Annotated in this window: 55 protein-coding genes and 3 tRNA genes (2 of these 58 cut by a window edge); 25 read left to right on the top strand and 33 right to left on the bottom strand. The window is 63.0% G+C overall.

Annotation, left to right across the window (positions count from 1 at the left end; translation table 11 throughout):
* The 6 genes from BUC08_RS00800 to BUC08_RS00775 form a co-directional block, all read right to left on the bottom strand.
* On the bottom strand, positions 1-883 hold the 5' portion of the coding sequence (locus BUC08_RS00800; RefSeq protein ID WP_037921583.1) for a sensor histidine kinase. Its footprint begins 116 nt before the window's first position; the window shows 883 of its 999 coding nt (coding positions 1-883); it begins with the start codon at positions 881-883; its stop codon lies off the left edge, out of view.
* Positions 884-1189: 306 nt separating this feature from the next.
* Positions 1190-1711, bottom strand: coding sequence for a CarD family transcriptional regulator (locus BUC08_RS00795; protein ID WP_028955990.1), 522 nt, complete (start codon positions 1709-1711; stop codon positions 1190-1192).
* 304 nt (positions 1712-2015) lie between these two features.
* Positions 2016-2354 carry a ferredoxin FdxA gene (fdxA, locus tag BUC08_RS00790; RefSeq protein WP_037921586.1) on the bottom strand — a complete coding sequence of 113 codons (339 nt, stop codon included), beginning with the start codon at positions 2352-2354 and terminating at the stop codon, positions 2016-2018.
* 52 nt (positions 2355-2406) lie between these two features.
* A complete protein-coding gene (locus BUC08_RS00785) occupies positions 2407-2802 on the bottom strand; it encodes an RNA-binding S4 domain-containing protein (protein ID WP_037921589.1) in 396 nt (131 codons plus the stop codon).
* Positions 2803-5736, bottom strand: coding sequence for a helicase-related protein (locus BUC08_RS00780; RefSeq protein WP_234973731.1), 2934 nt, complete (start codon positions 5734-5736; stop codon positions 2803-2805).
* A gap of 21 nt (positions 5737-5757) precedes the next feature.
* Positions 5758-6270 carry a tetratricopeptide repeat protein gene (locus tag BUC08_RS00775; RefSeq protein ID WP_224553774.1) on the bottom strand — a complete coding sequence of 171 codons (513 nt, stop codon included), beginning with the start codon at positions 6268-6270 and terminating at the stop codon, positions 5758-5760.
* A 121-nt stretch (positions 6271-6391) separates the two neighbouring features.
* On the opposite strand from BUC08_RS00775, the gene BUC08_RS00770 reads away from it, so the two are divergent.
* The 6 genes from BUC08_RS00770 to BUC08_RS00745 all read left to right on the top strand — a co-directional run bounded on the left by BUC08_RS00770 (position 6392) and on the right by BUC08_RS00745 (position 12726).
* Positions 6392-6682 carry an SCP2 sterol-binding domain-containing protein gene (locus BUC08_RS00770; protein ID WP_037921598.1) on the top strand — a complete coding sequence of 97 codons (291 nt, stop codon included), beginning with the start codon at positions 6392-6394 and terminating at the stop codon, positions 6680-6682.
* Complete coding sequence (locus tag BUC08_RS00765) at positions 6682-7623, top strand: alpha/beta fold hydrolase (RefSeq protein WP_037921600.1); 942 nt, start codon at positions 6682-6684, stop codon at positions 7621-7623. Before BUC08_RS00770 ends, BUC08_RS00765 begins: the two co-directional genes overlap by 1 nt.
* A 32-nt stretch (positions 7624-7655) precedes the next feature.
* Positions 7656-8657 (top strand): ligase-associated DNA damage response exonuclease, encoded by a 1002-nt coding sequence (locus tag BUC08_RS00760; RefSeq protein WP_037921603.1) that lies wholly within the window; start codon positions 7656-7658, stop codon positions 8655-8657.
* On the top strand, positions 8654-10246 hold the full coding sequence (locus tag BUC08_RS00755) for an ATP-dependent DNA ligase (protein WP_037921606.1): 1593 nt from the start codon (positions 8654-8656) through the stop codon (positions 10244-10246). The genes BUC08_RS00760 and BUC08_RS00755 overlap by 4 nt, the downstream gene beginning before the upstream one ends.
* A 59-nt stretch (positions 10247-10305) precedes the next feature.
* Positions 10306-12126, top strand: a complete 1821-nt coding sequence (locus tag BUC08_RS00750; protein ID WP_037921608.1) for a M3 family oligoendopeptidase — start codon at positions 10306-10308, stop codon at positions 12124-12126.
* A 93-nt stretch (positions 12127-12219) separates the two neighbouring features.
* The gene (locus BUC08_RS00745) at positions 12220-12726 is read left to right on the top strand and encodes a GNAT family N-acetyltransferase (protein WP_051693892.1); all 507 of its coding nucleotides are present in this window, start codon (positions 12220-12222) and stop codon (positions 12724-12726) included.
* Here the strand turns inward: BUC08_RS00745 and BUC08_RS00740 are convergent.
* Positions 12689-12958: a DksA/TraR family C4-type zinc finger protein gene (locus BUC08_RS00740; protein ID WP_037921612.1), complete on the bottom strand. Its 270-nt coding sequence runs from the start codon at positions 12956-12958 to the stop codon at positions 12689-12691. The two genes, BUC08_RS00745 and BUC08_RS00740, sit on opposite strands and share 38 nt — an antisense overlap.
* 113 nt (positions 12959-13071) lie before the next feature.
* On the opposite strand from BUC08_RS00740, the gene BUC08_RS00735 reads away from it, so the two are divergent.
* The gene (locus tag BUC08_RS00735; RefSeq protein ID WP_037921613.1) at positions 13072-14238 is read left to right on the top strand and encodes a dipeptidase; all 1167 of its coding nucleotides are present in this window, start codon (positions 13072-13074) and stop codon (positions 14236-14238) included.
* Here the strand turns inward: BUC08_RS00735 and BUC08_RS00730 are convergent.
* The 3 genes from BUC08_RS00730 to BUC08_RS00720 all read right to left on the bottom strand — a co-directional run bounded on the left by BUC08_RS00730 (position 14231) and on the right by BUC08_RS00720 (position 17461).
* On the bottom strand, positions 14231-15151 hold the full coding sequence (locus BUC08_RS00730; protein WP_037921615.1) for a capsular polysaccharide export protein, LipB/KpsS family: 921 nt from the start codon (positions 15149-15151) through the stop codon (positions 14231-14233). The genes BUC08_RS00735 and BUC08_RS00730 overlap by 8 nt on opposite strands.
* A 147-nt stretch (positions 15152-15298) precedes the next feature.
* A complete protein-coding gene (gene rpoH, locus BUC08_RS00725) occupies positions 15299-16195 on the bottom strand; it encodes an RNA polymerase sigma factor RpoH (protein ID WP_037921619.1) in 897 nt (298 codons plus the stop codon).
* Between the two features lie 243 nt (positions 16196-16438).
* Positions 16439-17461, bottom strand: a complete 1023-nt coding sequence (locus BUC08_RS00720) for an RluA family pseudouridine synthase (RefSeq protein ID WP_037921626.1) — start codon at positions 17459-17461, stop codon at positions 16439-16441.
* On the opposite strand from BUC08_RS00720, the gene BUC08_RS00715 reads away from it, so the two are divergent.
* Positions 17460-17762, top strand: coding sequence for a DUF6476 family protein (locus BUC08_RS00715; protein ID WP_037921629.1), 303 nt, complete (start codon positions 17460-17462; stop codon positions 17760-17762). The genes BUC08_RS00720 and BUC08_RS00715 overlap by 2 nt on opposite strands.
* Positions 17763-17862: 100 nt before the next feature.
* On the opposite strand, the gene BUC08_RS00710 is transcribed toward BUC08_RS00715, so the two are convergent.
* A tRNA-His gene (locus tag BUC08_RS00710) sits at positions 17863-17939 on the bottom strand.
* A 45-nt stretch (positions 17940-17984) separates the two neighbouring features.
* Positions 17985-18470: a GNAT family N-acetyltransferase gene (locus tag BUC08_RS00705; RefSeq protein WP_037921634.1), complete on the bottom strand. Its 486-nt coding sequence runs from the start codon at positions 18468-18470 to the stop codon at positions 17985-17987.
* A gap of 80 nt (positions 18471-18550) precedes the next feature.
* On the opposite strand from BUC08_RS00705, the gene BUC08_RS00700 reads away from it, so the two are divergent.
* On the top strand, positions 18551-18739 hold the full coding sequence (locus tag BUC08_RS00700; protein ID WP_028955973.1) for a DUF6324 family protein: 189 nt from the start codon (positions 18551-18553) through the stop codon (positions 18737-18739).
* 13 nt (positions 18740-18752) lie between these two features.
* Here BUC08_RS00700 and BUC08_RS00695 read toward each other — a convergent pair whose 3' ends face one another.
* Both BUC08_RS00695 and BUC08_RS00690 read right to left on the bottom strand, forming a co-directional pair.
* Complete coding sequence (locus BUC08_RS00695) at positions 18753-20591, bottom strand: FAD-dependent monooxygenase (RefSeq protein ID WP_037921636.1); 1839 nt, start codon at positions 20589-20591, stop codon at positions 18753-18755.
* Positions 20592-20695: 104 nt separating this feature from the next.
* Complete coding sequence (locus tag BUC08_RS00690; protein ID WP_037921648.1) at positions 20696-21157, bottom strand: MmcB family DNA repair protein; 462 nt, start codon at positions 21155-21157, stop codon at positions 20696-20698.
* Between the two features lie 115 nt (positions 21158-21272).
* Here BUC08_RS00690 and BUC08_RS00685 point away from each other — a divergent pair, with 115 nt between their 5' ends.
* The 3 genes from BUC08_RS00685 to BUC08_RS00675 all read left to right on the top strand — a co-directional run bounded on the left by BUC08_RS00685 (position 21273) and on the right by BUC08_RS00675 (position 24725).
* Positions 21273-22586, top strand: coding sequence for an AAA family ATPase (locus BUC08_RS00685; RefSeq protein WP_051693895.1), 1314 nt, complete (start codon positions 21273-21275; stop codon positions 22584-22586).
* The gene (locus BUC08_RS00680; RefSeq protein ID WP_037921651.1) at positions 22583-23329 is read left to right on the top strand and encodes a COG3904 family protein; all 747 of its coding nucleotides are present in this window, start codon (positions 22583-22585) and stop codon (positions 23327-23329) included. The genes BUC08_RS00685 and BUC08_RS00680 overlap by 4 nt, the downstream gene beginning before the upstream one ends.
* A 484-nt stretch (positions 23330-23813) precedes the next feature.
* Positions 23814-24725, top strand: coding sequence for a pirin family protein (locus BUC08_RS00675; RefSeq protein ID WP_037921654.1), 912 nt, complete (start codon positions 23814-23816; stop codon positions 24723-24725).
* A gap of 45 nt (positions 24726-24770) precedes the next feature.
* Here the strand turns inward: BUC08_RS00675 and BUC08_RS00670 are convergent, their stop codons facing one another.
* The gene (locus BUC08_RS00670; protein ID WP_037921657.1) at positions 24771-25364 is read right to left on the bottom strand and encodes a TetR/AcrR family transcriptional regulator; all 594 of its coding nucleotides are present in this window, start codon (positions 25362-25364) and stop codon (positions 24771-24773) included.
* A 71-nt stretch (positions 25365-25435) separates the two neighbouring features.
* Here BUC08_RS00670 and BUC08_RS00665 point away from each other — a divergent pair, with 71 nt between their 5' ends.
* Complete coding sequence (locus BUC08_RS00665) at positions 25436-25768, top strand: hypothetical protein (RefSeq protein WP_143186651.1); 333 nt, start codon at positions 25436-25438, stop codon at positions 25766-25768.
* Between the two features lie 121 nt (positions 25769-25889).
* Here the strand turns inward: BUC08_RS00665 and BUC08_RS00660 are convergent, their stop codons facing one another.
* Positions 25890-26504 (bottom strand): OmpW/AlkL family protein, encoded by a 615-nt coding sequence (locus BUC08_RS00660; RefSeq protein WP_037921660.1) that lies wholly within the window; start codon positions 26502-26504, stop codon positions 25890-25892.
* Between the two features lie 431 nt (positions 26505-26935).
* Here BUC08_RS00660 and BUC08_RS00655 point away from each other — a divergent pair, with 431 nt between their 5' ends.
* The 4 genes from BUC08_RS00655 (at position 26936) to BUC08_RS00640 (ending at position 31220) form a co-directional block, all read left to right on the top strand.
* Positions 26936-28225, top strand: coding sequence for a homoserine dehydrogenase (locus BUC08_RS00655; protein ID WP_037921663.1), 1290 nt, complete (start codon positions 26936-26938; stop codon positions 28223-28225).
* 63 nt (positions 28226-28288) lie between these two features.
* Positions 28289-29248, top strand: coding sequence for a class II fructose-bisphosphatase (gene glpX, locus BUC08_RS00650; protein WP_037921667.1), 960 nt, complete (start codon positions 28289-28291; stop codon positions 29246-29248).
* Positions 29249-29329: 81 nt separating this feature from the next.
* On the top strand, positions 29330-31072 hold the full coding sequence (gene recJ, locus BUC08_RS00645; protein ID WP_037921671.1) for a single-stranded-DNA-specific exonuclease RecJ: 1743 nt from the start codon (positions 29330-29332) through the stop codon (positions 31070-31072).
* A gap of 73 nt (positions 31073-31145) precedes the next feature.
* A tRNA-Glu gene (locus BUC08_RS00640) sits at positions 31146-31220 on the top strand.
* A gap of 55 nt (positions 31221-31275) precedes the next feature.
* Here the strand turns inward: BUC08_RS00640 and BUC08_RS00635 are convergent.
* The 5 genes from BUC08_RS00635 to BUC08_RS00615 form a co-directional block, all read right to left on the bottom strand.
* Positions 31276-32301, bottom strand: a complete 1026-nt coding sequence (locus BUC08_RS00635) for a diguanylate cyclase domain-containing protein (RefSeq protein ID WP_318173668.1) — start codon at positions 32299-32301, stop codon at positions 31276-31278.
* Positions 32298-32885: a heme NO-binding domain-containing protein gene (locus tag BUC08_RS00630; protein ID WP_037921673.1), complete on the bottom strand. Its 588-nt coding sequence runs from the start codon at positions 32883-32885 to the stop codon at positions 32298-32300. The genes BUC08_RS00635 and BUC08_RS00630 overlap by 4 nt, the downstream gene beginning before the upstream one ends.
* Before the next feature lie 105 nt (positions 32886-32990).
* Positions 32991-34547 (bottom strand): trimethylamine methyltransferase family protein, encoded by a 1557-nt coding sequence (locus BUC08_RS00625; RefSeq protein ID WP_037921674.1) that lies wholly within the window; start codon positions 34545-34547, stop codon positions 32991-32993.
* A 94-nt stretch (positions 34548-34641) separates the two neighbouring features.
* Positions 34642-35340 (bottom strand): HAD family hydrolase, encoded by a 699-nt coding sequence (locus tag BUC08_RS00620; RefSeq protein ID WP_174861679.1) that lies wholly within the window; start codon positions 35338-35340, stop codon positions 34642-34644.
* Positions 35337-35624 (bottom strand): DUF3572 domain-containing protein, encoded by a 288-nt coding sequence (locus tag BUC08_RS00615; protein WP_037921679.1) that lies wholly within the window; start codon positions 35622-35624, stop codon positions 35337-35339. The genes BUC08_RS00620 and BUC08_RS00615 overlap by 4 nt, the downstream gene beginning before the upstream one ends.
* A 104-nt stretch (positions 35625-35728) precedes the next feature.
* Here BUC08_RS00615 and BUC08_RS00610 point away from each other — a divergent pair, with 104 nt between their 5' ends.
* Positions 35729-37153: a diguanylate cyclase gene (locus tag BUC08_RS00610; RefSeq protein ID WP_037922172.1), complete on the top strand. Its 1425-nt coding sequence runs from the start codon at positions 35729-35731 to the stop codon at positions 37151-37153.
* A gap of 77 nt (positions 37154-37230) precedes the next feature.
* On the opposite strand, the gene BUC08_RS00605 is transcribed toward BUC08_RS00610, so the two are convergent.
* The 4 genes from BUC08_RS00605 to BUC08_RS00590 all read right to left on the bottom strand — a co-directional run bounded on the left by BUC08_RS00605 (position 37231) and on the right by BUC08_RS00590 (position 39231).
* Complete coding sequence (locus BUC08_RS00605; RefSeq protein WP_037921681.1) at positions 37231-37734, bottom strand: periplasmic heavy metal sensor; 504 nt, start codon at positions 37732-37734, stop codon at positions 37231-37233.
* Entirely contained in the window at positions 37727-38101 is a 375-nt protein-coding gene (locus BUC08_RS00600) for a hypothetical protein (RefSeq protein ID WP_051693902.1), read from the bottom strand. The genes BUC08_RS00605 and BUC08_RS00600 overlap by 8 nt, the downstream gene beginning before the upstream one ends.
* A complete protein-coding gene (locus tag BUC08_RS00595) occupies positions 38091-38681 on the bottom strand; it encodes an RNA polymerase sigma factor (protein WP_028955955.1) in 591 nt (196 codons plus the stop codon). The genes BUC08_RS00600 and BUC08_RS00595 overlap by 11 nt, the downstream gene beginning before the upstream one ends.
* Positions 38682-38745: 64 nt before the next feature.
* On the bottom strand, positions 38746-39231 hold the full coding sequence (locus tag BUC08_RS00590) for an EF-hand domain-containing protein (protein ID WP_051693905.1): 486 nt from the start codon (positions 39229-39231) through the stop codon (positions 38746-38748).
* A 260-nt stretch (positions 39232-39491) separates the two neighbouring features.
* Between BUC08_RS00590 and BUC08_RS00585 the strand changes: the two genes are divergently transcribed.
* Entirely contained in the window at positions 39492-39893 is a 402-nt protein-coding gene (locus BUC08_RS00585; RefSeq protein WP_037922178.1) for a DUF983 domain-containing protein, read from the top strand.
* A gap of 37 nt (positions 39894-39930) precedes the next feature.
* Positions 39931-40638 (top strand): NUDIX hydrolase, encoded by a 708-nt coding sequence (locus tag BUC08_RS00580; RefSeq protein ID WP_037921683.1) that lies wholly within the window; start codon positions 39931-39933, stop codon positions 40636-40638.
* A gap of 6 nt (positions 40639-40644) precedes the next feature.
* Here the strand turns inward: BUC08_RS00580 and BUC08_RS00575 are convergent, their stop codons facing one another.
* From BUC08_RS00575 to BUC08_RS00555, 5 genes are all read right to left on the bottom strand, one after another.
* Positions 40645-41547: a DMT family transporter gene (locus BUC08_RS00575; RefSeq protein WP_037921685.1), complete on the bottom strand. Its 903-nt coding sequence runs from the start codon at positions 41545-41547 to the stop codon at positions 40645-40647.
* A gap of 87 nt (positions 41548-41634) precedes the next feature.
* Positions 41635-42333, bottom strand: a complete 699-nt coding sequence (locus BUC08_RS00570) for an SDR family oxidoreductase (RefSeq protein ID WP_051693906.1) — start codon at positions 42331-42333, stop codon at positions 41635-41637.
* A gap of 44 nt (positions 42334-42377) precedes the next feature.
* On the bottom strand, positions 42378-43856 hold the full coding sequence (locus BUC08_RS00565; RefSeq protein WP_037921689.1) for a carnitine 3-dehydrogenase: 1479 nt from the start codon (positions 43854-43856) through the stop codon (positions 42378-42380).
* 62 nt (positions 43857-43918) lie between these two features.
* Positions 43919-44371: a lipocalin family protein gene (locus tag BUC08_RS00560; protein ID WP_234973730.1), complete on the bottom strand. Its 453-nt coding sequence runs from the start codon at positions 44369-44371 to the stop codon at positions 43919-43921.
* A 73-nt stretch (positions 44372-44444) separates the two neighbouring features.
* Positions 44445-45359, bottom strand: a complete 915-nt coding sequence (locus BUC08_RS00555) for a 3-dehydrocarnitine:acetyl-CoA trimethylamine transferase BcoG (protein ID WP_037921691.1) — start codon at positions 45357-45359, stop codon at positions 44445-44447.
* Between the two features lie 88 nt (positions 45360-45447).
* On the opposite strand from BUC08_RS00555, the gene BUC08_RS00550 reads away from it, so the two are divergent.
* Complete coding sequence (locus BUC08_RS00550) at positions 45448-46392, top strand: GlxA family transcriptional regulator (protein WP_037921694.1); 945 nt, start codon at positions 45448-45450, stop codon at positions 46390-46392.
* Between the two features lie 77 nt (positions 46393-46469).
* On the opposite strand, the gene BUC08_RS00545 is transcribed toward BUC08_RS00550, so the two are convergent.
* Positions 46470-47513, bottom strand: coding sequence for an aldo/keto reductase (locus tag BUC08_RS00545; RefSeq protein WP_037921697.1), 1044 nt, complete (start codon positions 47511-47513; stop codon positions 46470-46472).
* A 238-nt stretch (positions 47514-47751) separates the two neighbouring features.
* Between BUC08_RS00545 and BUC08_RS00540 the strand changes: the two genes are divergently transcribed.
* Together BUC08_RS00540 and metG are read left to right on the top strand one after the other, a co-directional pair.
* Positions 47752-48975: an MFS transporter gene (locus tag BUC08_RS00540; protein ID WP_037921699.1), complete on the top strand. Its 1224-nt coding sequence runs from the start codon at positions 47752-47754 to the stop codon at positions 48973-48975.
* Positions 48976-49036: 61 nt separating this feature from the next.
* Complete coding sequence (gene metG, locus BUC08_RS00535) at positions 49037-50752, top strand: methionine--tRNA ligase (protein ID WP_037921701.1); 1716 nt, start codon at positions 49037-49039, stop codon at positions 50750-50752.
* Between the two features lie 73 nt (positions 50753-50825).
* On the opposite strand, the gene BUC08_RS00530 is transcribed toward metG, so the two are convergent.
* A complete protein-coding gene (locus tag BUC08_RS00530; protein ID WP_037921702.1) occupies positions 50826-53447 on the bottom strand; it encodes a methyl-accepting chemotaxis protein in 2622 nt (873 codons plus the stop codon).
* A gap of 188 nt (positions 53448-53635) precedes the next feature.
* A tRNA-Ser gene (locus BUC08_RS00525) sits at positions 53636-53725 on the bottom strand.
* Positions 53726-53941: 216 nt separating this feature from the next.
* On the opposite strand from BUC08_RS00525, the gene BUC08_RS25290 reads away from it, so the two are divergent.
* A complete protein-coding gene (locus BUC08_RS25290; protein ID WP_051693908.1) occupies positions 53942-54841 on the top strand; it encodes an SPOR domain-containing protein in 900 nt (299 codons plus the stop codon).
* 14 nt (positions 54842-54855) lie between these two features.
* A protein-coding gene (locus BUC08_RS00515; protein ID WP_037922181.1) for a D-alanyl-D-alanine carboxypeptidase family protein crosses the window boundary here: on the top strand, positions 54856-55286 show its 5' portion. 739 nt of this gene lie beyond the right edge of the window; the window shows 431 of its 1170 coding nt (coding positions 1-431); its start codon is at positions 54856-54858; its stop codon lies beyond the right edge, outside the window.

Raw genomic sequence — 55286 nt, 5'->3', positions numbered from 1 at the left:
GGCTTCCCTCGCGCACCGCTTCCCCTTTCATTCCGACACCGTTGTCGGACACGGACACGACAATGGCCTCGGCGGTGTTTTCCATTTTGACCTCGACCCGCCCGTCCTCCCTTTCGGGAAATGCGTGTTTCGAGGCATTTACACACAGCTCGTTGACGACGAGGCCAATCGCAACCGCTTCATCCCGTGGCAGGGGCACGTCGCAGACATCGGCGACGATGGTATTCCGGCCCTGGAAATACGCGGTATTCAGAGATGCACAGAGGTTTGACAGATACGGACGCATCGCGACCGCGCCAATGTCGCCATCGCCACGGTAAAGAGATTCGTGGGCGCGTGCGATGCTTTCCACCCGGCCCTGAATGGTGCGCAGCGACGCGGCGGCTTCTTCGGGGGCGGCCTGCAATTCCATCCGCACCATGGCACTTACCATGGTGAAATTGTTTTTCACCCGGTGATCCAGTTCCTCAAGCAAAAGCCGCCGTTCTTCCGCAATTGCATCGCGTTCCAGCAAAACGTTTCGGACAAAACGCCGGAAATACTCTGCAAGCAGAACAATGAGAAACCCGGAGAATACGTTGACTATGACCCGAGGCCCGTCGCGGGGATCTTCGAAGGTAAAGGATTGGGTGACGGGCAGGACGTAGTACCATGCATATACGGCGGAAAAGCACATGACTCCGATACCGGCCCCCCATCGCCCGAACAGCGTGGCGAAGAGCACAAAGGGGAAGGTCAATGCGAAAGGCCCGGCATAGGGAAAAATGACGTCAACGGCACCGCGTGCCAGGACAGCCAATGCGGCGCAGACAAACCCGATGAGCGCCTGGGCGAGCGGTTCAGGAAGAATAGGCGAGAACCGATCTACCAAATCGATTTTCATGAGTCTCTTCGGCATCTCGCACTCCGCATTTGCATTATTAACCAAGGTCACATCAAAGCCCTGATATTCCCCGCCGACAGGGAATGTGGTTGAGATCTCACCCGGCAACATGCCTATGCTATAGGAGCGGCACCTTTGCAAATTCACAAGCGATAAATGTTGGTAAATACAACAAGACTTTGGCCCAAATCACGGCAAAGGTCATTTCGTTTCTTATTGACCGCCGACACGCATTCCCCCCTGAAACGAAAAAGCCGCACCCCTGTTCGGGACGCGGCCTTGCCACCCTGTTGAACGTGGCGTCGTTTATGCGGCTGCCGGTGGGGCGCGGCTGACCAGAACGTCGTTGATCTCTTTCGATGCGGCCATTTCGTCGCCACCGCTGACAGCGGCCACTTCGCGGGTCAGGCGTTCCAGCGCCGCCTCGTAAAGCTGACGTTCGGAATAGCTTTGCTCGCGCTGGTCGTCGGTGCGGTGCAGGTCGCGGACCACTTCGGCAATCGCGATCAGGTCGCCCGAGTTGATCTTTTGCTCGTATTCCTGCGCGCGGCGCGACCACATGGCGCGTTTCACCTTGGCCTTGCCCTTGAGGGTCTTCATGGCCAGGTTGATCACGTCGGGGCTGGACAGTGCGCGCATACCGATTTCGGTCGCTTTGTGCGTCGGCACCCGCAGGGTCATCTTGTCTTTCTCGAAGGAGATGACGAACAGTTCCAGCGAGATGCCGGCAACTTCCTGCTCTTCGATCGACACGATCTGCCCAACGCCGTGGGCGGGGTAGACGACAAATTCGTTCGGGCGGAAGTCAAGAGATTTGGATTTTGTCATGTTTATCCTCGCAAACAGGTTGCAACATTTGGGGGTCAGACGCGAAAAACCAACCGTGGCATGCCCCTCATGGGCCGTACCGCAATCGGAATCGGATCGGTGATTTAAAGTTCGGGCCAGTGGCGGGCCAAGGATGAATGCTGCATCTGTCGTTTCATACAAGCATCATCATACCACAAAAATGGGGCCTGCGAAAGTTCACCTTGGGTCAATTTCACGTTTCCCAAAGCGTTTAAGGGCTTTGGGACGGATTTTACAGGTTTTTGCGGCCCCGGAAACGCCTGGGAACCGCCAAGTGATTCGCTCAACCGCCCTCGCCGGGCGCTTCCGAGAAATACTTCTCCAGCTTGCCCTCTTCGCCATCCCGCTCTTCCGCTTCGGGCAGCTGGTCCTTCTTGGTGATGATGACCGGCCACAGTTCGGCATATTTGCGGTTGAACTCCACCCATTTCTCCATGTCCGGCTCGGTGTCGGGGCGGATCGCGTCGGCGGGGCATTCTGGCTCGCAGACGCCGCAGTCGATGCATTCATCGGGGTGAATCACCAGCATATTCTCGCCTTCGTAGAAGCAGTCCACGGGACAGACTTCGACGCAGTTGGTGTATTTGCAGGCGATGCAGGCATCGTTGACGATATAGGTCATGCGGGCGAACCTTGTTTGCGAATTCGCAGCCTAGCTAAATCAGCCAAACCGATCATTCAAGATGCCGCGCCCGGGAAAGATCGGCTTTGCGCCGATCACGCTTTGTGGGGCGACCTTTTCCCTCAAAGGCGGGATTTTCAGGCGGTTTGTCCTCGGGTGGCGGGGCGGCGGGGGTCAGATCGCTGTAAAGCGCCTGTGCTTCGGGGGCCGGACCGCGCCGTGTGCCGATGGCCAGAACGCGAATGACGCGCACCCTGTCGCCCTGGGCAAAGGTCAGCGTGTCGCCGGGGCCCACGTTGGTGGCGCGTTTGGTGACGCGTTCACCGTTGACACGCACCTCGCCGGCAGCCACGCGGGTGGCCGCCAGCGAGCGGGTTTTGAAAAAGCGGGCGAACCACAGCCATTTGTCCAGCCGCAACTTGGCGGCGGGCGCGTCGGCTGCGGTCACTTACTTGTTGTCCTTCAGACCCATCAGGGCTGCGGCAAAAGGATTGTCCGGGTCGATGGCCTTTTCCTTTTTCGGAGGACGGGCGCTGAAGTTCTGCGCGCCTTGAGGTTTGCCACCCTTGCGCGGGCCGCCACCCTGTTTGCCACGGGGTCTGCCCTGACCTTGGCCCTGCCCTTGCCCTTGACCCTTGCCTGCGGGACGACCGCCGCCCTGGCGGGCATTGCCGCCGCTGCGTGCGGGGCGTGCCCAGGTGAAGGTGTAGAAGGTCTCGGTCTCGGGACCGGCCACTTCGGCGTCGGCGGCTTTGCCCACCGGCACTTCGGTTTCGCTGACCTCGGGGATGTGGTCGCTGACTTCCGGTGTCTCGGCCGCTTCTTCGGCGATGGGGGCGATGCCCTCGTCGTCGATGGCGGCCACTTCGGCGGGGACGTCGTCGGCGGCGGGGGTGTCTTCGGTCCCGGCGGCGGCGGTTGGTACAACGTCCTGGGCTGCGTCCATCACCGGCACGTCGGCCACGGTCTGACCTGCGTCCGTGGTCACGACCGCATCGGTGGCCTTGACCTTTTCGCGTTCGCCCATCTCGGCGTTATAGCCCAGACCCTTCATCAGGTCGGCGAACTGTTCCAGCGTCATGCCGGTGATCGACAGCATGTCGGCCTTGGCCTCGAAGCCGCCACGGCTGTCCTCGGCGCGCAGCATATCTGCCAGACGTTCCAGCATGTCGATGCGGATCGCGCGGCTGCCTGCGATGCGGTATCCGGACATGGTGTCGGCGCCCTCGACCGCGCCTTGCGGTGCGGGGATGGTGACCAGACCGGGGGGCGGTGCCTCGGGGAAATCATCCAGACCGTTGGCCAGCGACCACAGCACCAGCCGCAGGCGCGTCGGTGCGGGTTTCAGCAGCAAGGGCATGAAAATGGTGAACTGGCCAAAGCGGATGCCGTGTTTGCGCAACATACCGCGCGCATCCTGATCCAGCGATTTCACGTCATCGGCGACCTTGCCGCGCGGCACCACGCCAAAGTTCTCGACCATCTGGAAGGCAAAGCCACGGGCCAGCCCGGTCAGCGCCTCGTCTTTCGACAGGTTCAGAAGGGGTTCGAACAGTGCTGCGATCTTGCGGTCGATAAAGTGCTGCAAGCGGCGTTTGACCTTGTCGATCACGTCCTGACCGGCCACGTCATCGACGAATGCCTCGACCTGCGGTTTCAGCGGGTCGGACCCGGGCACAAGTTTGCCCACAGCGGTCGAGCCCCACATGAGGCCGCCCTGCTCGGTATAGTCGATTTCGGTGTCCGGCGCGTTATAGAACCGGTCCGCCCGGAGGTGGAAGTGGGGTGCAAGCGCCTGCAAGGCAGCCGTCTTGATGGTCTTTGTTTCGGCGGCACCCGCGCCCTTATCCTGAGTGAAGCGGAAGCCTTCCAGCTTGCCCACGAATTCACCCTCGACAGTCACCTCACCGGCGTCATTTACATCGGCCACTATGGCCTCCTTCTGGCCCAGTCGGCGCAACAGAACACTGGTGCGCCGATCTACAAATCGTTTCGTCAGCGCGCTGTGCAGCGCATCCGACAGCCTGTCTTCTACATGCCGCGTCGCATCGCGCCAATGGCTAAGATCACTTGACCAACCCTGCCGCTGCGCCACGTAGGTCCACGTTCGAATGAACGCAAGACGTTTGGACAACGCATCAATGTCGCCATCGGTTCGATCTATACGCCGAATTTGTCGCGCAAGCCAGTCGTCGGGGATCACGCCGTTCTGGTGCAGGTAGTTGAAAATCACCTCGCACTGGTTGGCGTGTTCCTGGTGGCTGATGCCGCGGAAATCGGGTATCCTGCAGACATCCCACAACAATTTCACCGATGCGGTGTCGCTGGCGCGGGCAAAGACCTCGTCCACCTGCGACAGCGAGCGCAGGGTTTTCAGGTCGTCCGCCTCGCGGGCGCGCACCAGAACCTCGTGGTCGGGCGGGGCCTCGAGGCTGCGGATCAGCGTGTCGATTGTGGCGAATTTCAGCGCGTGGTTGCGCCAGTTCAGTTTGGTCAGGGGCGTGAACCGGTGGTCCATGATCGCCTGTGCCACTGCCGGTTCCAGCGGCGGGGCATCCCCGGTCACGCCGAAACTGCCGTTTTTCTGTCCGCGCCCGGCCCGTCCGGCGATCTGCGCCAGCTCGTTCGGGGCCAGCGGGCGCATCCGCCGGCCATCGAATTTGGACAGGCTGGAAAAGGCCACGTGATCCACGTCGAGATTCAGCCCCATGCCGATGGCGTCCGTCGCCACAAGATAATCGACCTCGCCCGACTGGTACATCTCGACCTGTGCGTTGCGGGTGCGGGGGCTGAGCGCGCCCATGACCACGGCCGCCCCGCCCTTGGTCCGGCGGATCAGTTCGGCGATGGCATAGACGTTTTCGACCGAGAAGCCGACGATGGCCGAGCGGGGCCGCATCCGGCTGATTTTCTTTTCGCCCGCATAGGTCAGGTCGGACATGCGTTCGCGGGTCATCCATTGCACGTGAGGCACCAGCGCCGCGATGGGTCCGCGCATGGTGGATGCGCCCAGAAACAACGTTTCGTGCAGGCCGCGCGCGCGCAGCAGGCGGTCGGTGAAGACGTGGCCGCGTTCGGGGTCGGCGCACAGCTGGATTTCGTCGACGGCCAGAAAATCGCAGCCCATGCCTTCGGGCATCGCCTCGACCGTGCAGATCCAGTATTGGGTGCGCGGCGGCACGATCCGTTCCTCGCCGGTGACCAGCGCCACCACAGACGGGCCGCGCAGGGCAACGACGCGGTCGTAAACCTCGCGCGCAAGCAATCGCAGCGGCAGGCCGATCACGCCTGTGCGATAGGCCAGCATCCGTTCGATGGCATAGGTGGTTTTACCCGTGTTCGTCGGGCCCAACACGGCCACGACGCGGCTGTCTTGTGCCACAGTTAAGATCCCCGATTTAACTTACAGCGCGCGGCCGATTCCGTCCGCTTCAAGACGCATCAGCGCATCCTTCGCGCTTTCGTGGGCGGGATTCAACTCAAGAACGCGGGCAAAGGCTTGGGCCGCGCCGATGTTGTCCCCGAACTCTTGCAGCATCACGCCCAGCCCGAAGGCCGCGTTGTAATTCACCGGGTTCAACGCCAGAGCGTGCCACAGGTCGTCCAGTGCCGGGCCATAGCGCCCCGACTGGTAATAGGCCATGGCGCGGGCGTGATAGCCTTCGGCAAAGTCCGGTGCGTGGTCCGTGAGCGCGGTCAGATGGTCGATGGCCGTGGCAAAATCCTGCGCCTCCATCGCCTTGCGGCCTCGTTCCAGCAGCAGGTTCATCGCCACCGATCCGGATTGTGCCCACGTGCGCTCAAGCTCGCGTTCGATCTGTGCGGCCTGCCCTGCGTCGGCGGTTTGAAGCTGATCCAGCAGGCGCGAGACATCGCCCTGGGCCAGTGCGGGTATGGAATTCCCGACTGTCAGCATGATTGCCGCAACGATAGGGTAGCGAAGGTATGTTTTGATGCCCATAGTATCTGTGAATGTAACAGCTTGGCCGGGCAAATCCAGACGCCGCCGGCCGCAAAAGTCAAAAAGGGCATGACAGATGAGTGATGTGGTTCAAGAAGCGGTAAAAGTTCTGAACGCAAAGATGCAGGGGCAAAGCTTTTCCGGCACGGCCAAGTTCGAAATCGCGGGCGAAGGCGCGGTCATCATCGACAGCGACGGTGCGCATGCGGGTGACGAAGATGCCGATGTGACGCTGAGCGCCGATGCCGATACGTTTCAGGGCATTATCAACGGCGACACCAACCCGACATCCGCCTTCATGACCGGCAAGCTGAAAGTGGACGGCGACATGGGCATGGCGATGAAACTGGCATCGGCGCTGGCCTGATGGCGTTCGAATCCGCACCCCTGTTCACCGACCACCACCCCGGCCCGCCGGGGGGACAGGCCCATTGGGCCACCACGTCGGACGGGTTGCGGGTGCGGATCGCGCATTGGAATGCATCGGCCCCCAAGGGCACCGTGCTGTTGTTCCCCGGGCGCACCGAATATGTCGAGAAATACGCCCCCGCTGCCACCGAGCTGGCCGCGCGGGGGCTGGCGACCGTGGCCATCGACTGGCGCGGTCAGGGGCTGGCCGACCGGATGCTGGACGAAGTCCGCACCGGTCATGTGGTCGATTTCCTGGACTATCAAAAGGATGTCGCCTGCATGGTGGCGCTGGCCACCGAGATGAAGCTGCCGCAGCCGTGGTTTCTGCTGGCGCATTCGATGGGCGGCTGCATTGGTTTGCGCGCCCTCTATGACGGCCTGCCGGTCAAGGCGGCAGCGTTCACCGGCCCGATGTGGGGCATTCGGATTGCAGGGCATCTGCGCCCCGTTGCCTGGGTGCTGTCGCAAGTGATGCCAAAGCTGGGCCAGGGCCACCGCCTGCCCCCCGGCACCAAACTGTCGTCTTATGTCATGTCCGACCCGTTCGAGGACAACCTGCTGACTCGCGACCGCGAGATGTGGGATATGATGGTGGACCAATTGAACGCGCATCCCGACCTGTCCCTTGGCGGACCCAGCATCATCTGGCTGCGCGAGGCGCTGCTGGAAACGCAAGAGCTGTCCAGGATGGCGGCGCCCGACCTGCCGTGCATCACCTTCATGGGCACGAACGAGCGGATCATCCACACCGAGCGTGTCGTCCAGCGCATGCAAAGCTGGCCCAGGGGCGAACTGGTCATGGTCGAGGATGGCGAGCACGAGGTGATGATGGAAGGTCCGGCCAAGCGCGGGCCGATCTTTGACCGGATGGTGCAGACCTTTTTGGCGGCGGTCTAGGAACCTGATGGCTGCGTGCTAGGTTGGCCTGCATGGCTGACCCGCTTTTAACATTTACCGAACAGGGCATTTATTGCGCACGGGGCGATTTCTATATCGACCCGTGGCGGCCCGTGGACCGTGCGCTGATCACCCACGGCCATGCGGATCATGCGCGCTGGGGCATGGGGCACTATCTGGCCACAGATCTGGCCGCGCCCGTCATGCGGCACCGGCTGGGTGACATTCCGCTTGAGACTGTGCGTTACGGCGAGGTGCGCGACATCGGCGGCGTGTCGGTGTCGTTTCACCCGGCGGGCCATGTGCCCGGATCGGCGCAGATCCGCGTGGAGCATGGCGGCGAGGTCTGGGTGGCCTCGGGCGATTACAAGGTGGTCGATGACGGGCTGTCCACGCCGTTCGAGCCGGTGGCCTGCCACCATTTCACCACCGAAAGCACATTCGGCCTGCCCGTGTTCCGCTGGAAGCCGCAGGACGAGGTTGCCGCCGATCTGAACGCATGGTGGGCGGCCTGTGCGGACGCGGGGCAGACCGCCGTGCTGGGCGCCTATGCCCTGGGCAAGGCGCAGCGGCTGCTGTCGATGCTGGACCCCGCCATCGGCCCAATCCTGTGTCACACCGCCATTGAGAACACCAACGCCATCCTGCGTGATCAGGGGCTGCGCCTGCCCGACACGGTGCATGCGACGGCAGAGGTTGACCCCAAGGCGCACCCGCGCGCGCTGTTGCTGGCGCCGCCCTCGGCCACGGACAGCAAGTGGGCGGCCAGGTTCGGCGCGCGGCAGACCGGGTTCGCATCAGGCTGGATGGCGCTGCGCGGCATCCGGCGGCGGCGGGCGCAGGACCGTGGGTTTGTTATTTCCGATCACGCCGACTGGACCGGGTTGTTGTGGGCCATCGAACAGACCGGCGCGGAAAACATATATGTCACGCACGGTTACACCGAGATTTTCACGCGCTACCTGAATTCGGCAGGCTGGAATGCGCAGGCGATCCCCACCCAGTTCGGCAGCGAAGAGGAAGACGCGGCATGAACCGCTTTGCCGCCCTGTTCAACGCGTTGGACCAAAGCACCAAGACCACCGCGAAAGTCACTGCTTTGGCGGACTATTTCGCGGATGCGCCCGAGCCGGACCGGGTCTGGACCATCGCCATGTTCTCGGGCCGGCGGCCCAAGCGGGCGGTGACCACGACACGGCTGCGCGAATGGGCGGCGGAACGGGCGGGCATCCCGCTGTGGCTGTTCGAGGAAAGCTATCCGATCGTTGGCGATCTGGCGGAGACCATCGCGCTGGTCCTGCCGCCGCCAACGCGGCAGACCGATCACAGTTTATCGCATTGGATCAATGCCCTGCGCGGCCTTTCTGAGAAAAACGATGAGGCGCGCAAAGCCTTTGTGCTGGACGCATGGGACCAGTTGCCCGACACGCAGCGGTTTCTGTTCAACAAGCTGATCACGGGCGGATTTCGCGTAGGCATCAGTCAAAAGCTGATGACCCGCGCGCTGGCCCGTGCCACCGACCGCGACGAGGCCGAGCTGGCGCACCGTTTGATGGGGAACTGGCAGCCCGACAGCATCACCTGGCACCAGCTGATCGAGGCGGACGACCCGGAGGCCGACGCCGCGCGGCCCTATCCGTTCTACCTGGCCTATGCCATCGACGACACGCCCGAGGATTTGGGCGATCCTGATGACTGGCAAGCCGAGTGGAAATGGGACGGCATCCGCGGGCAATTGATCCTGCGCGGCGGGCTGCATTTCGTCTGGTCGCGCGGCGAGGAGCTGATGACCGACCGGTTCCCCGAACTGGCGCGCGCGGTGGATTTTCTGCCCGATGGCACGGTGCTGGACGGCGAACTGCTGGCTTGGGGCGACGGCGTGCCGCAATCGTTCAACGCCCTGCAAAAGCGGATTGGGCGCAAGACGGTGCCGAAAAAACTGCTGAGCGAGGCACCGGTGATCCTGTATGCCTATGACCTGCTGGAAGACGGCGGTGCGGACATCCGCGCCCTGCCCCTGTCCGAGCGGCGCGCGCGGCTTGAGGCGCTGACCGCCGATCTGCCGCCCGAGGCGCCGGTAAAGCTGTCGCCGCGCATCGCCTTTGACGATTGGGCGCAACTGCACGCCATCCGCGCCACCGCCCGTGACGCCAGCGCCGAGGGTCTGATGCTGAAACGCGCCGCCAGCCCCTATCTGGCCGGGCGCAAGAAGGGCGATTGGTGGAAATGGAAGCTGGACCCGCTGACCATCGACGCGGTGATGATCTATGCGCAATCGGGGTCGGGGCGGCGCGCCAACCTGTTCACGGACTTCACCTTTGCCGTCTGGAACGGCAACGATCTGGTGCCGTTCACCAAAGCCTATTCCGGCCTGACCGACGCCGAGTTTCGCAAGATCACCGCATGGGTCAAGAAGAACACCCTGCAACGGTTCGGCCCGGTGCGACAGGTCACGCCGCACCACGTGTTCGAGATCGCGTTCGAGGGCATCCAGGCCAGCCCGCGCCACAAATCCGGCGTTGCCTTGCGGTTTCCGCGCATGTCGCGCTGGCGGCAGGACAAGTCGGTGCAAGAGGCGAACACGCTGGACGATTTGAACGAAATGCTGCGCGTCTACGGCTAGGCTTGCCCTCGTCCATCTGCACACATACCTATGAACCAACACAAAATAGAGGTTTCCCGATGTTCCAGCTTCCCTTTCCTGTCCAAGACGCCAATGCAGCCGGTGGTGGCAAACACCTGGGCGACCTGCCCGAGTGGAATTTGGATGATCTTTATACAGGCGAGGACGCCCCAGAGCTGAAACGCGATCTGGACTGGCTGGAAGAGGCCTGTGCCAGCTTTGCCCATGATTTTGAGAACAATCTGGCCGGTCTGGACGCCGAGGGGCTGTTGGATTGCATCCTGCGTCAGGAAAAGATCAACCAGGTCGCGGGGCGCATCATGTCCTATGCCGGTCTGCGCTATTACCAGCAGACCACCGATGGTGGCCGTGCGAAATTCATGTCGGACGTGCAGGAAAAGATCACCAATTTCACCACGCCGCTGGTGTTTTTCACGCTGGAACTGAACCGGCTGGACGACGATCACCTGTCGAAACTGATGCACCAGAACGCCGATCTGGCGCGGTATGAACCCGTGTTCGACCGCATCCGTGCGATGAAGCCCTATCAGTTGTCCGACGAGATGGAGAAATTCCTGCACGATCTGGGCGTGGTGGGCGATGCGTGGGAACGGCTGTTCGATGAAACCATCGCCGGTCTGGAATTCAACGTGCAGGGCGACGATCTGACCATCGAGGGCACGCTGAACCTGTTGACCGACCCTGACCGCGCCACGCGGCAGGCGGCCGCCGAGGAGCTGGCGGATGTGTTCGGCAAGAATATCAAGACCTTTGCCCGCGTGCACAACACTCAAGCCAAGGAAAAGGAAATCATGGACCGCTGGCGCGAGATGCCCACGGCCCAGACCGCGCGCCACCTGAGCAACCATGTCGAGCCCGAAGTGGTCGAGGCGCTGCGCACCGCTGTGGTCAACGCCTATCCCAAGCTGAGCCACCGCTATTACGAGCTGAAACGCAAATGGCTGGGGCTGGACCGGATGCAGGTCTGGGACCGCAACGCGCCGCTGCCGCTGGAAGACCCCAAGCTGGTGCCATGGGACGTCGCCGAGAAAACGGTGATGGATGCCTATAATGCCTTTGACCCGCGCATGGGCGAGATTGCGGCCCCCTTCTTTACCGAGGGCTGGATCGACGCGCCGGTGAAACCGGGCAAGGCGCCCGGTGCATTCGCCCACCCCACGGTGACGGATGTGCACCCTTATGTGATGCTGAACTATCTGGGCAAACCGCGTGACGTGATGACATTGGCGCACGAGTTGGGCCACGGCGTGCACCAGGTTTTGGCCGCGAGTCAGGGCGAAATGCTGTCATCCACGCCGCTGACGCTGGCCGAAACCGCATCGGTCTTTGGCGAGATGCTGACCTTCCGCAAGATGCTGGACGGGGCCAAGACCAACGCCCAGCGCAAGGTGCTGCTGGCGGGCAAGGTCGAGGATATGATCAACACGGTCGTGCGCCAGATCGCGTTCTATGACTTTGAATGCAAACTGCACGCGGCGCGGCGCGGCGGCGAGTTGACGCCCGAGGACATTGGTGAGCTGTGGATGAGCGTTCAGGGCGAAAGCCTGGGGCCGGCCTTTGATTTCATGGACGGCTACGAACACTTCTGGGCCTATATCCCGCATTTCGTGCATTCGCCGTTCTACGTCTATGCCTATGCCTTTGGCGACGGTTTGGTGAACGCGCTCTATTCCGTCTATGCCGAAGGCGTGGAAGGGTTCGAAGACAAATATTTCGACATGCTGCGCGCTGGCGGGTCGAAACACCACAAGGAGCTGCTGGCACCCTTCGGCCTGGATGCGTCGGACCCGGCGTTCTGGGACAAGGGCCTGTCGATGATCTCGGGCTTTATCGACGAACTGGAAGCGATGGAAGACTGATCCACAAGGACCGGCGCGGGCCATGTCGCGCGCCGGTTCATCTGCTCCCCCCAGAAGGACCGGTTTGCCAAATAGGCCAACCACAAGTTGCCCATGATCACATTCCTCCCCCTCACCCCCGACGACCTGCCCCGCGTGGCGCATATTGCCGTGCACCCCGATCAGGTCACATTTTCTGGCACCATTCAGCAGGCCTTTGACAGTCCGACGCCCGATATGGACGCCTATGCGATCCAGCACGGCGGCGATTTGGTCGGCTTTTTCAAAATCGACCGCGCCTATAGCCAGATCCACAGCTTTGCCCCGCCGACCGCACTTGGTCTGCGTACGGTGATGGTGGATGCAAGCCGTCAGGGGATGGGGATTGGCCGTTCCTTGTGCCAGATGTTGCCCGCCTATCTGGCGCAACATTATCCCAGCGCGTGCAGCCTGTGGCTGACCGTGAACCTGCGCAACCCCGGTGCGGTGCGCGCCTATGTCAAAGGCGGCTTTGTCGACACGGGCGAACATTGGCTGGGCGGCGATGCCGGACCGCAGCACATCATGAAGATGCCGCTGCGCGTTACTTCAACTGCGAATCCTTTGACCCACGCCGGTTGAACCCGCCACGGTCCTGCGGGCGGCCGTCGCGTTCGGCGGCGCAGTCGACGCACAGCTTCACGCCGGGCAACGCCACGCGGCGGCGTTCGGGGATTTCTTCGTCGCACTCGGCGCAATATTTCAAGCTCTCGCCCACGGGAGCCTTGCGCGCTTTCATCCGCGCCAGTTCATCGTTGATCGACGCCTCGATCTGTTCCGACACTGCGCCGTCTTTTGCCCATCCACCGGCCATCTGTGTTCCTCCGTCTTTCGCTGAATATGTAGTGCCGCGCGCCCTCACGTCACCCTTTGGAAACTTAGGGTTGTGTGCTTACCCTGCGCCAACTGAAGACAAAGGACCAGACCATGCGCACCGCCCTGAAATTCACCGCCGCTCTTCTCGTGATCGCTGTTGCGGGCTTTTTCATCTTTGCGCCGGGCTATGTCGAAAGCACCCGCAACGCGGTGGTGCCGCACGACCCCTACCCTGTGTCTGATGCGGCCCGCGCGCTGCACGACGACATGATCGTGGGCGACTGGCACGCCGACAGCCTGTTGTGGAACCGCGACATCACCGAACGGGGCGATCGGGGTCAGGTGGACGTGCCGCGTCTGATCGAGGGCGGCGTGGCGATCCAGATTTTCACGGCGGTGACCAAATCCCCCGCCGGTCAGAACTATGATGAAAACTCGGCCGATGCCTTTGACAACATCACGCCGCTGGCCATTGGCCAGTTGTGGCCCGTACGCACCTGGACCAGCATTCTTGAACGCGCGCTGTATCAGGCGGAAAAGCTGCACAAGGCCGCCGCCAAAGATCCCGAGCACCTGACCATTATCAAGAGCCTTGCGGATCTTGAGGCCCATCTGGCCGCCCGTGCGGCAGGCAGCACCGCGGTGGGCGGCATCCTGGGGATCGAGGGCGCGCATCCGCTGGAGGGTGACATTGCCAATCTGGACAAGATCGAGGCCGCAGGGCACCGCATCATCGGCTTGCAGCACTTCTTTGACAACGCCCTGGGCGGATCGCTGCACGGCGAGGGCAACCTTGGCCTGACCGACTTTGGCCGTGCCGTCGTGGCCGAGATCGAGGCGCGCGGCATGGTGCTGGACCTGGCGCATTCGTCGCCGCAGGTGGCGCGGGATGTGCTGGCCATGACCGACATGCCGGTGATTGTCAGCCACAGCGGCATCCACGGCTTTTGCCCGGTCAAACGCAACTTTCCCGACGACCTGATGCGCGAGATTGCGGCCACCGGCGGCGTGATCGGCATGGGATACTGGGCCGAAGTGGCCTGTAACGACATCACCCCGTCGGGCATTGCCAAGATGATCAAGGCGGGCATCGACACGGTGGGCGCGGATCACGTGTCGCTGGGGTCTGATTTTGACGGGTCGGTCGAAACTGCCTTTGACACGTCCGAGCTGCCTGCACTGACCAGTGCCATGCTGGACGCAGGCATTTCCGAAGCCGACATTCGCAAGATCGCAGGCGAGAACATGCTGCGCGTGCTGCGCGCCCGGCTTAAATAACGAATCCCGTCGCGCGCACGCGGTCCAGGAACCGCGTGGCCAGCTCCGGTTCGGTTGTGCTGAGGCATTGGTGGGCGAAGTACCACCAGATATATTTGTCATAGGCCCGCCGCGCCGGTTCGGCCCGCAGATGCGCGACCAGTTCGGCACTGTCATGCGCTTCGTCGGCGATATGGGCGAAATCGGCCTGCCCGCACAGGATCACCGGCTTGCGGTGCAGATAGGCCTCGACCCCCACGGCAGAGTTGATGGTGACCACGCGGTCGCAGGCGGCGATGATGTCGTGAATGTTGCCGTCGCTGACCGTCACCCCCGGCATTTTCCGCAGGCGCGCGCGCAGTTTGGGATCGGTGTCGCGCGGGTGCGGTTTGACCACGACAGGGCCACGGTCGGCCGCGAGAACGCCCTTGAGCATCTCCCAGCGGTCCAGCCACATGGTTTCACCCACGGTGCGATGTGCTTCGGACTGGAAGAACACCGCCGTGCCGCCGTCGGGCAGGTCTGTCTCGTCCTGCGGTTGCTCGTACCGCGAGGTGCGCGCACCAACCAGCCGCGCCTTTAGCTTGCGGAAGAAGGCGCGCGCTTCCTCTGCCTCGATCCCTGCGGGGTTGAACGGCTGGCTGCCGATGGACGAAAACGCGCGGATGCCGGTCGGGTCCATGTTCCAGAACGGATAGATATAGGCCACGCCCGCGTTCAGGATGCGCGGATGGGTGAAGCGCCCGTGGTTTATGATGTGAAAGGCATCGTCAGCCTCGACCTCGGCCATGACCGTGTCGCGGTCCAGTTCGACCACGTCAAAGGGCACTTTCAATGCCGTCAGCCCCTCGGTCAGACGCGCGTAAAACGGCATCAACCCGCCGCCCAGCGGCCCCAGCCACGACCGTGGCACATGAAAGACGATCCGGCTCATTCATCACCTATTTGTTGTTGAACGGCAACGCCTTGCCGTTCGCTGCTATTGTGCCAGCTTTGGCACATTTGACGCCGCTTGGGATACATAAAAAATGCCCCGCCCCTTGCGGGGCAGAGCATTGCAATTGTGGTCCATCGGACAGGATCAGGCGGTGGCCATCAGACCCTTTTCCTTGGCCAGCTCGCGCATCCGTTTTTGCAGCTTTTCAAAGGCGCGCACTTCGATCTGGCGGATGCGTTCGCGGCTGACGTCGTATTGGCTGGACAGGTCTTCCAGCGTGACGGCCTGGTCGGACAGGCGGCGTTGGGTCAGAATGTCCTTTTCGCGGTCATTCAGCACATCCAGCGCCTCGGCCAGCATTTCACGGCGCACGGTCAGCTCGTCACGTTCCTCGTAATCCGCGGCCTGGTCGGCGTCTTCGTCTTCCAGCCAGTCCTGCCATTGCATCGTGCCCTCGCCTTCGGAGCCGACGGTGGCGTTCAGCGACGCATCCCCGCCCGACATCCGGCGGTTCATGCTGATCACCTCGTCCTCGGTCACGCCCAGATCGGTGGCGATGCGCTTGACGTTATCGGGGTGCAGGTCGCCCTCTTCCAGCGCGCCGATGCGGGCCTTGGCCTTGCGCAGGTTGAAGAACAGTTTCTTCTGCGCCGAGGTGGTGCCAAGTTTCACAAGGCTCCAGGACCGCAGGATATATTCCTGGATCGAGGCGCGAATCCACCACATCGCATAGGTCGCAAGCCGGAACCCGCGCTCGGGGTCAAACCGTTTGACCGCCTGCATCAGGCCCACGTTTGCCTCGGAGATCACCTCGGCCTGGGGCAGGCCGTAACCGCGATAGCCCATGGCGATCTTGGCGGCCAGACGCAGGTGGCTGGTGACCATCTTGTGGGCGGCCTCTGTGTCCTGCTCTTCGACCCAGCGTTTCGCCAGCATGTATTCCTCTTCGGGTTCCAGCAAAGGGAACTTCCGGATTTCCTGCATATAGCGGTTCAGGCCGCCTTCCGGCGTCGGGGCCGGCAGATTTGCATAATTTGCCATCTCTGTCCTCTCTACCCCATGTTTAGGGGCTTAACATCGATATGGGGAGTCGCTGGGGCCATCGCAAGAGGCCACTTCCCCGTTTTTCGCCGACCAGCATACACGAACCCAACAGCAATGTTAGCGTGTGTACAGTGCATTCACGCACACGTGTGCGGTCTGTTACAAACGCATATGCACGCGGGTGTGAACATGACCTTAACGCGCGGGGCGCAGGTTTCCGTCGAAATGAATGATACGGTCTCAGGCCAGCGCGTCCAGCAGATCGGACATATCTGCGGGCATATCGGCCTCGAAGCGCATGTTTTCGCCGGTCACGGGGTGCACAAAGCCCAGAACCGCCGCGTGCAACGCCTGCCGGTCAAAGCCGTTCAGCGCGGCCAGCGCCGTGTCGTTCAGCGCGCCCTTGGGCAGCTTGCGTTTGCCGCCGTAGACCGGATCGCCCACCAGCCCGTGACCGGCATGGGCCATATGGACACGAATCTGGTGCGTGCGGCCGGTTTCCAGCCAACATTCCATCAGCGCCAGCACTTCGGGTGTGCCGAACCGCTGGATCGTGCGCGCCCGCGTCACCGCGTGCCGCCCGCCCTGGAACAGCACCGCCTGCCGCTGGCGGTCGGTCTTGTGACGGGCCAGCTGGGTGGTCAGTTTCAGGATATTGCCCGGCTCGAACGACGCACCGCGAATCCCGCGCAGGCGCGGGTCGTTGGCATCGGGCACGCCGTAGACCAGCGCGCGGTAATAGCGTTCGACCGTGTGGGCCGCGAACTGGTCGGCCAGGCCGTGATGCGCGGCATCCGATTTGGCGACCACCAGCAGGCCGCTGGTTTCCTTGTCGATGCGGTGCACGATGCCGGGGCGTTTGACCCCGCCCACGCCCGACAGATTGTCACCACAATGGTGCATCAGCGCGTTCACCAGCGTGCCCGACGGCGTGCCGGGGGCCGGATGCACCACCATGCCCGCAGGTTTGTTCACAACCACCAGATCGTCGTCCTCGTAGACCACGACCAGCGGGATGTCTTCGGCCCCGATATGGCTTTCGGTGGCCACGGCCACCGTGATGATCACATCAGCGCCCTCTGCGACCTTCGCCTTGGGGTCGCGCAGGACCGTGCCGTTCACCCGCACCGCGCCATCCTCGATCAGCCGGCCCAGCCGCGTCCGGGACAGGGATGCATCCTCTGGCACATCACGCGCCAACGCCTTATCAAGACGTGCAGGCGGCGCTTCGCCCACCCGAAACCGAACGAGTTGATCCGACATGTCCAATCCTCACGACGCGCCCGATGTCCCCGAACCGCCTTATCTCAAAACCCTGCGCCGTCTGGTGACGCTTCTCACTGCCACGATGATCGCGGGCATGGCCGCGATTTTTGTGCTTATGGCAATACGACTCAATAGCCCGTCAACGCCACCGCTGCCAGAGCGCATCACCCTGCCCGACGGCACGACCCCCACGGCCTTTGCCCAGACCCCGCAGTATATCGCCATCACGACGCCGACGCAGGTGCTGATCTACAGCCCCGACGGGACGGAGCTGAAGCAGACTATCACCCTGGACTGATCTCTTTTGGCCAGAACTGTCCTGGGGTCCGGGGCAACGCCCCGAATAAGATAACTTGGCAAAGCCCCGATCAGCGGCCATTCAGCGATGTAGGGAAGGATGGTACCACCTCCTGGTCTCGAACCAGGGACCTCTTGATCCACAATCAAGCGCTCTAACCAACTGAGCTAAGGCGGCACTGCGCGGTGATGTAACCAAGACGTACCACTTTGGCAAGGCCGATCAAAAGCGAATTTGCCATTCCTGTTCGACCAGATCCTGACCGAAAGAGAGCACGGGCGTGCTGTGGACCAGCTGCCAGCCGTTGCGCCGGTACAGCGCACAGGCCGCCGCATGGCTCTCGTGGGTCCAGAGCGTCATGCCCGTATAGCCCTGGTCGCGCGCGAATCCCATGCAGGTTTGCAGCATCCGGTAGCCCAATCCGCTGCCACGCGCCGCTTGGGTGACAAGAAACATCCGCAGCTTGGCGGTCTCTTCCGTCAACTTCACGCAAAAGATGCAGGCCACCGGCGCGCCCCTGACATCGACCGCGATCCACCCCGCCTCGCACACGGGATCATGGCCCGCGTCGAAATCGCGCAGAATCGATTCCACCAGCACGCCAAAGCTGTCGTCAAAGCCGTCCACCGCGCGGTAGTGCTGTGCATGGGCTGCGTGCACCCAGGCCGCATCATCTGGCGTATAGGCACGGATTTGAAACTCTGTCATGCTGGCATCGTGCCCTTGCCACGCTTGCCAATCAAGTCTGTCTTCGCTAGCACACTCGCCTGACACAGCCGGAGGCCATCATGGGCATCAACAGCGAACGCGACATCGAAGCCAATCTTCAAATCGGCCCGACAGACAAGGGCATGGTCCGTCTGTTCGTCGAAGGTGGCGGCGCCGAGATTCCGATGGATTTCGAACCCGACGAGGCCCGCGAGATCGCCGAAGAGCTGATGGCGGCGGCCAAGGCTGCCGAGTCGATCAAACGCTGACGCCAGTGGGCCATCAGGCCCGCGCAACAAAGACCCCGTCAAAGAACGCAGCAAGCGCATCTGTGTCGCCCATGGGCAGCACGTCGGCGACGTATTGATCGGGGCGCACGATCACCACGCAGCCCGCGCTGCGGTCAATTCCCCGCATGTCGAAAATGTCATGGGCGGGATCGGCGCAGAACACCTTTTCATAGTCGATCAGGCCGAAACGTCCCTTCGCGGGGCGCAGAATGGATGGCATCTGCATCAGATCCAGATCGCGGTGCCTCTGTGGCATCACCGCGCGCAGATCTATGACTGCGTCCGCATCTCCGTCCCCCCAGGCCTGCACAGCATCCTGTGCCCACGTGCAGAGGCGGTGCAGTGCCCCGCCCGCGGCCCCTGTGTCATTCGCACCTGCAAAGGCAAACAGCCGCCAGCGTCCGTCGGCCTGGATCACATGGCCCAGCTCCATGGGTCGCGCGTCGCCCAGCCGCACCACAGGCGCGGAGTGGAACCGTTGCCCGACGGGCAGCCCCGCAGCCAGCGCCTGATGCGTCCCCGCGCTGCAGATCATCGAAGGGCGATACTGCACGCCCATGCCCGCGGTGAACCGCCCGGCCTTGATAAACGCCTCTTGCAGCATCGACGCCTGCGCCGCATTGCCCGGCTGTGGCGGGGCCGAAAAGATGCGGGCAAAGTCGCGATCAAAGTCGATCAGGTCCTGCGCCACCTGCTGGCGTTCGTCCGAATAGGTGCGCAACAGGCTGGCATCGCTTTGACCGCGCAACACCGCCGCCAGCTTCCAGCCCAGATTGAACGTATCGCCCATGGACACGTTCATGCCCTGCCCCGCCTTGGGGCTGTGGGTGTGGCAGGCGTCGCCGGCGATGAAGATGTGGCCGCTGTCGTCCTCGAACCGGTCGCACAGGCGCTGCCCGATGTCATAGACCGACCACCACGCCACGTCTTTCACGTCCAGCGTATAGGGATGCAAAATCCGCCCCGCAGCCGCGATCAGCTGTTCGATGGTGATGTTGCGCCCGGCCGCACGCTCGTCCGCGCCCAGCTTGTCCAGCTCGATATACATCCGCACCATGTAGCCGCCTTCGCGCGGGATGATCAGCACGCTGCCCGCCTCTGCCGACTGGATCACCGATTTCAGCCGCACGTCGGGAAAGTCTGTCAGCGCCAGCACATCCATCACGCCCCAGGCCTGATTGGCGGCCGCGCCCTCAAGCCTGCGGCCGATCTGGCGGCGCACGGTGCTGCGCGCGCCGTCGCAGCCCACGACATAGCGGGCCTGCACCGTCTCGGGGCCGTTCGGGCCCTGAAAGCGGGCCGTGACCGGGTGCGTGCCATCGCCCACCGTCAGGCTGTTCAGCGTCCGTCCGTAATGCGGCTGCAAGCGCCGCGCGCCGTTTGCCATGCAGCGCAGGTAGAAATCATGCACACGCGCCTGATTGAGAATCACATGCGGGAATTCCGACAGGCCCGGTTCGACATCGTCGATCTTTTGCGTGCGGGTGATATGGGCGGGTTGATCAGGGTCAGGTTTCCAGAAAGCGGTCTCATTGACCCAATAGCCCTCGCGCAGCACGTCCTCGGCAAAACCGAAGGTGTTGAACATCTCGATGCTGCGGCAGGAAATCCCGTCCGCCTGCCCGACCTGCAACGGACCGTCCTTTTGATCGGCAATCGCCACGGAGATATCGGGAAACTGCGCCATCTGCGCGGCCAGTGTCAGCCCCGCAGGGCCACAGCCGATGATCAGCACGTCGACCTGCGCAGGCATTTGCGCCGGATCGTGGGCAGCAATGGCCTGCGCCACATGTGGATCACCGCTGGTGTAGCCGTTCAGATGATATTGCATGGTGTGGCCTCCCGCGTTCCCCCGTGGACCACGCTAAGGCCATTGACGCGCTATCAGCCAGCGCAATCACATTTGTATGCACTGGACTGCACCACGTTACAGCGTCACCCGAGTCCCGCAAAGGCCGCCGGATCGCGCAGCGCCTGCAGGCGGCGGGCGGCGTGGGTGGCGAATTTCTGGACCATCACCTTGCGGCGTGCGGCGGGCAGCTTGTCCTCGGGCGCCATGCGGATCACCTCGGCATCATAGGCGTCCGCGATGATCAGGCCGGTGCACTCGGGCAGCAGGTCGGTGGGAAAATCCGCATCCACCGCCCAGAAGAACCGGTCGCACCATTCCAGGTAGCCCTGCCATTTGCTGTCGGTCATATAGTCGGCGCGGCTGGATTTGCATTCGACCACCCAGATCTCGCCCTTGGGGCCCAGCGCCATCACATCGACCCGCAGGCCGCGTGTGGGCACCAGTTCCTCGACCGTGACCATGCCCAGAGCCGCCAGATGCCGCGCCACGCCGCGCGCCAGCAGTTGCCCCGGTGCAAGGGCGGTGATGTCAGAGACCAGACTCATGGGTCAAAAATATGAACAATCCGTGAACATTTGCAACCCCGACGCAAGAAAACTTGGAACACCGGTTGGCCGCATCTATGTTATGTCCCGACACAGGAACGCCGGAAAGGCCCGCATGACAACTGATCGCTCCCTGACCGACGCCCAGGCGCGCGGCGTCCGCCACGCCCGCGAACTGGAAACCCACCTTGCCTGGCTTGATACGTTTTCCAGCACCGCACTGGGCGTGCTGTCCGTGGCCTCGGGCATCTATACCTATCTCGGGGTGTCGTCCCTCCTGGATGACACGGGTGCGATGTCGGTCTTTGCCGCGATTGCCTATTCGGTGGCGGTGTCGGTGGGGATTTTCGTGTTCTGGTCCTACATGATGCGCCTGTTTCCGGCGGTGCGCAGCGCGCAATCGCGTATCGGGCTGATGCTGGCCATGGCGCTGGGATCGCTGGCCATCGTGGCGATGTCGTCCTGGCTGAACGCGGCTGCCTTGGCCGGATCGGCGGCGGTGGAACAGCATCTGGCCACCACGGTGCAGGACTATCAGACCGCACTGGAAGAAACCCACGAAATCGCGCTGAGCGCGCAGGGGCTGGAACGCGATGTCGCCCGCGTGCGCCAGTCGTTCGAGGATCTGTCCGAACAGGAGGCCGCTGGTGCCTTGTCGGGGCTGGCCGGTCGCGGGGCGGTGTTCCGCGTGCTGCGTCAGAAATCGGCGGAACTGGCCGGGCTCGAGGCGCAGATCGCCACGCAGACGCCGCTGGTCAGCGCCGCCTTTGCCGAGGGCAATACCATCCTGAGCCGAATGCGCGCGCTGACGGTCGAGGCGGGTCCGGTCGAGGCACGCTCGGTCGAGTTTTCCGAGGCCACGGTGCGGCTGGCCGGGCTGATTGCGCAGTTGCGCCAGCTGTCCGTAGCCCCGCTGGTTGAACGCGCGGCGCAGGATCTGGCGGCGTCCGTCGTGCTGCCCGAACTGGACGGCAGCACCAGCCAGATTCGCACCGATCAGGCGTCGACCATCACCAGCGTTCTGGATGTGCTGGCCCAGCGGGCCGCCACACTGGAACGTGCCGCCGCCGCCGTGATCGCGCAAACGCCGCCCCCCGAGGTGACCTATACGCCGATCTCTTCCGCCGATGCGGTGATCCTGTACGCCCGCAACTTCGTGCCGTCATGGGCGGGGGCCATCGCCATCGATCTATTGCCCGCGGTGCTGGTGTTCATCCTGGCCATCACGCATGCCGCGATCCGTCAGGGCCGCGAGGGCACCGCCGTGGACGACACCATGACGCTGGCCGAACTGCGCACCGCGTTGGGCGCGATCCGGGATGTGGAACTGGCGATGAACAACATGCCCGACACGCTGGAGAAAGAGGCAAAGAGCAACCCCGTGCGCACCCTGCCCGCCACGCCTGCGAAACCGGACAATGCCGCATGACCGAGGCCACAGCCTCAAGATGGCCCTCGGTCGGCCGCATCCTTTCGGGGGTTCTGGTGTTCCAACTGGGGCTGGGCCTGTTGCTGGTGATCGGAGACATGTCGGGGGCCGGGCTGTCGCTGCCCTCCTTCGGGCCGAACCAGCCGCAGTTGACCGAACCCGTCAGCCCGGGCGACCAGCGCCGCACCTTCGACCCTGACCGTCCGCGCCCAGCGAATCCCACCAACCCGCTGCCGGGCCGGCTGACGCTGACAGCACTTGAGGACAGCACCTATCGGCTGGAAGGCACGATTGCCCCCGACGACGCGGCGCGCATCATCGACCTGCTTGGCGAGGCCGACCCTGTGCCTGCGCGGCTGGTTCTGCAATCGCCCGGCGGTTCGGTCGCCGACGCGCTGGAACTGGGCCGCTATATTCGCGCCAATGACATCGCCACGGAAATGCGCGCGGGCGAAGTGTGCTATTCCGCCTGCCCCTATGTGCTGGCCGCAGGCACCATCCGCACCATCGCGGATACCGCCAGCGTCGGTGTGCACCAGCATTATTTCGGCCAAAGCACGATCCTGCCCGCCTCTTTCGCGGTCGAGGACATCCAGCGCGGACAGGGCGAGGTGATGATCTACCTTGATGAAATGGGCATCGACCCGCTGGTCATGCAGCACGCGCTGACCACGCCGCCCGATGAAATCTATGTCCTGCTGCCCGAGGAGCTGGAACGCTATAACTTCATCGCGGACGAATAGGCTTCATCTTGCCGAAGCGTTTCGGGAAGGATCTGAAACACTTGTTCGCTGCCTTTCGCCTTCGGCTCAAACGCGAAAAGTGATGCTTTATGATTCATTTTTGTCCCCGAAAAGCTATAATAAACTCCGGGGGAGGCCGAAGGCCGGGGGTAGAGCCCCCAATACGGCTTGCAGCGCCGCCAATCCCTCTTGCCAAGTGCCCTTGCGCACCCTACCTAAAGCGGTGGCGGGTTCTGCCCTTCTCGATACGGTGACGTTCCAGTGGCCTTAAGCAATTCCGAGGGAACTGGCTCTGTTTGGACCCTGGTCCACTTACCTGGTGCCCACCTGTACATACAGGTCCTCGGGAGCAAAGAACCAACGGTTGCGGTGGTTCCCGCCACTTTCCGCAAATCTGCACAGCAACGGCGCATTAACGCCGATTGCAACGCACCTCCGCACGATTAGATTGTTGTCCAACAGCAGCATTCAAAGGAGATGATCCATGTCCCTGCGCCCTACCCTTGAGACGCGCCGCGCCCAGCCCACGCTGGAAGGTGCCGGCGTCAAACTGCACCGTGCTTTCGGCTTTCAGGACCCGTCCGAGCTGGACCCGTTCCTGCTGTTCGACGATTTCCGCAACGAGCGGCCCGAGGATTTCGAAAAGGGATTCCCCTGGCATCCGCACCGCGGGATCGAGACGATCACCTATGTGCTGTCGGGCACGGTTGATCACGCAGACAGCCTGGGCAACACCGGATCGCTTGGCGCCGGTGACGTGCAATGGATGACCGCCGGGCGCGGCATCCTGCATCAGGAGATGCCGCATGGAAACCAGCGTGGCCAGATGCATGGCTTTCAGCTGTGGGGCAACCTGCCCTCGGCGCAGAAGATGACCGCGCCGCGGTATCAGGACGTGACGGCGGCGGACATTCCCGAGGTGACCGACGATGACGGCACCACCGTGCGCGTGATCACCGGTGAGTTCTGGGGCAAGAAAGGCCCCGTGGACGGCATCGCCGCCGATCCGCAGTATCTGGACGTGACCATGCCTGCGGGCGTCAAGAAGACGTTCCACATCGACACCTACCGCCGTGCCTTTGCCTATGTCTTTGACGGCAGTGCGGCCTTTGTCGATGCGGCAACCCCCACCGGTGTGTTGCTGGAGAAGGAAGTTGCGGGGCAAGAGGTCAACATCCGCGACCTGTCCGGCGACCGTACGCTGGTGCGCTTTGGCTCAGGCGACGAGATCACGGTGCAGGCGGGCGAACAGGGTGTGCGGTTCCTGCTGATCTCGGGCGCACCGATCAACGAGCCTGTGGCGTGGCACGGTCCCATCGTGATGAACACCCAAGCCGAGTTGCAGCAGGCCATGCGCGATCTGCGCAACGGGACGTTTATCCAGCCAGCGCACTGACACCAACGGCCTGTGCGTCCCTAAAGGCGCGCAGGCCACTTGCGCCTATTGCGCGACCGTGCCGCCCACCGAGCGGCGCACCATGTCCCAATAGATGTCCTGCACCTCGTCCAGCCGCAGCCGTCCGCCTGCGCGGAACCATGTGTTCACGCCCGTGAGCATGGCGATCACCGCCAGCGTGGCGATTTTGGGGTCTGGCACGGCAAAGACACCCGTTTCCGCACCGCGCCGCAGGATCGTTTCCAGCCGGTCCTCGTACTGCCTGCGCAGCGCCTCGATGGCGGCAAAGTTCTCCGGCTCCAGGTTGCGCAGTTCCATATAGGCGATGAACACCGCGTCCGGCCTGTCGTGGTGAAATCCAATGTGAAAGCGCACAAAGCGTTCCAGCGCGGCCACCGCGTCGCCGGTATCCTGCGGTTGGGCGGCCAGCAATTCGATCAGGTGGTCGCGCATCAGGTCGAACAACAGCGTCTGCTTGTCGGGGGTGTAATTATACAGCGCCCCCGCCTGCACCCCGACCTCGCCCGCGATGCGCCGCATGGACACGGCGGCATAGCCGTCGCGGGCAAACAGCCGCAATGCGGCGTCGCGCACCCGTGGGCCTGTGATGTCCGAATGTGATCCTGCTGTGCGTGCCATATCCTTGGATTATCTGAACACCCGTTCAAAACCAAGTGCCTTGCGCCAGACGCACCGCTGGTGCATCAAGCATGCAACAGATGTTTACAGGCAGGTTCATGCGCCCCAGCCCTCTTTCCGCCCTGATTGCCGCTCAGTTGATGCTGGTGGCCTGCACCCAGTTCCCCGAGCTGGACGACGCCGTGACAGAGCGCGCAAAGGCTACGGACTATCCCGCGCTGATCAATGTCGCGCCGATTCTGGCGCGCACCGAAGGCGATGGCCCTTCGCCCGAGGTTCAGCAAAGCAACCTGGAAAGCCGTGTCGCCGCCTTGCGCAACCGGGCCGAGAGGCTGAAACGCACCCGCGTGATCGATGCCTCAGCACGCACGCGGCTGGACGACGATCCCCGGCCCGACAACTGAGTTTTTCTGCACCGATGCGTGCCGGCGACGCCCGGACGAAAATGGCGCCGCCGTGAGGGCGACGCCAGATCCGGTGTGTCACACCCGCCGGCATTTTGTTGCGGCAGCCCCCCGGGGACTGTCAGAAACGATGCACGTAAGAGAAACCAACGGTGACCGGATCAATCCTGGCCGTGCCGATCGGGGTGCCGTCCAGTGTCGCATCGGTTTCGATGTCCATGTACCGGACGTTCACACGCAACGCGCCGCGGTCAGAGATCTGCCAATCTGCCCCCACGGTGGCGGCCAGCCCAAAGCTGTCATCCAGTTTGAGATCGCCAAGCGCTGTCGTCTCTTCAAAGAAGGTGGTGTAGTTCACACCGATGCCGATAAAGGGTGTAATCTTGCCCTTTGTGGGCACGTGATAGACCAGCGAGAGTGTGGGCGGCAGATGTTTGGTTGTGCCAATTTCGGTGCCACCAAGGGAAATTCCATGCTCGAATGGTGTCGCGGCCAACAGCTCGATGCCGAGGTTGTCGCGGATAAAGTATTCACCGGTCAGCGAAAGTTGCGTGTCGTCGCCAAGTGTGGCGGCTGCGCCTGCGAGGGTGCCGTTGTCGGATTTCGGGTTCACGTTGATGATCCCGATGCCAAGGGTCCAGTCGCCTTGGGATTGCGCCATGGCAGGCATTGCAAGGGTCACTGAGAGCGCGCCCAGTGCGAGAGCGGGAACAAAACTGTGGGCCACGATTTTCATGGGGTCGATCCTTTGGTTCTTCATTGTGAGGGCAAGGTGCCACAACTGTGCGGCCCCAATAATGATCCAGATCAAATTCACGGGCTGTTTCTGTTTGAAATTGAAGGATAAAATTGCATACCGGCTATGCAAATGGCGCGGGGGCAAAGGGGGGCTTGGGGCAATGGACACCCGTGTTGCCATTCAGAGCGGTGCATGTTGTCGCGGTGGTCTGCGGCCTGCGCGGTCCGCCCCGAGTGTGGCCTTCCCAAGCCTGAGAAAGGAGCGCACCGCAGCGGGATCAATCAGACAGGCCAACAACCCCCTCAAATGACGCTGCGGACGGGTCGTCGGCGTCTTTCTTGCCGCAGCCTACGCCGCGCCATGTTGCGTGCCTTGCATGAACGGGGTAGATGCGCAAAAAACACCATGCATCTATAAGGAAACACCCCATGTCCCAGCCCCTTCGCCTTGGTATTGCCGGTCTGGGCACGGTTGGCATGGGTGTCGTCAGGATCGTCCGCCAGCAAGCGGCGCTGCTGTCGGCGCGCACTGGGCGTGACATCACCATTTCCGCCGTATCGGCGCGGTCAAAGGACAAGGACCGCGGCCTCAGCCTGTCGGACTATGCCTGGGAAACCGATCCCGTGGCGCTGGCCAAACGTGACGACGTGGATGTGTTCGTGGAACTGATGGGCGGCGAGGATGGTCCGGCCAAGGACGCCACAGAAGCCGCCCTTGCCGCGGGCAAGCATGTGGTCACCGCCAACAAGGCAATGCTGGCCATGCACGGTCAGGCGCTGGCCGAACAGGCCGAGGCGGCGCAACGTTCGCTGCGGTTTGAAGCTGCCGTTGCGGGTGGCATTCCGGTGATCAAGGTTCTGACCGAAGGGCTTGCCGGCAACGGCATCACCCGCGTGATGGGTGTGATGAACGGGTCGTGCAACTATATCCTGACGCGGATGGAAACGGCTGGCCTGAGCTATCAGGAGGTGTTCGCCGAGGCTGACGGCCTGGGATACCTTGAGGCCGATCCGCAGCTGGACGTGGGCGGCATTGATGCGGCGCACAAGCTGGCGATCCTGTCGTCGATCGCATTCGGCACCCGTGTCGATTTCGCCGGGATCGAGCTGGAAGGCATCGAACGCATCAGCATCGAGGACATCCGCGCCGCCGCCGACATGGGCTTCAAGATCAAGCTATTGGGCGTGGCGCAAAAGACCGGCCGCGGGCTGGAACAGCGGATGCAGCCGTGCCTTGTGCCCGACACCTCGCCCTTGGGTCAGTTGCAGGGCGGCACAAACATGATCGTGCTGGAAGGCGACGCGGTGGAACAGATCGTCCTGCGCGGTCCCGGTGCGGGTGCCGGCCCCACCGCCAGTGCCGTGATGTCCGATGTCTGCGACATTGCACGCGGCTTTGCTCTGCCGGTCTTTGGCCAACCCGCCACCACGCTGGAGGCAGCCAAGCCGGCGCTGTCGGTGCTGCCTGCGCCCTATTACCTGCGCATGGGGCTGGTCGACAAACCCGGCGCGCTGGCCAAGGTTGCCGCCGCATTGGGCGAGGCCGGTGTCAGCATCGAGCGGATGCGCCAGTATGGTCACGCCGACCTTGAGGCCGCCCAGGTGCTGATCGTCACCCACAAGACCACCCGCGCCAGCCTGGATGTCGCCATCGAGGCCATGGAAGGCACCGGCGTGCTGGCGCAGGCCCCTGTCGCGCTGCGCATCGAACACCTGTAAAGTTGCGCCATTGCGCCCCACCCGCTACATATTTTCCAACACAAATTCACAAGGACCACGCCCATGACTGACGCCGCAAAATTCCAGGATCGTATGTTGTCACTGGGCCTTGCACGGGTGTCCGAAGCCGCTGCTCTGGCCTCGGCCAAGCTGATCGGCCACGGCGACGAAAAGGCCGCGGACCAGGCCGCCGTGAACGCCATGCGCGAACAGCTGAACCTGCTGGACATCGCGGGCGTCGTGGTGATCGGTGAAGGCGAACGCGACGAGGCGCCGATGCTGTTCATCGGTGAAGAGGTCGGCACCGGCAACGGCCCCGGCGTGGACATCGCGCTGGACCCGCTGGAAGGCACCACGCTGACCGCCAAGGACATGCCCAACGCGCTGACGGTGATCGCCATGGGCCCGCGCGGGTCGATGCTGCACGCGCCTGACGTCTACATGGAAAAACTGGCCATCGGTCCGGGCTTTGCCCCCGATACGGTAACGCTGGCCATGAGCCCCGGCGAACGGGTCAAGGCGCTGGCCAAGGCCAAGGGCTGTGAGACCTCGGACATCACGGTCTGTATCCTGGAGCGCCCCCGCCACGCCGACATGATCGCCGAAGTGCGCGCCACAGGTGCCGCGATCCGGCTGATCACCGATGGCGATGTGGCGGGTGTGATGCATTGCGCTGACCCGGACACCGGCATCGACATGTACATGGGCGACGGTGGCGCGCCCGAGGGCGTTCTGGCCGCCGCTGCGCTGAAATGCATGGGCGGGCAAATTTATGGTCGCCTGCTGTTCCGCAACGACGACGAAAAGGGCCGCGCGGCCAAGGCGGGCATCACCGACCTGGACCGTGTCTATACCCGCGACGAGATGGTCACCGAGGATGTGATCTTTGCCGCAACAGGCGTGACCTCGGGATCGCTGTTGCAGGCCGTGCAACGCGAACCGGGCTGGCTGACCTGCGAAACCCTGCTGATGCGGTCGCGCACCGGCTCGGTGCGGCGGATGCAGTATCGCACGCCGGTCTGAGACTGTTTTCGCTTCGGAGCCTGAGGCCGGCCGGCCCTCCGGGGGGAGTTTGTTTGGCAAGATGAAGATGGGGATGTGGCCATGTACTTAGGCGTTGAGACATCCTTGACGGGCCGCCGCTGGGTCGGGCCCGCTGTCGAAGTACAGCGGGCGGCGGACCTGATCGTGCAGCAAAAGGGGCTGCCCGGTCCCGTGGCGCAAGTGCTGGCGCGGCGCGGCGTGGCGGTAGAGGAGGCGGACGCATTTCTGGCCCCTGCCCTGCGGGACCTGCTGCCCGATCCGCGCCTGCTGAAAGACATGGAAAAGGCCGCGACCCGCGTGCTGGAAGCGGTCACGCGGCGCGAGCGGATCGCGATTTTTGCCGATTACGATGTCGATGGCGGAACCTCCGCCGCGCTGTTGCTGGACTGGTTGCGGCAACTGGGGCTGCGGGCGACGCTGTATGTGCCCGACCGCATCGACGAAGGTTATGGCCCCAATGACGCGGCCATGGCCGATCTGGCGTCAAAACATGACCTGATTGTTTGCGTGGATTGCGGAACACTGTCGCACGGGCCGATTGCAGCGGCCGTGGGGGCGGATGTGGTCGTGCTGGATCACCACCTGGGCGGCGAGACGCTGCCCAAGGCGGTGGCGGTGGTGAACCCCAACCGGCAGGACGAGGATGGCGACCTGGGGCACCTGTGCGCCGCTGGCGTGGTGTTCCTGATGCTGGTCGAATGCGGGCGGCAGATGCGTAGCGCGGGCAAGGCAGGGCCGGACCTGATGCGGATGCTGGATCTGGTGGCGCTGGCGACGGTGGCCGATGTGGCACCGCTGATCGGCGTAAACCGCGCCTTTGTGCGTCAGGGCCTGCGGGTGATGGCCGCACGCGAGCGTCCCGGCCTTGCGGCCCTTGCCGATGTGGCGCGGCTCGACACGGCGCCTGCGGCCTATCACCTAGGCTATCTGCTGGGACCGCGCATCAATGCGGGCGGGCGGATCGGTCAGGCCGATCTGGGCGCGCGCCTGCTGGCCACCACCGACCCGCACGAGGCTGCCGCCATGGCCGAGCGGCTGGACCTGCTGAACACCGAGCGGCGTGACATCGAGGCGGCAGTGCGCGCGTCAGCCATGGCGCAGGCCGAGGAGCGGGGCTTTGACGCGCCGCTGGCCTGGGCTGCGGGCGACGGCTGGCATCCCGGCGTGGTGGGTATTGTTGCGGCGCGGCTGAAAGAGGCGTCGAATCGCCCATCGGTGGTGATTGGCATCGAGGATGGAATCGGCAAGGGATCGGGCCGGTCGGTGACAGGCATTGATCTGGGTGCTGCGATCCAGCGGCTGGCCGCTGAAGGGCTGCTGATCAAGGGCGGCGGGCACAAGATGGCCGCGGGGCTGACCGTGCGTGCCGAGATGATTCCGCAAGCCATGGAACGGCTGGGCGTGTTGCTGGCGAAACAGGGAGCGGACCGCATCGGGGTTGCCGACCTGCGGCTGGACGGGACGATGATGCCCGGCGCAGCACAGGTCGAGCTGGCCGAGATGATTGAACAGGCAGGCCCTTATGGCGCCGCTGCGCCCGGTCCGCGTTTTGCCTTTGCCGACATGCAGATCTTTCACGCCAAGCGGGTGGGCGAAAACCACCTGAAACTGAGCTTTGGCGACATCGGTGGCGCGCGCATGGATGCCATCTGTTTCGGTGCTTACGATGGTCCACTGGGTGCCCGGTTGGAGCAACACGGCGGCGCGCGCTTTCATCTGGCGGGGCGTCTGGACATCAACAGCTTCCGTGGACGGCAGAGCGTTCAGCTGCGTCTGGAGGATGCAGCACCCGCCGGATCGTAATTTTGTCAAAGAACTTCATTTTTGGTCTTGCGCCCTGCGGCGCGATTGCATAATCAGCGCCTCACAAGACAGTGGCCCGTTCGTCTATCGGTTAGGACGTCAGGTTTTCAACCTGAAAAGAGGGGTTCGACTCCCCTACGGGCTGCCACTTGTTCTTCCCTCGACAATTGATGAACGCAGGCACGCATTGATGCGCGCCGCACCTATCCCGCCTGTTGCGAGGTCGACTCGTTTGCGTTCAGGCCCCGGCGCAATGCCGGGCTGTAGAAGGTCTGGCGCCCCCGCCCTGCCCGTTTCGACGCATAGAGCGCCACATCCACGTCATCGAGCAGGCTGCGCATGTCCGCACCCGATCCGGGTTCAAAGAACACGGTGCCGATGCTGGCCGAAATGCAGCAATCGTTGCCCTCGAACGGCATCGGCACCTCGAGCCGTTTGATCAGGCGGCTGCCGATACGGCGCAAGGCGGGGATGTCGCGCACGTCGGGCAGGACGATCACGAATTCATCGCCGCCCAGACGCGCCACCGTGTCCTCGCTGCGGGTTTCGTCCACCATGATTCGGGCCACGGTTTGCAGCACATGATCGCCCGCCGCGTGGCCCAGCGTGTCATTGACCAGTTTGAAGAAATCCAGGTCCAGTTGCATCAGCGCGAACTGCGTGCCGCGTTCCAGTGCGCGGGCCATGACGTGATCCATCGCACGGCGGTTTTTCAGCCCCGTCAGCGTGTCGGTAAAGGCCTGTTCCTCGGCGGCGATCATTGCCCCCTGCAGGCGCAGGTTCAGCTTGCGCCAAGCTTCCATCGCGGTCGATTTCGCCTCGACCAGATAGAGCATTTCCGTGGCCAGGTCCGTGGGCGCGAAATCGGCGTGGGTCAGGTCGTACTGGCGCACCCCGTCCACCACCGAGATGCCAAAGGACAGGTTCACGATCAGCACCCCGTCGGGCCCGCAGGCCACGGCCACGCCTTTCAGTTCGGTCACCGGGGAATCGCGCAGTTGCAGGTGCAGCTTGATCCCCGCGTTGTCGCGCAGGTCGCTCATGCTGTTCACCGTGCGCGGCCGTTTCAGGGCAAACACCTCGAGGAAGCGGGCGCCGACCCAGTTCAGGTCCGGGCGCAGCTTGCGCAGGGTGTCGCCCACATGGACAATGTGGCCCGTGTGATTGATCATCACATGCATCGGGCACAGCACGTCCAGCACGGCGGGCATGTTGTCCGGGCCGGTCACAGTGCACCCGCACCCAGGGCGAACCGGCGTCCTTCGGCAAATTCCGTTTCCACCAGCCGGATCGACACCGTTTCCATGCCCTGCGCGCCGCCCTCGAACTCCAGCAGCGCCAGCACGCCATAATCATCTGCCATGGTGCGCAACAGGCCCATCATCACATGGCCAAAGCTGGGAATGCTGGTGCCGCAGATCAGTCCGAAATGCGTGGCGGAATATTCGTGCAGTTCGATATAGGGCAGGATCAGGTCGCTGACCGCGAGGCGTGCGCGGTCCTGGAGATCGTCCAGCGAATGCAGCAGTTCGACAAAGGACACGCCCCCAAAGCGCATCAGCCGCCGCAGTCCTTCGGTGTTGGGATGGCTGACCAGATACGTGCCGACATCCTCCATCAGGTCGGCCTCGCACCGGTTCAGCACCGTGCCCACCGCCGCGATCACCCGTGGCGCCAGCACGTCGTCATAGATCAGCATCGGTTCGAATTCGACAAAGCCCAGATCGGCCAGAGCTGCAGCCTCGGCCCATTTTTCGGGACCGTAGCTGTCGGTCACAAAACATTCGATTGCGCGATAAATTAACCCATGCATGACGATCTCTTTCCCATTCCCGCAACCGTTATGGCGGGCAAAAGTTAAGATGCCGCAAATAGTTAAGATGTGAGCTTTATTGCTGCCTGCGCGGTTCGCGAAATTTCAGAAGTCGGTCGGCGCGCCGCCTTCGGATTTTCGTCGCGCGACAAAGTCGGACAGTTCCGCACGAATTGCGGCGTCCATGGGCGGTTCTTCGAAATTGCTGATGATCTCCCTGAAAATGTGGTGCGCCCGTTCGGGTGTCCAGACGCTGCCCGCCGCCTCCCAGGCTTCGTAGTTTTTCCAATCGCTCAGGAAGGGTTGGTAGAAGGCGGTCGCATAGCGGTCCTGCGTGTGCTGGATGCCAAAGAAATGGCCCGCGCTGCCCACCGACCTGATCGCATCCAGCGCAATCTCGTCCGGTCCCGTGGCCCACAAGGCGGGGTCAAGGTACCGCTGGATCTGTTGCAGCACTTCGCAGTCCATGACGAATTTCTCAGGCGAGGCGATCAACCCGCCCTCAAGCCAGCCTGCCGCGTGATAGACCATATGCGAGCCTGATTGCACCGCCGCCCACAGACTGTTCGAGGTTTCCCACATCGCCTGCCCGTCCGGCACGTTGGCGGCGCAGACCCCGCTGGAGCGCATCGGCAGCTTGTAGAACCGCGCCAGTTGCCCGGTCATCTGGGTCGCGCGCATATATTCCGGCGTGCCAAAAGCCGGCGCCCCCGATTTCATGTCGACGTTCGAGGTAAAGGTGCCGATGGCGCAGGCCGCCCCCGGGCGGATGATCTGTGCCAGCACCACCGCGCACAGCGCCTCGGCCAGCGACTGTGCCACGGCCCCCGACATGGTGACCGGCGCCATCGCCCCCGCCAGCGTGAAAGGTGTCACCACCAGCCCCTGATTGCGCCGTGCCAACCGCATCCAGCCATCCAGCATCGGACCGTCATGCTTGAGCGGCGAGGTCGAATTGATATTGGTGTACATTCTGGGGCTGGCTTCGAATTCGGCGTGGGACCAGCCACCCGAGATGCGCACCATTTCCATCACATCCTCGACCCGTTCAGCGCCCAGGCTGTAGGCGTGGGTGACCTTGTCCGTAAGCGTCAGCGTGTCATAGAGCACGTCCAGGTGGCGAACCGCTGCGTGGATGTCCACCGGTTCGACCGGATAGCCGCCGTTGAAGTGGATGCAGTTGAAATACTGGCTGAGTTTCAACAGGTTCCGGCACATCTCGCGGGTGCCGGGCACCTTGCGGCCCAGTTCCATATCCCAATAGTTCGGCGGGCTTGACACGTTGCCAAAGTTCATGTGGCGGCCACCAATGGTGATCGCGCGGGCGGGATTGCGCGGGGTCAGCGTAAAGGTTTCGGGGGCGAGGGCCAGATAGTCCATGACCATGTCGCGGCCCATACGGACGTTCTGGCCATCAATCGTGCAACCCGCTGTGCGCAGGATGTCCAGCGCCGCGTGGTTCAGGAATTCGATCCCGATCTCTTCCAGAATGCGCATCGCGCCATCATGGATGGCATGAACCCCATCTTCGGTCAGCGGCTCGACGGGGCGGTCCACCAGCAACGGCGGGTTCCAGGGCATCTGGTCGATCACCTCGCTGCCGCGCCGTAGGGCGGCACCTGCGCGACCACCGTTGCGCGGTCTGCGTGGGGCATCTGGCATGGGGTCGTCCTTTGGGCTGCCTGCCCCCAGCAAGCCCCGAAGGCGCGCGACCTACCTTTCCGTTTGCGACAGTGCGCGTCGCTTTTGAGCGGCTTCAGTCCTGCGCGTCCAGCCATGCGGCCAAATGGCCGATGTCGGGCAGAACCACGTCGGCCAAGGGGGAAAGCGTGTCGGCATCGGCCAGCCCGGTCAGCACCGCAACCGTGCGCATGCCCGCCGCGCGTCCTGCGTGCAGATCATGGGTGCTGTCGCCAACCATGACCACCGCTTCGGGTTCAAGCCCTGTGTCCGCGCAAAAGGCCAGCAACTGCCCCGGCGCCGGCTTGCCGCCGTGGCCGCTGTCGAAGCCTGCGATAAAGTCGAAAAAACCAGCGACACCAGCGCCGTTCAGATGCGCCCGGGCCGGAACCTGCGCATCATTGGTCGCCACGCCCAGCTTGATCCCGCGCGCGCGCAGGTCCGTCAGCAACGGGACCAGCGGCACGGTTTCGGCCTGGGGGGCATTTGCAGCCTCTTCGTTCAGGGTGGCCAGCAAGTCGGGCATGGGAAGCTCGGGGAAATGCGGGGCCAGGGCAGTTGCCACCTCTTGGGCGGTGCCCGCAATCACGATGCTGTCGCGGGCAAAGCGGCGGGTGTGCAGGTCAAAACCGATGACCGCGCCTGCCTGTGCGGCACGCACGGTGTCGTTGCCACAGATGCGCAGCAGGAAGGATTCAGCCCAGGCCTCCCATGTGGCTGCGAAATCGAAAAGGGTGCCGTCCTTGTCGAAGATAATGCCGCGGACCTTGGTCATGTCCAGTTCACCTGTTCACCGCCGGGCAGCGCCGCACGGGCGCGCATCGGGGCGTCATAGGACAGGCCAGCGCTGTCACAAAAGGCCACGACCCAGACATCGTCCATCATCACGAAGTCCAGAACCGAGCCCAGAAAGGCCGGATCGGTTGCCCCATTGCGCAGGTCGTCGGCCCCGGCCCCGCTGGCCCCCTGGAACACCGGCAACAGCTCTTCGTTGCCTGCCAGCCATGCCAGCGCCTGCAAGGCAACGGTTTCGGCGGAATTTGGCTTCGTCATCTTCATTCACCCGGTTTGAGGCCAATTTGAAATACTTTCTTAACCATTTGGCGACAGAAAGGAATGACCACTCAACCAAATGCATGAATTTCATCAGAGAGGCATCGGCCATGTATGCCAAGATCCTAATCGTGGACGCGATTGCGACCAACCGGATCGTGCTGAAGGTCAAACTTGCAGCTGCGCAATATTACGTGATGCAAGCCAGCTCGCTGACCGATGCCGCGCATCAGGCCGCGATTTCACCGCCCGATCTGGTGATTTGCGCAAAGTCCCTGCCCGATGGCACCGCCGCGGATCTGGTTAACCTGATGAATGACACGAAACGTGGCAGCGCAGCGCCCGTGATGGCGGTGGCGCCGGGCATTGACGCGAATGCACGGCTGGACCTGCTGGACGCCGGGGTCGAGGATGTCGTCACCGATATTTATGACGATGCCTTGTTGCTGGCGCGCGTGCGCAGCATGTTGCGCGCCCACAACGCGGCAACCGAATGGCAGATCCGCGACGACACAACGCGCGCATTGGGGGTTGCGGAATGCAGCACGCCCTTCATTGGCAAGCCTGATATAACCGTTGTCAGCACGAACCCGATGCTCGGCGCCCGCACGGTCGTCGATTTGCGCAGCCTGATGTCCGCACGGCTGGTCGCAAGCCTGCCGGACCAGGCGCTGAAGCGTCATAACCACGCCACAACCGATGCCGATTTACGCAACACCGATGTGTTTATCCTGTTCGCGGACAAGTCCAACGCCGAGGAAATGCTGTCGCTGTTGTCGTCAATCCGCTCGCATCCCGCCACGCGGTACAGTGCGATCCTGTTCCTCTACCCCGAAGACGCGCCGCTGTTGGGCGCCCGTGCGCTGGACCTGGGGGTCAGTGCGCTGACGCATGCCCGTTCTGACCCGCGGGAACTGGCGATCCGGGTGCGCAAGCTGATGCACCGCAAACTGCTGGCCGACCAATTGCGTGCCACTGTCCGCACGGGGTTGAAGGCCGCGGTCTGCGACCCGCTGACTGGATTGCACAACCGGCGCTATGCCCTGCCCCATCTGGCGCGGCTGGCCGAACGGGCCGGAAACACGGACCGCCCCTTTGCCCTGATGCTGGCCGATCTGGATCATTTCAAAAGCGTGAACGACGTCTATGGCCATGCCGTCGGAGATGCCGTTCTGGTCGAAACCGCCCGCCGTTTGTGCGAAAACCTGCGTGCGGTTGACCTGGTGGCGCGCGTCGGTGGTGAGGAATTTCTGATTGTCCTGCCGGGCGTCGGCCTGAAGGATGCCCGTCGCGCAGCGCACCGGATTTGCCGCCAGATCGGCGACACGCCTTTCGACACAGGCGGCGGGCACGCCCGGATCAATGTCACGGTCAGCATCGGCCTGGCCATGGGCGGACTGCCCGGAGATGCAGCGCGGGCGGCAGAGGACCCTGACGAGGCGGCACGGGCGCTGATGGACCGCGCGGACAAGGCGCTTTATGCAGCCAAGCTCAAGGGGCGCAACCGTGTAAAGCTAAGTCGTCCGGCGGCCTGACGCAGGTGGCCTGCACGTGCCCCGACCAAGCTTCCCTGGGAGAAATGCCCTGACCGGACAGGGCAAAAAGAGGCAGTTTACTCTTTGGGCGGTTTGGGCTTCTTGTCTTTTCCGCGACGCATGAATTCGCTGACACTGTCGGCATAGGCCGCACGGTCCTCGGGTGACATGGCCGCGACATGGGCCAGCCACGCGGCATGCGCCGCCGACTGCACGGTAAGGGCCGCGGTGTTCTGCCGGTCCAGGATTGTCTCCACCTGTGCAGGGTCGAACGGTTCGGCCTTCAGCGCCTCGATCATCGCGGCATAGAGCGCGCGGCGGGCCTGACGGCTGTTGCTGTCTTTGGGCAACTGGTCGCGCACCGCGCGGAAAATCTCGCGCTGGTCATCGCGGGGCAAGGCGCGCACATAGGGTGTGGCATAGCTGATCATGCCCGGCCCCCGCGACGGCGGTCCGCCAAAGCGCGCAAAGGTGCCCGCCAGCACCCCCACCACCGCCAGGTTCAAGGCCAGCGAAACACCAAAAGCGATGCGCATCCAGCGTGGCGCACGGGTGCGCTGTGTTCTTTCGACGTCATCCATCAAATTCGGTTCCTTCATCTTCGACCCAGCCATAGGCCAGAACCTCGACGGGCTCGGCTGTTTCATCCACCTGCTCTGCGACCAGCAGCGTCAGCGCCGCCTGCGGCAGGTATTGTGGCGGGCTGAGACCGATCCAGAATCCCGCACAGGTGGCCGCCAGCAGACCGCCGACGCCCTGCCATCCGCCCAGCAGGCCCCTGAACCATCCGCGCGCCCGCCCGGTCACGACCCCGCCCGGCGCGGGCTGCATCGCCAGACCGTCCGCCAGAACCCGCGCCATCAGCGCGTCGGGCAATTGCGGGGTGCCCGCGTCTTGCAGCCACTGGTCCAGTGCTGCATCGGTCGTATCGTGCCTATCAGCTGTCATCGGAATATCCCAACGCTTGTTTCTGCGGCGCCAATGCCGCCTTGAGCGCCCGTTTTCCCCGTGCGGTCAGGCTTTCCACCGCTTCCACGCCCACGTCCAGAATGTCGGCAATCTCGGGGTTCGCCAAGCCTTCGATGTGGCGCAAGACCACCGCCTGGCGCTGCCGGTCGGGCAAGGTTTGCAATGCCGCGGTCAAGGCGTCCATCCGGGCGCGGGTCTGCAGCTGTCCTTCTGCGCCGGGTGCCGGATCGGCAGGTTCCGCGATGTCGTCCAGCGCGGGCCCGCCGCGCCGCTTGCGCAACCGATCGGTGCACAGGTTGGCCGTGACCCGGAAAAGCCAGGTGGACACCTGTGCGCGGTCGGCCTCCCATTTGGGTGCGATTTTCCACAGGCGCAACATCGCATCCTGTGCCACATCCTCAGCCTCGGCCCGGTCGCCCAGAACCCGAAAGGCGTGGCCGAAGACGCGTGGTGTCAACCGCAGGGTCAACGTGCGTGTCGCCGCCGCATCGCCACGCGCATAGCGTGCCAAAAGCGTGGCGTCATCGGTCTCGGTGTCCTGATCCAGTGGCATATCCATTCCGGTCAGCGGTAGTGAAATGCAGCCCGCCACACAAGATGCGGCGGGCCGGTGTCGTCACGGATCAGTCGTTCGCAGGCTTGTCGTCCTTGGGGCCGTGGCCCTTGCGCATGTGCTGTTCCATTTTCTTGGTCATCTCGGTGAACTCGGCCTCGGAAATGCCACCGCTTTTGTCGGCATCCGCGCGCTCGAACATCTTCGCGCCACGGTCGCCCTTGGGCTTCATTTCGTCCAGGCTCAGCTTGCCGTCCTTGTCCGCATCCAGACGCTCGACCATACGTGCGTGGCGTTCCTTGGCACGGGCTGTGGCGGCTGCCACGGCTTCATCCTCGCTGAAAAAGCCGTCGCCGTCCGTGTCGACCTTGGCCATCCGGGCAGCCCCATGCGCCTGCATTTCTTCCAGCGTGATCTGACCGTCGGCATTGGCGTCCAGATCGGAAAAGCTGGGGCGCTTGTGGCCCTCTGAACCGGCGCGTTCGGCCAGCACAGTTGTACCTGTGATCGAAACAGCGGCACCGATGACCGCGGCGATGAATGTCGTATGTTTCATAAGCTCTTACTCCGGTTTCTTATTCGGACACGGCGCTGTTCGCCGCCCCTTATGCACAGTAAAACGGGGCAGCCAGCGCATTCCGTCGGAAAAAGTTTCGCCCCTGCGCAAAAGCTGCAAAGCGCTTTGTTCGTTCCCGATGCGCGACATCCCGACGCAAGGACAAAACGTGCCATTTCAATTCAGCCGCGCATGGCCCATCTTCCCTTCAACAGACAGGACGCCTTATGCGCGATGACCCTCAAATGGCTGAACAGAACATGACAGACGTAACAGTGAACGACCCAGAAGCCCCCGCCGAGCAGAAAGCCTTGCCTGCCATGGTGCGCGGCTGGCGGAACCGGTGCCCCAATTGCGGACAGGGCCGGTTGCTGAAGGGATACCTGAAGGTATCGCCTGTCTGCACAGTCTGCCGTCAGGACCTGGCGCAGTTCAAGGCAGAAGACGGTCCGGCCTATCTGACCATCCTGATCGTCGGGCATTTGATGGCGCCGTTGCTGCATATCGCCTTTGTGACGTGGCGTCCTGAGCCTTTGGTGCTTTTTACCATCTTTGCGGTTGGCTGTGTCGCCTTGTCGCTTTACCTTCTGCCCAGACTGAAAGGGGCCATTGTTGGCTTCAAATGGGCTCGCAAGATGACCGAGGACGCCACACCGGCTTGATCAGGTTTTTGTGCGGCCTGTCGCATGAGGGCCAAAGATGACCGCCGAACCAAAAATTGACAAATCCCAGATCCGCCATGCCGCCACGGTGATCGTGTTGCGTGACCGCTGGACCAGCCCGCGCATCCTGATGGGACAGCGCGGGGCCAAGGCCGTGTTCATGCCCAACAAGTTCGTGTTTCCGGGAGGTGCGGTCGATCCGGGCGATTATCACGTCCCCCTGGCCGGTGCGCTGCCCGAGGGCTGTGCCGCGCGTATCAGCGAGGACAGCGCGCCCGATATGGCGCATGCCCTGTCCGTTGCCGCCATACGCGAATTGTTCGAGGAAACCGGTCAGGTTCTGGGCCAGCCCGGTGAATGGGACACGGACGTGCCCGACGACTGGACCGACTTTGCCGCCACCGGACACATGCCCCATGCCTCGGCGTTGCAATTCGTGTTTCGTGCCATCACCCCACCGGGGCGCCCGCGCCGGTTCGATGCGCGGTTCTTCTTGGTGGATGCAGATACGCTGGTGACAGATCCCGACGATTTCTCGGCGGCCTCGGACGAGCTGTCGCATTTGCAATGGGTCGGGCTGGACGATGTGCGCAGCTTTGACATGCCGTTCATCACCGAGGTGGTGCTGAGCGAAGTGCAAAAGCGCGCCCAATCGGTCGAGCCGCCCGCGAGCGTGCCCTTTTTCAAGAACAACGAGGAAGAAAACCTGTTCCTGCGCCTGCGTGGTCACCGGCCCACCGATTAAGGAGCGTCAGATCACCAGCACCAGTGTCAGAATCGACGCGCCCAGCACCGCCATGCCCGCCCATTCGCGCAGGCTGACCCGTTCGCGAAAGAAAAGCACCGTGGCCATCAGGCTGAAAATCAGCTCGACCTGCCCCAGCGCGTTCACATAGGCCACGTTCTGCAAGGTAAAGGCGGTGAACCAGCAGAACGACCCCAAGAGCGAGGTCAGGCCGATCCACACCGCCACCCGGCGTGCGCGCCAGACGGCTGTCATCTGGCCCACTTCGCGCAGGCGCAACCAGATCGCCATGCCCACAAGCTGCATCGCGGTCACACAAGCCAGCGTCAGCCCCGCGCGCGCCAGCGGGTCTTCAAGCGGCAATTGCAATGACGCGCCGCGATAGCACACGCCGGAAACCGCAAAGAGGATACCCGACAGCAACCCCAGACCCGCCGCCCGGTTCGCCAGATCGCGCAGGCCCCAGCGCACCAGGTCCGGCGGAGCAGACAGCAGCAGCACGCCAAACAGCCCCAGCGCAATCGCGCCGAACCCCGGCAGGCTCACGCCTTCGCCCAGCAGCACGTACCCCACGAGAACAGTCTGGATCACTTCGGTTTTCTTGAAAGTGATTCCAACCGCAAAATTGCGCGCCTTGAACAACATCACCACACAGACCGTCGCCAGCACCTGAGCCAGTCCGCCAAATGCGCCATAGAGCCAAAAGGCCGCCGTCAGCGGTGGCTGCGCCTGTCCCGTGGTGTGGAAATAGACATAGGTCAGCACGGCAACCAACGGCGCGGAATAGAGGAACCGCGCAAAGGTAGCACCCGCCGCAGACAGTTGCGTGGTCGCCAGCTTTTTCTGCAGGACGAAACGCAGCGTCTGGAAAAACGCGGCCGCAAGGGTGATGGGAATCCAAAGGCTCATGCCCCGTCTTGCCGCGAATTCCGTGCCTGCACCAGACGAAACGTCTGGACGGCCACAATCCCCTGCATGGCACCGCCGCGTGCCGGATTACAGTTTGGGGTTCGGGTTCTCGGTGTGTCCGTCCACGGCAATCACCTGCCCCGACACCATCCGCGCGGCACTCGATCCCAGAAACACCGCCATATTGGCAATGTCCTGCGCCTCGACAAAGGACCGCATCGAGGTGCCCGAGGCGTATCCCTCGTAGACCTCGTCGCGGGTCATCCCCTTGGCCTCGGCCTCGCGTTCCAGGACGCCTTCCATGCGCGGGCCTTCGACGCTGCCCGGACAGATCGCATTGCAGCGTATGCCGAAGGGCCCCAGTTCCATCGCCAGCGTTTTCATCAGGCCGATCACCCCCCATTTCGCCGCCGCATATGGCGAGCGGTAGGGATAGCCGAATTGCCCGGCTGTCGATGAGGTCAGGATCATCGCCCCGCCCCCGGCCTTTTTCATCAGGGGGGCTGCATATTTCGCCGCCAGGAACGCCCCTTCCAGATTGACGCTCATACAGGTGCGCCAGTCATCCAGCGATACGTCCTCGACCGCAGCGGTGGGCCCCGCGATACCCGCATTGGCACAGACAACGTCCACGGTTTTGATCCGGTCGAACACCTCGCGCATGTGGCCTTCGTCCGCGACATTGGCGCCGATCCCTGTCCAGTCTTCGGGAAGGTCCGACAGCGCCGAACTGTCCAGATCGGTCACCCAAACGTCGTACCCGGCGGCGTCAAAGGCATCAGCCATCGCGCGGCCAATCCCGCGGGCCCCTGCGGTGATCAGAACCCGCCTCAAGGTCGCTGCCCCACTGCGCGCCCCATGCCAGCGGGTGCATCCAGCGCCGCGTGCGCGGTGGCGACCCGTTCCAGTGCCGACAGGACATGTGGCGCAGGTTCAGACGGGCGGCGTGTCTTCAGGCTGACGTGCAGCAGGAAATGCTCGCCTGTCGCCAGCAGGGTCTCACCTGCGTACATCTCGTGGAACAGGTGCATCTTTTTGCCGGCACCTGACAGCACTTGCGTGCGCACGTCGATCACGGTCCCGGCCAGCGCCTCGTTCACGTGGCGGATGTGCGTCTCGGCGGTGAAATAGCTGCCACCTGCGCTGATGTATTCCGCATCGCACCCGATCATCTCCATAAAGCGGTCGGTGGCATCGCAGAAGGCTTGCAGGTACTTCGCCTCGTTCATGTGACCGTTGTAGTCGGTCCAGTCCAACGGCACGGCGCGGTGAACGGTCAGAAGCGGCGCCGACACGTCGTCCAGATCGTCCACCCGTGCCGCCAACGGCGACCCCGCGCGCAGCGTCTTTTCCTGCGCGTTCATCAAAGCCCCTGCGCCCCAATCCTGCGCCTTCAACGCGCGCATCATCGACACAAGGTTGGTGTCGCGAATACGCTCAAGCTCGCGGATCGAATAGGCCCCTGACTGGTCATCGGACTGGCCCGCGATCAAATCCACCAACTCGTCGGTGAACTCGGGCACATCCATCAGCTTGGTCCACGGCCATTTCAGCGCGGGGCCGAACTGTGCCATGAAATGTTTCATGCCTGCCTCGCCGCCCGCGACGCGGTAGGTCTCGAACAGGCCCATCTGCGCCCAGCGGATGCCAAAGCCGTAGCGGATCGCGTTGTCGATTTCTTCGGTGGTGGCCACGCCGTCCTTGACCAGCCAAAGCGCCTCGCGCCAGACGGCCTCGAGAAAACGGTCCGCGATATGCGCGTCGATTTCCTTGCGCACGCGCAGGGGATAAAAGCCCATGGCTTTCAGTATCGTGTCAGCACCATCGAGAAAGGCAGCTGTGTTCGCTTCGGTCGGCACAACCTCGATCAGCGGCAACAGGTAAACGGGATTGAACGGGTGCGCGACGATGATCTGTTCGGGACGCAGCGCCCCCTCTTGCAGTTCGGAAGGCTTGAAGCCGGATGTCGACGAGCCGATCACGGCCTCGGGCGAACAGGCCTTTTGGATTTCGGCCAAGGTTGTGTGCTTGATCGCCAACTGCTCTGGCACGCTTTCCTGGACCCATACGGCCCCGTCCACAGCACCCGCAATTGTGTCGTGAAAGGTCAGCTTGCCCTCGGTCGGCAGGGCCACGTCAACCATCCCGGGAAGCGAGCGGCGCGCATTGGCCATGACCTCGCCCACCTTGCGTTCGGCTTGCGGGTCGGGGTCGAAAATTTGCACATCCCAGCCGTTCAGAGCAAAACGCGCAGCCCAGCCACCCCCGATTACACCGCCGCCGATGATGGCTGCCACTTGTTTATTCATATGATACCCCGTTCACTCATGAAGTTGTACTTCACTGTATTTAGATCGTTCTTCCGCACAGCCTAGGGCTGTTTTGCAAGGTGCGTCAGATCATATCCATTGAAATCCAGAACCTCGCGGGCCGCGGCGATACGGTCCGCACCGCCGCTGGTACTGCGGTCCAATATCCAGCCCCAGCGGCCATCTGGCGTGCCCACCGCCGCTGTGCGAAAGCCGTCATCGACCCACAGCACCCACAGCGTGCGATCTGCGGCGCCGGAAGGATCGCGCAGCGCATAGCGTCCCTGCCCGGTTGCCGTGGCTGGCCAGACTTCCGCGACGGTGCCGCATTGGCCCGTCGCATCGCAGCGGTGTCGCAACAACGTGAAAGCTGTCCCGTCCTGCCGTGCTGTTACCCCGCGCAGGTCTGCATCCTGCGGATAGGCCGCGCGCACCACCCAGTCACCGGCGAAACGCTGTGCCTCGAACCGTGTGGTCGAGGCGATGATGGTCGCGGTATCGCGATGCCCGGTCACGGCAGGCACCCTGGCGCAACCTGCCAAAAGGATCAGCCCCAGACCGATCGCACATGCGGTGCTGCGCAACCGCTCAGGCCCTTGGCGCACGTTTGACCAGCCCCAGCTTTTCGCGGACTTCGGCAGGACCGATGACCCGCGCGCCCATGTTTTCAATGATCGTGCCTGCACGTTCGACCAGCTGCCAGTTTTCCGCCAGCACGCCCTTGTCCAGCCACAGGTTGTCCTCAAGCCCGACGCGCACGTGCCCGCCTGCCAGCACGGATGCCGCGACATAGGCCATCTGGTTGCGTCCCAGACCAAAGGCCGAGAAGGTCCAGTCGTCGGGCACGTTGTTCACCATCGCCATAAAGGTGTTCAGATCATCGGGTGCGCCCCACGGCACGCCCATGCACAGCTGGACCAACGCGGGGCTGTCCAGAACGCCGTCTTTCACCAGCTGTTTGGCGTACCAAAGATGGCCGGTGTCAAAGGCCTCGATCTCGGGTTTGACACCCAGTTCGGTCATCATCCGCCCCATGGCAACCAACATGCCCGGCGTGTTGGTCATGACGTAATCGGCTTCGGCAAAGTTCATCGTGCCGCAGTCCAGCGTGCAGATCTCGGGCAGGCATTCGGCCACATGGGCCACCCGTTCGCTTGCGCCTGCCATGTCGGTGCCTGCCTTGCTCAGCTGCATCGGATTCTCGACATCGCCAAAGGTGATGTCGCCCCCCATGCCCGCCGTCAGGTTCAGCACCACGTCGGTGTCGCTGTCACGGATGCGGTCGGTGACCTCGCGGAACATCGCCAGATCGCGGCTGGGCGCGCCGGTTTCAGGGTCGCGGACGTGGCAATGCACCACGGCGGCACCGGCCTTGGCGGCGACGATTGCACTTTCGGCAATCTGTTTGGGGCTGCGCGGTACGTGATGGCTGCGATCCTGCGTAGCCCCCGAACCGGTCACAGCACAGGTGATAAAGACATCTTTGTTCATGGCCAGTGGCATCGCAGGGCTCCCCCGTAATTCATCTTGCGTTACAGCATATTATGGCGGCATCCTCGCAGCATACTTGACGAAATGCGAAAGGAATTTGATGAATTCCGAAAATTTAACTCAAGTGGTCGTGCTGGTGCTGGATGCCACCAACACACTCAGCTTTGCCGCTGCTGTCGATCCGTTGCGCGCGGCGAACCGCCATGCGGGGCGCGCGGTGTTCCAATGGCATCTGGCAACGCCGACGGACGCGCCGGTATCGTTGACCTCGGGGCTTGTGATCCCTGCCAACCCGCTGGCGCGGATTGCCCGGTGTGACTGGATCGTGACGGTGTCCGGGTTCAACCCGGAGGGTCAAAGCACGCCCGCCTTGCTGTCCAGCCTGCGCCGCCTTGCCGCGACTGCAGAGCACGTTGCGGGGGTTGATGGCGGGCCTTGGGTGCTGGCGCTGGCGGGGCTTTTGGACGGGCACGCGGCCACGGTGCACTGGGAAGATTTCGAGGCCTTTGCCGCCCGTTTTCCCGACACCCAGACCGTCAACGCCCGCTATCAGGTCAGCGGCAAGTTCTGTACTGCAGGCGGGGCCGCCCCAACGCTGGACATGATGCTGGCGCTGATTGCCGAAACGTGCAGCCCGGCATTGGCGCGCAAGGTCGCGGGCAGCTTTATCACGGATACAGTTTCTGCCCCGTCACAGCCGCAGATCCGGCAGCCCCAGCGCACCCAGCACAGCCATATCACGGCCCGCGCCCATGCGCTGATGGAAACCACCCTGGACGCGCCGGTGCCCATTGCCACCATTGCACAGCGATTGGGTCTCAGCCCCCGCGCGCTGCAATTGCAGTTCAAGGCCACGGTGGGCCGGTCTCCGCAGGCCCATTACATGGCCCTGCGCATGGCCGAGGCCGAACGACTGGTCACCCAGACACACCGCCCGTTGCATGACATCGCGCTCAGCACCGGCTTTTCCAGCCAGTCCGCGTTCGCCCGCGCCTATGCCGCGGCACATGGAACCAGCGCACGGGACCATCGCAAGTCCGCGTAGACCTTTTTCGTCTGGCTTAAATATCAACTGCACGACACCCAGCCCCAAGGCCCGGCGTCGCCGGGATCACATCATGCTCAATACGGCATCGGATGGGCGCGGTGCGCGGTGTCAATCTCGGCCAGCACCTCGTCGGGCAGCGTCACCTCGACCGTGCCCAGCGCGACCTCAAGCTGATCCATCGTGGTGGCGCCAAAGATCACCGACCCCATGAAAGGCCGCGTGCAGCACCACGCCAGCGCCATCTGCACCGGGTCCAGCCCGTGCCGTTTCGCGATATCCAGATAGGCATCGACCGCACCGAAAACCCGGTCCGTCTTGCGCCCGCCAAGATCGCCATTGATGTCCATGCGCGACCCCTTGGGCACCTTGCCGCCCTGATATTTCCCGGTCAGCAACCCCGCCGCCAGCGGTGAGAACGCCAACAGCCCCACGTCTTCGTTCATGCTCATCTCGGCCATGTCGGTGTCGTAAAGGCGGCACAACAGCGAATATTCATTCTGCACAGTCGCCACACGCGGCCCGCCCGTGCGCGCCGCCGCCTCCAGCCATTGCGTTGTGCCCCAGGCACTTTCGTTGCTCAGCCCGAAGGCGCGGATACGGCCGCGATCCACCTCGCGCTGCAATGCGCCCAGACAGTCCTCCATGTTCTGGATGGTCGACGCACGGTCCTGATCCGACGGGTCAAAGGTCCAGTTCTTGCGGAACATATAGCTGCCGCGGTTGGGCCAGTGGAACTGGTACAGGTCGATGTAATCCGTCTGCAAGCGCCGCAGCGAATCGTCGATGGCCTCGGGGATCGTTTCGGAAGAGATCGGCGCGCCCTCGCGGCGGTGCATCATCCCCTCGCCCGAATGTTTTGTGGCCAGAATGTAATCGCTGCGCCGGTTGCGATCCTCGTTCCACAGGCCAATGATCCGCTCTGTCCGGCCGACGGTTTCGGCGCTGACCGGGTTCACGGGATACATCTCGGCCGTGTCGATAAAGTTGATCCCGGCGTCCAATGCGCGGTCAATTTGTTCGAACCCGTCTTCAGCGGTGTTTTGCGTGCCCCAGGTCATCGACCCCAAGCACAGTTCGGACACTTTTATTCCGGTGCGGCCCAGCGTTTTCATCTTCATCGGTATTTTCCTTTTATTCCGCACAGATGTGTAACGGCCGAGCCTAAGATCACAAGGCATAACCCCCAGCATTCTGCTTCGGTCTAGCAAACAAGCCTTAACCGCAGGTAACCTGCGCACCGGGGCCTGAAATACGTGCAGGTTGTCTGCCCGCCCCTGCGGCAAACGGCCAAAAACGACGACCCTCTGCCGCATTACCGCTTGGCCTTGTCGACGCGCAGGATCATGGTGACCCGATATGCGCCTGTTGATTTCCCTTGCCGCCCTTTTGCTCTCGGTCCTGCTGCTGCAACTCAGCTCGGGCGGCGTCGGGCCGTTGGATGCCCTGTCCGGGCTGGCGCTGGATTTTTCCCGTCAGGAAATCGGGATGCTGGGGTCCGCCCACTTTTTCGGCTTTTTCATCGGATGCTGGTGGGCGCCGCGCCTGATGGGATCGGTCGGCCATTCACGCGCTTTTGCTGCCTTTACCGCCACAGGTGCCATCGGATTGCTGGCGCATATGATGGTGGTCGATGCCTATGCCTGGGCAGTGATGCGCGTGGCATCGGGGCTGTGTGTGGCGGGTTGTTATACGGTGATCGAGGCATGGTTGCAGGCCAGGGTCACCAACGAAACACGCGGACGCACCATGGGTGTTTACCGCGTGGTGGACATGACCGGATCGCTGGCCGCGCAGTTGGTCATCGGCGTCCTGACCCCTGCCAGCTACATCAGCTATAACATACTGGCGATCCTGTGCTGTGCCGCACTGTTGCCGCTGACCTTGACGACAGCTCAACAACCCGAAACCCCCAGCGCCCCGCGCCTGCGTCCACGACTGGCCTGGGACCGTTCGCCGCTGGCCGCAGCGGGTGTGATTGTGGCTGCCCTGTCCTCGGCCAGCTTTCGAATGGTCGGGCCGGTCTATGGCCAGGATGTCGGCCTGAGCGCGGGGCAAATCGCGTGGTTCCTGTCGGCCTTTGTCCTGGGCGGGGCGCTGGCGCAATATCCGGTGGGATGGCTGGCGGACAAATACGACCGGCGCTGGGTGCTGATCTGGCTGTCGGCGGCGGCAATCGTCAGTTGCGGGATTACGGTCTCTGCCACGGGTCTGGGAACGGCCGGTATAATGCTGACGGCGGGCCTGTTCGGGCTGACCACCTTTCCGATCTATTCGGTGGCCGCGTCCCACGCCCATGATTTCGCCAGCGCCGACGAACGGGTCGAGCTGTCGGCGGCGCTGATGTTTTTCTATGCCATCGGCGCCATCGCGGCCCCGTATTTCGCTTCTGCGCTGATAACGACCTATGGTCCCGGCGCGTTGTTTGGCATGATCTCGGCAGGCCACGGGGTGCTGATCGTCTTTGGCCTGACCCGCCTGCGCGCCCGCCCGACCCGGGAAAAACGCACGCGCTATATCTATGCCCCGCGCACCAGCTTTATCATCGGACGCCTGATCGGGCGCAGCCGCGAACGCGACTGACCCTTTCCCCGCCTCCCCTGCGCTGCTAAAGCAACAGAAATCGCAGACCATAGGCGCAAAAATGACCCGTCACCTGATCACCTCCGCCCTGCCATATATCAACGGCATCAAACACCTTGGCAATCTCATCGGCTCGCAATTGCCCGCCGATCTGTTCGCCCGCTACCAGCGCGAGCGCGGCCACGAGGTGCTGTTCTTGTGCGCCACCGACGAACACGGCACGCCCGCCGAACTGGCCGCTGCCAAGGCCGGTAAACCCGTGGACGAGTACTGTGCCGAACTGCACGAGGTACAGGCGCGCATCGCTGAAGGGTTCCGGCTGTCGTTCGACCACTTTGGCCGGTCGTCCAGTCCGCAGAACCACAAGCTGACCCAGCATTTCGCGGGCCGTCTGTTCGACATGGGCTTGATCGAAGAAGTCGCCGAGAAACAGGTCTATTCCAATGCCGACAAACGCTATCTGCCCGACCGATATATCGAGGGCACCTGCCCCAACTGCGGCTATGACAAGGCACGCGGCGACCAGTGCGAAAACTGCACCAAGCAGCTGGACCCCACCGACCTGATCGACCCGCGCTCGGCGATTTCAGGGTCGACCGATCTGGAAGTGCGCGAGACCAAGCACCTGTACCTGCGCCAGAGCAAGCTGCGCGATACGCTGGACCAGTGGATCGACAGCAAGACCGGCTGGCCGGTGCTGACCACATCGATTGCCAAGAAGTGGCTGCACGACGGCAACGGGTTGCAGGACCGCGGCATCACCCGCGATCTGGACTGGGGTATTCCGGTCAAGCGCGGCGAAGCAGACTGGCCCGGCATGGAAGGCAAAGTGTTCTATGTCTGGTTCGACGCTCCTATCGAATATATCGCCTGTGCCGGTGAGTGGGCCGAGGCGCAGGGCACCGATTGGGAACGCTGGTGGCGCACCGACAAGGGCGCGGACGATGTGACCTATACGCAGTTCATGGGCAAGGACAACGTGCCCTTCCACACCCTGTCGTTCCCGGCGACCATTCTGGGGTCGGAAGAGCCGTGGAAGATGGTCGACCATTTGAAATCCTTCAACTACCTGAATTACGACGGTGGCCAGTTCTCGACCAGCCAGGGCCGCGGGATCTTTATGGATCAGGCGCTGGAAATCCTGCCCGCCGATTACTGGCGCTGGTGGTTGTTGGCCAACTGTCCCGAAACCTCGGACAGCGAATTCACCTGGGAGCAGTTCCAGCAGGGGGTGAACAAGGATCTGGCGGATGTGTTGGGCAACTTTGTCAGCCGCGTCACCAAATTCTGCCGCTCGAAATTCTCGGAAGAGGTGCCTGCCGCGGGCAGTTATGGCCCCGCCGAAGAGGCGTTGATTGCCGACCTTCAGGCACGGCTGAAACGTTACGAAGACCTGATGGACGCCCGCGAAGTGCGCAAATCCGCAGCCGAACTGCGCGCGATCTGGGTCGCGGGCAACGAATACCTACAATCGGTGGCGCCCTGGACCACGTTCAAGACCGATCCCGACGCGGCGGCCGCGCAAATCCGGCTGGCGCTGAACCTGATCAACTTTTACGCGACACTGTCCGCCCCCTTCATCCCAGATGCCGCGGCCTCGATGCGCGCGGCGATGCATATGACAGGCGATGCAATCTGGCCCTCGGACGTACAAAAGGCCCTGTCGGAACTGGAGCCGGGACATGTGTTTTCGGTGCCCGAAGTGCTGTTCGCCAAGATCACGGATGAAGACCGCGAAGGCTGGGAAACCCGCTTTGCCGGTGGGCGCGCCGCCTGATCTTTGATCCACCTGCTCAAGTCAAAACGCCGCCCTGCAGGGCGGCGTTTTGCATTTGGTCTCACAACCGGGCTCAGAACTCCTCCCAGCCGTCTTCCTCGGGTTCCGCCATGTCGAATTTCAGCGCCGTATTGCCGGCCATCGGCGCGCTGCCGACAGAGGTCGGGCTGACGGATGCCGGGGTGGGTGCAGCCTGCCCCCCCGTGACTGCCTTGGGGGCGGGACGGGCCTGAGCTGTTGGCCGTGGCACATCTCCCATGCGGAAGGCCGAGACAGCTGCCGCCAAACCGTCCGCCTCTGCGGTCAGCGCATGACTGGCGGCGGTGGTTTCTTCGAACATCGCGGCATTTTGCTGGGTCACGTGATCCAACTCGTTGACTGCGGTATTCACTTCGCTCAAGCCGTCGGATTGTTCGCGGGCCGAAGCGGCGATGGCAGACACACGCTCGGAAATATCCGACACCGAATTCACGATGGCCGCCAGTGCGTTTCCGGTCCGGTCCACCAGATCGACCCCCTGACGCACCTGATCCCCCGAGGCCGAGATCAACGCATTGATTTCACGCGCCGCCTCGGACGAACGTTGCGCCAGCGCACGTACCTCGGTGGCGACCACCGCGAATCCGCGTCCAGCGTCCCCAGCCCGCGCGGCTTCGACACCGGCGTTCAGCGCCAGCAGGTTGGTCTGAAAGGCGATATCGTCGATCACGCTGGTGATTTTGGAAATTTCCTGGCTCGACGTCTTGATCTCGTCCATGGCGCGCACGGCTTCGCGCGCGACATCCCCACCCTGCTGGGCATTTTGCTGGGCATCCGCGGACATCTTGCTGGCCGCATCGGCGCTTTCAGCCGCCGATATGACCGAGCTTGTCAGCTTGTCCAGCGCGGCGGCCGTCTCCTCGAGTGTCGCGGCCTGTTTTTCAGTCCGACGTGACAGGTCATCAGCGGCACTTGTGATCTCGCTGGTCTCATGGCGGATCGATTCAGCATTGTGCATGACCGCCCCGATCGCCGTTTTGAGCGATGCGGTCGCCTCGTTGAAATTGCGCCGCAAGGCTTCGTATTCCTCCGGGAACACCTCTTCTATGTCCGCGGTCAGATCGCCCTCGGAGAGGTTTTGCAAGGCCAGGCCCAGAGCCTCGACCACGCGCTGTTGCTCCCTGGAGATACGGGCGCGGGTTTCGTCGGCCTCACGCACTGCATGGCGGCTTTCTGTGACGTCGGTGCCCAGGAACACGGTCCGCTCGGGGTGTCCGTCAGCCCCCATGATCCCGGCAAATGCACCGTCAAAATGCAACAGCTCGCCACCACCGTTCGGTTTGATGATGTCAAAGCACCCCTGCACGGCGGTTCCCTTCAAGATCGTGCGCGCCAGATCCGCGGGCAGGCCGGGGTCGGCTTGCGTGGCGCTGAACAGCGTGTCGAAACGCGAACCGACCACCTGGTTTTCGGCAACACCCAAAGCTTTTGCACCGTTGTCATTCACCTTGTCGCAATTGCCCTGAGCATCGAATTCCAACCGGATCTGATTGGCATCGATCGCCCCCAACAGCACAGCGTCACGGTGCGATTCCGTATTGTCGGACCACTCAATGACCGAACCGATCATCTTGCCCGCCGCATCCAGCGCCGCGTTGGCCTTGACGGTGACATGCCGTTCGCCAAGCTGCATTGAAATCTCTTTGGGCAATGCCGCGGCACCGTTCGTACGCGCCGCTTGTGCCAGGGCGGAAACATCCGCCATCTGCGACAGGTCCGCGCCCAACCATGCAGCCCCCGAGACACCCGACCAACGGGATGTCAGATCGTTGCCCATTTCCGACAACAGGTCTGCGCAGGCCGGATTGACAAAGGTGACGATGAACTGTGTGTCGACCATCATCATGGCCGCCGACGATCCCTCGAAAGCGGCACTTTTAAAGGCCGCTTCGCGCTGCGCATCCTTGGCAATGGCAAGATCCTTGCGGAACTGGTCCAGCCTTTGCGCAATGCCCCCGATCTCATCATTGCGACGGGTGAAGGGAATCGCGGTTTCATAGTCTTCCGCCGCCACCTTGGTCATTGCGCCCTCGATACGGATCAGAGGCCGCGACATGTAGAGCCACAGGTAGATACCTGTCAGCACCAGCGCGAGGATCATCGCCAGGCCAACCTCGATCGTATCCTGACGTTGCGCAACGGCAATTTCCAACAGCCCCGGTTCATGGGTCCATACAGTTACAACAGCCCCGACAGTCGCGTTCTCGGCACCGAAGCGTGCCGGCACCGCCCTCATTTCCCCGTCCTCGGATTCAACTGTCTCCTGTTTGGCAATTGCGGTCCGTGCCAGTTCCGTTGCGGCGTCCAGATCGAATGCATCTGTCGGGCTGCGGTGCAAGATTTCGCCCGAGAGGTCGAAAGCCAGGCCTGCAACAGCCTCGTCGCCCGCTTCGACAATCACACCCTCAACGATTTCCGATATCGCCTTCACATTGCCGAATTTGATCGACCCGCCCAGTTGCTGCGCCAACAACCGGCTGACCTCCCCCGAGCGGTCACGCAAATCCTGATCGCGTTCCGCGGTGGCGTCCTTGTTGTCCCGCCACACCGAGAAGGCGAAAATCATGATGACCACAAGAGCCACACCCAGCAGGTTCTTGGCCAGGACACTGGCCATCGCGCTTTTGAGCCTTTTCAATTTACGTTGCACTGACATCCAACACCTCTTTCATCGGCCCGCTTGCCGGGTGGGCGCGCGTGATCCGTTTGGCAATTGAATGTCGTTTATAGCCCTAGTCTTACGACAGGCTTAACGCAGCCCCGCAAAACCGACGCCCCGCATTAAGGGCATTTTAGTCCAAATTTAGAGAGTGATGCTCTGGGCTGCACAGCCGAAGCGCACGATGGCGGAGGAGGTGGGATTCGAACCCACGGAGGACTTTCACCCTCGTCGGTTTTCAAGACCGGTGCATTCGACCACTCTGCCACTCCTCCGACTGGGGTCAAATAGTGTGGCTTCCGCGATTCGGCAAACTGCGAATTTCACCCGATGTCGTGGGGAATATCGCCGATCTGCCCTGCACGCGCTTTTCACAGGGGCCTACACGCGCTAGAGTGCGCCCAACGCCCCCGCCAGAGGGGTTACCATGCGTGCCGTTTCGGACGCGCCGGCCCGCTGGGGAGCCGGAGACAGGCAAGGACTTTATCACGATGACTTGGGCAGTCTTCTCTTGGAATTTTCGCAGTCACACCAAAGGCTTGATAGCCGCCACATGTGCACTGGCCCTGCTGGTCGGCTGCGACGATGGGGGCCAGTTCAATCTGGGCAAGGGCCTGGGGATCAAGGCCAAAGACGGCACAACCACCTCGGCCACGAAACGCACCCGCAAGACGGTCGAGCGTGATATCGAGGCACCGGAGGTGTTTTCCGCCACCGAACCGGGCCTGTGGGACGGGCGCCCCTCGCTGGGTGGTGTCTGGGTCGCACACCCCGATGTGAAAGACCCCGAACGGGTGATCATCCGCAACCAGGCCAACGGGCAATTCGTCGTCGGCGCGCTGTTCCGCCGGGAACGTGACATTCCCGGGCCACGGCTTCAGGTTTCGTCCGACGCGGCAACATCGCTGGGCATGTTGGCCGGCGCACCGGTCGAGTTGAACGTGACCGCGCTGCGCAAGGAAGAGATTTCAGAGGATGGCCCCGCCGAGGAGGCGACCCTTGCCGCCGATGGCACGGCCCTGCCGCCCGCCGCAGACGTGGCGGCCACCACGCTTGACCCTGTGTCGACAGCCGAAACCGCGCTGGCCGAACCGGCCACACCCGCAACGGCACCGGCCCCCGCGCCCAAGCCCGTCGCGCAACCGCGCGCCTCATCTCTGGACAAGCCCTATGTCCAGATTGGCATCTTCTCGGTCGAGGCCAACGCCGAACGCACCGCCAACCAGATGCGCGGCGCGGGTGTCGTCCCCGAGGTCAAGACATTCGAGGCCAATGGCAAAACCTTCTGGCGCGTGGTCGTAGGCCCCGCCGTAACCGCATCCGAACGCAAACAGCTCCTTGCCAAGATCAAGGAACAGGGCTTCTCTGACGCCTATGCCGTGACCAACTAAAGGACACCCTAATGATGATCCGCACCCTCGCTGCCGCTTTTGCGCTGATCCTCACCACCCTGCCAGCGCAGGCATTTGACACCCGCGCAAGCTCGGCCTTTGTGATCGACCAGACCACGGGCACGGTCCTGCTGACCAAGAACGCAGACCAGCCGCTGCCGCCCGCGTCGATGTCCAAGCTGATGACGCTCTACATGGCCTTCGAGGCGCTTGGTGATGGCCGCCTGACATTGAACGAAGAACTGCCCGTGTCGCAGCACGCGATGAACTATGGAGGTTCCACCCTGTTCCTCAAAGCGGGCGAGCGGGTGCCGGTCGAAAGCCTGCTGCGCGGTATCATCGTGCTGTCGGGCAACGACGCCTGTGCCGTGATCGCCGAGGCGCTCAGCCCCGACGGGACCGAGGCGGGCTTTGCCCGGCTGATGACGCAGCGCGCGGTAAAGAT

This window comes from Pseudosulfitobacter pseudonitzschiae, from assembly GCF_900129395.1.
GTDB classification, from domain to species: Bacteria; Pseudomonadota; Alphaproteobacteria; order Rhodobacterales; family Rhodobacteraceae; genus Pseudosulfitobacter; species Pseudosulfitobacter pseudonitzschiae.
Note: the sequence above shows the minus strand (reverse complement) of the source record. Positions and strands in the feature narration are given on the sequence as shown.

Coding starts and splice junctions, on each gene's coding strand:
- BUC08_RS00795 (WP_028955990.1), bottom strand. CDS start 1,711: ATGACAAAATCCAAATCTCTTGACTTCCGCCCGAACGAATTTGTCGTC.
- fdxA (WP_037921586.1), bottom strand. CDS start 2,354: ATGACCTATATCGTCAACGATGCCTGCATCGCCTGCAAATACACCAAC.
- BUC08_RS00775 (WP_224553774.1), bottom strand. CDS start 6,270: ATGCTGACAGTCGGGAATTCCATACCCGCACTGGCCCAGGGCGATGTC.
- BUC08_RS00770 (WP_037921598.1), top strand. CDS start 6,392: ATGAGTGATGTGGTTCAAGAAGCGGTAAAAGTTCTGAACGCAAAGATG.
- BUC08_RS00765 (WP_037921600.1), top strand. CDS start 6,682: ATGGCGTTCGAATCCGCACCCCTGTTCACCGACCACCACCCCGGCCCG.
- BUC08_RS00760 (WP_037921603.1), top strand. CDS start 7,656: ATGGCTGACCCGCTTTTAACATTTACCGAACAGGGCATTTATTGCGCA.
- BUC08_RS00755 (WP_037921606.1), top strand. CDS start 8,654: ATGAACCGCTTTGCCGCCCTGTTCAACGCGTTGGACCAAAGCACCAAG.
- BUC08_RS00750 (WP_037921608.1), top strand. CDS start 10,306: ATGTTCCAGCTTCCCTTTCCTGTCCAAGACGCCAATGCAGCCGGTGGT.
- BUC08_RS00745 (WP_051693892.1), top strand. CDS start 12,220: ATGATCACATTCCTCCCCCTCACCCCCGACGACCTGCCCCGCGTGGCG.
- BUC08_RS00740 (WP_037921612.1), bottom strand. CDS start 12,958: ATGGCCGGTGGATGGGCAAAAGACGGCGCAGTGTCGGAACAGATCGAG.
- BUC08_RS00735 (WP_037921613.1), top strand. CDS start 13,072: ATGCGCACCGCCCTGAAATTCACCGCCGCTCTTCTCGTGATCGCTGTT.
- BUC08_RS00730 (WP_037921615.1), bottom strand. CDS start 15,151: ATGAGCCGGATCGTCTTTCATGTGCCACGGTCGTGGCTGGGGCCGCTG.
- rpoH (WP_037921619.1), bottom strand. CDS start 16,195: ATGGCAAATTATGCAAATCTGCCGGCCCCGACGCCGGAAGGCGGCCTG.
- BUC08_RS00715 (WP_037921629.1), top strand. CDS start 17,460: ATGTCCAATCCTCACGACGCGCCCGATGTCCCCGAACCGCCTTATCTC.
- BUC08_RS00720 (WP_037921626.1), bottom strand. CDS start 17,461: ATGTCGGATCAACTCGTTCGGTTTCGGGTGGGCGAAGCGCCGCCTGCA.
- BUC08_RS00705 (WP_037921634.1), bottom strand. CDS start 18,470: ATGACAGAGTTTCAAATCCGTGCCTATACGCCAGATGATGCGGCCTGG.
- BUC08_RS00700 (WP_028955973.1), top strand. CDS start 18,551: ATGGGCATCAACAGCGAACGCGACATCGAAGCCAATCTTCAAATCGGC.
- BUC08_RS00695 (WP_037921636.1), bottom strand. CDS start 20,591: ATGCAATATCATCTGAACGGCTACACCAGCGGTGATCCACATGTGGCG.
- BUC08_RS00690 (WP_037921648.1), bottom strand. CDS start 21,157: ATGAGTCTGGTCTCTGACATCACCGCCCTTGCACCGGGGCAACTGCTG.
- BUC08_RS00685 (WP_051693895.1), top strand. CDS start 21,273: ATGACAACTGATCGCTCCCTGACCGACGCCCAGGCGCGCGGCGTCCGC.
- BUC08_RS00680 (WP_037921651.1), top strand. CDS start 22,583: ATGACCGAGGCCACAGCCTCAAGATGGCCCTCGGTCGGCCGCATCCTT.
- BUC08_RS00675 (WP_037921654.1), top strand. CDS start 23,814: ATGTCCCTGCGCCCTACCCTTGAGACGCGCCGCGCCCAGCCCACGCTG.
- BUC08_RS00670 (WP_037921657.1), bottom strand. CDS start 25,364: ATGGCACGCACAGCAGGATCACATTCGGACATCACAGGCCCACGGGTG.
- BUC08_RS00665 (WP_143186651.1), top strand. CDS start 25,436: ATGCAACAGATGTTTACAGGCAGGTTCATGCGCCCCAGCCCTCTTTCC.
- BUC08_RS00660 (WP_037921660.1), bottom strand. CDS start 26,504: ATGAAAATCGTGGCCCACAGTTTTGTTCCCGCTCTCGCACTGGGCGCG.
- BUC08_RS00655 (WP_037921663.1), top strand. CDS start 26,936: ATGTCCCAGCCCCTTCGCCTTGGTATTGCCGGTCTGGGCACGGTTGGC.
- glpX (WP_037921667.1), top strand. CDS start 28,289: ATGACTGACGCCGCAAAATTCCAGGATCGTATGTTGTCACTGGGCCTT.
- recJ (WP_037921671.1), top strand. CDS start 29,330: ATGTACTTAGGCGTTGAGACATCCTTGACGGGCCGCCGCTGGGTCGGG.
- BUC08_RS00630 (WP_037921673.1), bottom strand. CDS start 32,885: ATGCATGGGTTAATTTATCGCGCAATCGAATGTTTTGTGACCGACAGC.
- BUC08_RS00625 (WP_037921674.1), bottom strand. CDS start 34,547: ATGCCAGATGCCCCACGCAGACCGCGCAACGGTGGTCGCGCAGGTGCC.
- BUC08_RS00620 (WP_174861679.1), bottom strand. CDS start 35,340: ATGACCAAGGTCCGCGGCATTATCTTCGACAAGGACGGCACCCTTTTC.
- BUC08_RS00615 (WP_037921679.1), bottom strand. CDS start 35,624: ATGAAGATGACGAAGCCAAATTCCGCCGAAACCGTTGCCTTGCAGGCG.
- BUC08_RS00610 (WP_037922172.1), top strand. CDS start 35,729: ATGTATGCCAAGATCCTAATCGTGGACGCGATTGCGACCAACCGGATC.
- BUC08_RS00605 (WP_037921681.1), bottom strand. CDS start 37,734: ATGGATGACGTCGAAAGAACACAGCGCACCCGTGCGCCACGCTGGATG.
- BUC08_RS00600 (WP_051693902.1), bottom strand. CDS start 38,101: ATGACAGCTGATAGGCACGATACGACCGATGCAGCACTGGACCAGTGG.
- BUC08_RS00595 (WP_028955955.1), bottom strand. CDS start 38,681: ATGGATATGCCACTGGATCAGGACACCGAGACCGATGACGCCACGCTT.
- BUC08_RS00590 (WP_051693905.1), bottom strand. CDS start 39,231: ATGAAACATACGACATTCATCGCCGCGGTCATCGGTGCCGCTGTTTCG.
- BUC08_RS00585 (WP_037922178.1), top strand. CDS start 39,492: ATGACAGACGTAACAGTGAACGACCCAGAAGCCCCCGCCGAGCAGAAA.
- BUC08_RS00580 (WP_037921683.1), top strand. CDS start 39,931: ATGACCGCCGAACCAAAAATTGACAAATCCCAGATCCGCCATGCCGCC.
- BUC08_RS00575 (WP_037921685.1), bottom strand. CDS start 41,547: ATGAGCCTTTGGATTCCCATCACCCTTGCGGCCGCGTTTTTCCAGACG.
- BUC08_RS00570 (WP_051693906.1), bottom strand. CDS start 42,333: ATGGCTGATGCCTTTGACGCCGCCGGGTACGACGTTTGGGTGACCGAT.
- BUC08_RS00565 (WP_037921689.1), bottom strand. CDS start 43,856: ATGAATAAACAAGTGGCAGCCATCATCGGCGGCGGTGTAATCGGGGGT.
- BUC08_RS00555 (WP_037921691.1), bottom strand. CDS start 45,359: ATGCCACTGGCCATGAACAAAGATGTCTTTATCACCTGTGCTGTGACC.
- BUC08_RS00550 (WP_037921694.1), top strand. CDS start 45,448: ATGAATTCCGAAAATTTAACTCAAGTGGTCGTGCTGGTGCTGGATGCC.
- BUC08_RS00545 (WP_037921697.1), bottom strand. CDS start 47,513: ATGAAGATGAAAACGCTGGGCCGCACCGGAATAAAAGTGTCCGAACTG.
- BUC08_RS00540 (WP_037921699.1), top strand. CDS start 47,752: ATGCGCCTGTTGATTTCCCTTGCCGCCCTTTTGCTCTCGGTCCTGCTG.
- metG (WP_037921701.1), top strand. CDS start 49,037: ATGACCCGTCACCTGATCACCTCCGCCCTGCCATATATCAACGGCATC.
- BUC08_RS00530 (WP_037921702.1), bottom strand. CDS start 53,447: ATGTCAGTGCAACGTAAATTGAAAAGGCTCAAAAGCGCGATGGCCAGT.
- BUC08_RS25290 (WP_051693908.1), top strand. CDS start 53,942: ATGACTTGGGCAGTCTTCTCTTGGAATTTTCGCAGTCACACCAAAGGC.